Annotated in this window: 57 protein-coding genes (1 of these 57 running past the window's edge); 41 read left to right on the forward strand and 16 right to left on the reverse strand. The window is 41.7% G+C overall.

The features are described from left to right. Positions 1 to 314 precede the first annotated feature (314 nt). The 8 genes from HHA41_RS05000 (at position 315) to HHA41_RS05035 (ending at position 8,935) form a co-directional block, all read left to right on the forward strand. Positions 315 to 2,081, forward strand: a complete 1,767-nt coding sequence (locus HHA41_RS05000; protein ID WP_168460797.1) for a neutral/alkaline non-lysosomal ceramidase N-terminal domain-containing protein — start codon at positions 315 to 317, stop codon at positions 2,079 to 2,081. A 73-nt stretch (positions 2,082 to 2,154) separates the two neighbouring features. Then, the gene (locus tag HHA41_RS05005; protein ID WP_168460799.1) at positions 2,155 to 3,429 is read left to right on the forward strand and encodes a D-arabinono-1,4-lactone oxidase; all 1,275 of its coding nucleotides are present in this window, start codon (positions 2,155 to 2,157) and stop codon (positions 3,427 to 3,429) included. A gap of 25 nt (positions 3,430 to 3,454) precedes the next feature. Further along, positions 3,455 to 4,612 carry an alanine racemase gene (locus HHA41_RS05010; protein WP_168460801.1) on the forward strand — a complete coding sequence of 386 codons (1,158 nt, stop codon included), beginning with the start codon at positions 3,455 to 3,457 and terminating at the stop codon, positions 4,610 to 4,612. Between the two features lie 187 nt (positions 4,613 to 4,799). After that, positions 4,800 to 6,722, forward strand: coding sequence for a threonine--tRNA ligase (gene thrS, locus HHA41_RS05015; RefSeq protein WP_168418447.1), 1,923 nt, complete (start codon positions 4,800 to 4,802; stop codon positions 6,720 to 6,722). Positions 6,723 to 6,727: 5 nt separating this feature from the next. Beyond that, complete coding sequence (infC, locus tag HHA41_RS05020; protein ID WP_168418452.1) at positions 6,728 to 7,276, forward strand: translation initiation factor IF-3; 549 nt, start codon at positions 6,728 to 6,730, stop codon at positions 7,274 to 7,276. A 246-nt stretch (positions 7,277 to 7,522) separates the two neighbouring features. Beyond that, positions 7,523 to 8,140 (forward strand): glutathione S-transferase N-terminal domain-containing protein, encoded by a 618-nt coding sequence (locus HHA41_RS05025; RefSeq protein ID WP_168460802.1) that lies wholly within the window; start codon positions 7,523 to 7,525, stop codon positions 8,138 to 8,140. Between the two features lie 74 nt (positions 8,141 to 8,214). Then, on the forward strand, positions 8,215 to 8,499 hold the full coding sequence (locus HHA41_RS05030; RefSeq protein WP_168460804.1) for a hypothetical protein: 285 nt from the start codon (positions 8,215 to 8,217) through the stop codon (positions 8,497 to 8,499). A gap of 7 nt (positions 8,500 to 8,506) precedes the next feature. Then, positions 8,507 to 8,935: a YqaA family protein gene (locus HHA41_RS05035; RefSeq protein WP_168460806.1), complete on the forward strand. Its 429-nt coding sequence runs from the start codon at positions 8,507 to 8,509 to the stop codon at positions 8,933 to 8,935. A gap of 16 nt (positions 8,936 to 8,951) precedes the next feature. Here HHA41_RS05035 and HHA41_RS05040 read toward each other — a convergent pair whose 3' ends face one another. Continuing rightward, the gene (locus HHA41_RS05040) at positions 8,952 to 9,713 is read right to left on the reverse strand and encodes an energy transducer TonB (protein ID WP_171525243.1); all 762 of its coding nucleotides are present in this window, start codon (positions 9,711 to 9,713) and stop codon (positions 8,952 to 8,954) included. Positions 9,714 to 10,050: 337 nt separating this feature from the next. Here HHA41_RS05040 and rpmI point away from each other — a divergent pair, with 337 nt between their 5' ends. Both rpmI and rplT read left to right on the forward strand, forming a co-directional pair. Further along, the gene (gene rpmI, locus HHA41_RS05045) at positions 10,051 to 10,245 is read left to right on the forward strand and encodes a 50S ribosomal protein L35 (protein ID WP_004975152.1); all 195 of its coding nucleotides are present in this window, start codon (positions 10,051 to 10,053) and stop codon (positions 10,243 to 10,245) included. Between the two features lie 11 nt (positions 10,246 to 10,256). Further along, a complete protein-coding gene (gene rplT, locus HHA41_RS05050) occupies positions 10,257 to 10,616 on the forward strand; it encodes a 50S ribosomal protein L20 (protein ID WP_004647525.1) in 360 nt (119 codons plus the stop codon). 67 nt (positions 10,617 to 10,683) lie between these two features. Here rplT and HHA41_RS05055 read toward each other — a convergent pair whose 3' ends face one another. After that, complete coding sequence (locus tag HHA41_RS05055) at positions 10,684 to 11,703, reverse strand: hypothetical protein (protein ID WP_168460807.1); 1,020 nt, start codon at positions 11,701 to 11,703, stop codon at positions 10,684 to 10,686. Between the two features lie 160 nt (positions 11,704 to 11,863). Here HHA41_RS05055 and pheS point away from each other — a divergent pair, with 160 nt between their 5' ends. The 3 genes from pheS to HHA41_RS05070 all read left to right on the forward strand — a co-directional run bounded on the left by pheS (position 11,864) and on the right by HHA41_RS05070 (position 15,648). Further along, complete coding sequence (gene pheS, locus HHA41_RS05060; RefSeq protein WP_168418102.1) at positions 11,864 to 12,844, forward strand: phenylalanine--tRNA ligase subunit alpha; 981 nt, start codon at positions 11,864 to 11,866, stop codon at positions 12,842 to 12,844. Between the two features lie 129 nt (positions 12,845 to 12,973). Beyond that, a complete protein-coding gene (pheT, locus tag HHA41_RS05065; RefSeq protein WP_168418103.1) occupies positions 12,974 to 15,355 on the forward strand; it encodes a phenylalanine--tRNA ligase subunit beta in 2,382 nt (793 codons plus the stop codon). Then, positions 15,352 to 15,648 carry an integration host factor subunit alpha gene (locus tag HHA41_RS05070; RefSeq protein WP_004649746.1) on the forward strand — a complete coding sequence of 99 codons (297 nt, stop codon included), beginning with the start codon at positions 15,352 to 15,354 and terminating at the stop codon, positions 15,646 to 15,648. Before pheT ends, HHA41_RS05070 begins: the two co-directional genes overlap by 4 nt. A gap of 381 nt (positions 15,649 to 16,029) precedes the next feature. Here HHA41_RS05070 and HHA41_RS05075 read toward each other — a convergent pair whose 3' ends face one another. The 3 genes from HHA41_RS05075 to trxA form a co-directional block, all read right to left on the reverse strand. Beyond that, the gene (locus HHA41_RS05075) at positions 16,030 to 16,341 is read right to left on the reverse strand and encodes a hypothetical protein (protein ID WP_168460809.1); all 312 of its coding nucleotides are present in this window, start codon (positions 16,339 to 16,341) and stop codon (positions 16,030 to 16,032) included. A 420-nt stretch (positions 16,342 to 16,761) separates the two neighbouring features. Further along, positions 16,762 to 18,030 (reverse strand): transcription termination factor Rho, encoded by a 1,269-nt coding sequence (rho, locus tag HHA41_RS05080; RefSeq protein ID WP_004975162.1) that lies wholly within the window; start codon positions 18,028 to 18,030, stop codon positions 16,762 to 16,764. Between the two features lie 322 nt (positions 18,031 to 18,352). Further along, positions 18,353 to 18,679 carry a thioredoxin gene (gene trxA, locus HHA41_RS05085; protein WP_004975164.1) on the reverse strand — a complete coding sequence of 109 codons (327 nt, stop codon included), beginning with the start codon at positions 18,677 to 18,679 and terminating at the stop codon, positions 18,353 to 18,355. Positions 18,680 to 18,942: 263 nt separating this feature from the next. Between trxA and ppx the strand changes: the two genes are divergently transcribed. The 5 genes from ppx to HHA41_RS05110 are packed head-to-tail and all read left to right on the forward strand — an operon-like array spanning position 18,943 to position 24,070. Next, positions 18,943 to 20,463, forward strand: a complete 1,521-nt coding sequence (gene ppx, locus HHA41_RS05090) for an exopolyphosphatase (RefSeq protein ID WP_168418105.1) — start codon at positions 18,943 to 18,945, stop codon at positions 20,461 to 20,463. Positions 20,464 to 20,495: 32 nt separating this feature from the next. Beyond that, positions 20,496 to 21,317 carry an acetyl-CoA carboxylase carboxyltransferase subunit alpha gene (locus HHA41_RS05095; protein WP_168418106.1) on the forward strand — a complete coding sequence of 274 codons (822 nt, stop codon included), beginning with the start codon at positions 20,496 to 20,498 and terminating at the stop codon, positions 21,315 to 21,317. Next, the gene (tilS, locus tag HHA41_RS05100; protein ID WP_168460810.1) at positions 21,254 to 22,600 is read left to right on the forward strand and encodes a tRNA lysidine(34) synthetase TilS; all 1,347 of its coding nucleotides are present in this window, start codon (positions 21,254 to 21,256) and stop codon (positions 22,598 to 22,600) included. Before HHA41_RS05095 ends, tilS begins: the two co-directional genes overlap by 64 nt. A 31-nt stretch (positions 22,601 to 22,631) precedes the next feature. After that, a complete protein-coding gene (proC, locus tag HHA41_RS05105; RefSeq protein WP_168418108.1) occupies positions 22,632 to 23,459 on the forward strand; it encodes a pyrroline-5-carboxylate reductase in 828 nt (275 codons plus the stop codon). Positions 23,460 to 23,500: 41 nt separating this feature from the next. Next, complete coding sequence (locus HHA41_RS05110) at positions 23,501 to 24,070, forward strand: YggT family protein (protein ID WP_104852451.1); 570 nt, start codon at positions 23,501 to 23,503, stop codon at positions 24,068 to 24,070. A gap of 154 nt (positions 24,071 to 24,224) precedes the next feature. Here HHA41_RS05110 and HHA41_RS05115 read toward each other — a convergent pair whose 3' ends face one another. Together HHA41_RS05115 and HHA41_RS05120 are read right to left on the reverse strand one after the other, a co-directional pair. Then, positions 24,225 to 25,400, reverse strand: coding sequence for a thiolase family protein (locus HHA41_RS05115; protein ID WP_168418109.1), 1,176 nt, complete (start codon positions 25,398 to 25,400; stop codon positions 24,225 to 24,227). Between the two features lie 127 nt (positions 25,401 to 25,527). Continuing rightward, positions 25,528 to 26,046 (reverse strand): GspH/FimT family pseudopilin, encoded by a 519-nt coding sequence (locus HHA41_RS05120; protein WP_168460812.1) that lies wholly within the window; start codon positions 26,044 to 26,046, stop codon positions 25,528 to 25,530. A gap of 375 nt (positions 26,047 to 26,421) precedes the next feature. Here HHA41_RS05120 and omp38 point away from each other — a divergent pair, with 375 nt between their 5' ends. Then, positions 26,422 to 27,468 (forward strand): outer membrane protein Omp38, encoded by a 1,047-nt coding sequence (gene omp38 / locus HHA41_RS05125; RefSeq protein WP_168460814.1) that lies wholly within the window; start codon positions 26,422 to 26,424, stop codon positions 27,466 to 27,468. Between the two features lie 450 nt (positions 27,469 to 27,918). On the opposite strand, the gene HHA41_RS05130 is transcribed toward omp38, so the two are convergent. The 3 genes from HHA41_RS05130 to HHA41_RS05140 all read right to left on the reverse strand — a co-directional run bounded on the left by HHA41_RS05130 (position 27,919) and on the right by HHA41_RS05140 (position 31,852). Next, positions 27,919 to 29,382 (reverse strand): amino acid permease, encoded by a 1,464-nt coding sequence (locus tag HHA41_RS05130; RefSeq protein ID WP_168460866.1) that lies wholly within the window; start codon positions 29,380 to 29,382, stop codon positions 27,919 to 27,921. Further along, complete coding sequence (locus HHA41_RS05135; RefSeq protein ID WP_168460815.1) at positions 29,382 to 30,416, reverse strand: methyltransferase; 1,035 nt, start codon at positions 30,414 to 30,416, stop codon at positions 29,382 to 29,384. The genes HHA41_RS05130 and HHA41_RS05135 overlap by 1 nt, the downstream gene beginning before the upstream one ends. 65 nt (positions 30,417 to 30,481) lie before the next feature. After that, positions 30,482 to 31,852, reverse strand: coding sequence for a uracil-xanthine permease family protein (locus tag HHA41_RS05140; RefSeq protein WP_168418114.1), 1,371 nt, complete (start codon positions 31,850 to 31,852; stop codon positions 30,482 to 30,484). Positions 31,853 to 32,025: 173 nt separating this feature from the next. Between HHA41_RS05140 and typA the strand changes: the two genes are divergently transcribed. Then, positions 32,026 to 33,861: a translational GTPase TypA gene (gene typA, locus HHA41_RS05145; protein ID WP_168418115.1), complete on the forward strand. Its 1,836-nt coding sequence runs from the start codon at positions 32,026 to 32,028 to the stop codon at positions 33,859 to 33,861. A 187-nt stretch (positions 33,862 to 34,048) separates the two neighbouring features. Then, positions 34,049 to 34,480, forward strand: a complete 432-nt coding sequence (mscL, locus tag HHA41_RS05150) for a large conductance mechanosensitive channel protein MscL (RefSeq protein ID WP_131260726.1) — start codon at positions 34,049 to 34,051, stop codon at positions 34,478 to 34,480. A gap of 144 nt (positions 34,481 to 34,624) precedes the next feature. On the opposite strand, the gene HHA41_RS05155 is transcribed toward mscL, so the two are convergent. Both HHA41_RS05155 and mutM read right to left on the reverse strand, forming a co-directional pair. Next, positions 34,625 to 34,903 (reverse strand): peptidylprolyl isomerase, encoded by a 279-nt coding sequence (locus tag HHA41_RS05155; protein ID WP_168418116.1) that lies wholly within the window; start codon positions 34,901 to 34,903, stop codon positions 34,625 to 34,627. Further along, a complete protein-coding gene (mutM, locus tag HHA41_RS05160) occupies positions 34,900 to 35,760 on the reverse strand; it encodes a bifunctional DNA-formamidopyrimidine glycosylase/DNA-(apurinic or apyrimidinic site) lyase (protein ID WP_168418117.1) in 861 nt (286 codons plus the stop codon). The genes HHA41_RS05155 and mutM overlap by 4 nt, the downstream gene beginning before the upstream one ends. Positions 35,761 to 36,047: 287 nt before the next feature. Between mutM and HHA41_RS05165 the strand changes: the two genes are divergently transcribed. The 4 genes from HHA41_RS05165 to HHA41_RS13110 all read left to right on the forward strand — a co-directional run bounded on the left by HHA41_RS05165 (position 36,048) and on the right by HHA41_RS13110 (position 39,613). Continuing rightward, positions 36,048 to 37,184 carry an NADH:flavin oxidoreductase/NADH oxidase gene (locus tag HHA41_RS05165; RefSeq protein WP_168460817.1) on the forward strand — a complete coding sequence of 379 codons (1,137 nt, stop codon included), beginning with the start codon at positions 36,048 to 36,050 and terminating at the stop codon, positions 37,182 to 37,184. A 123-nt stretch (positions 37,185 to 37,307) separates the two neighbouring features. Continuing rightward, complete coding sequence (locus HHA41_RS05170) at positions 37,308 to 38,240, forward strand: AEC family transporter (RefSeq protein ID WP_168460819.1); 933 nt, start codon at positions 37,308 to 37,310, stop codon at positions 38,238 to 38,240. A gap of 123 nt (positions 38,241 to 38,363) precedes the next feature. Then, complete coding sequence (locus HHA41_RS13105; RefSeq protein WP_252726717.1) at positions 38,364 to 38,813, forward strand: hypothetical protein; 450 nt, start codon at positions 38,364 to 38,366, stop codon at positions 38,811 to 38,813. Positions 38,814 to 39,046: 233 nt separating this feature from the next. Then, a complete protein-coding gene (locus HHA41_RS13110) occupies positions 39,047 to 39,613 on the forward strand; it encodes a GGDEF domain-containing protein (RefSeq protein WP_228284154.1) in 567 nt (188 codons plus the stop codon). Positions 39,614 to 39,668: 55 nt separating this feature from the next. Here HHA41_RS13110 and HHA41_RS05180 read toward each other — a convergent pair whose 3' ends face one another. Together HHA41_RS05180 and HHA41_RS05185 are read right to left on the reverse strand one after the other, a co-directional pair. Then, positions 39,669 to 40,475, reverse strand: a complete 807-nt coding sequence (locus tag HHA41_RS05180; RefSeq protein ID WP_168460867.1) for a tetratricopeptide repeat protein — start codon at positions 40,473 to 40,475, stop codon at positions 39,669 to 39,671. A 181-nt stretch (positions 40,476 to 40,656) separates the two neighbouring features. Beyond that, a complete protein-coding gene (locus HHA41_RS05185; RefSeq protein WP_168460821.1) occupies positions 40,657 to 41,379 on the reverse strand; it encodes a folate-binding Fe/S cluster repair protein in 723 nt (240 codons plus the stop codon). 257 nt (positions 41,380 to 41,636) lie between these two features. Between HHA41_RS05185 and acnD the strand changes: the two genes are divergently transcribed. From acnD to HHA41_RS05250, 13 genes are all read left to right on the forward strand, one after another. Further along, complete coding sequence (gene acnD / locus HHA41_RS05190; RefSeq protein ID WP_168418122.1) at positions 41,637 to 44,243, forward strand: Fe/S-dependent 2-methylisocitrate dehydratase AcnD; 2,607 nt, start codon at positions 41,637 to 41,639, stop codon at positions 44,241 to 44,243. 250 nt (positions 44,244 to 44,493) lie between these two features. Then, positions 44,494 to 44,637, forward strand: coding sequence for a zinc ribbon-containing protein (locus tag HHA41_RS05195; RefSeq protein ID WP_004972403.1), 144 nt, complete (start codon positions 44,494 to 44,496; stop codon positions 44,635 to 44,637). Between the two features lie 105 nt (positions 44,638 to 44,742). Beyond that, entirely contained in the window at positions 44,743 to 45,315 is a 573-nt protein-coding gene (locus tag HHA41_RS05200) for a DUF4126 domain-containing protein (protein ID WP_168460824.1), read from the forward strand. A gap of 571 nt (positions 45,316 to 45,886) precedes the next feature. Beyond that, positions 45,887 to 46,138 carry a DUF6868 family protein gene (locus tag HHA41_RS05205; protein ID WP_168418124.1) on the forward strand — a complete coding sequence of 84 codons (252 nt, stop codon included), beginning with the start codon at positions 45,887 to 45,889 and terminating at the stop codon, positions 46,136 to 46,138. A gap of 96 nt (positions 46,139 to 46,234) precedes the next feature. Beyond that, positions 46,235 to 46,948 (forward strand): SIMPL domain-containing protein, encoded by a 714-nt coding sequence (locus HHA41_RS05210; protein WP_168418125.1) that lies wholly within the window; start codon positions 46,235 to 46,237, stop codon positions 46,946 to 46,948. 131 nt (positions 46,949 to 47,079) lie between these two features. Further along, positions 47,080 to 47,745, forward strand: coding sequence for an RluA family pseudouridine synthase (locus HHA41_RS05215; RefSeq protein WP_168418126.1), 666 nt, complete (start codon positions 47,080 to 47,082; stop codon positions 47,743 to 47,745). Positions 47,746 to 48,004: 259 nt separating this feature from the next. After that, a complete protein-coding gene (locus HHA41_RS05220; protein ID WP_168460826.1) occupies positions 48,005 to 48,955 on the forward strand; it encodes a DUF5660 family protein in 951 nt (316 codons plus the stop codon). Between the two features lie 166 nt (positions 48,956 to 49,121). After that, complete coding sequence (locus HHA41_RS05225) at positions 49,122 to 49,499, forward strand: ribonuclease E inhibitor RraB (RefSeq protein WP_168418128.1); 378 nt, start codon at positions 49,122 to 49,124, stop codon at positions 49,497 to 49,499. Positions 49,500 to 49,614: 115 nt separating this feature from the next. Then, on the forward strand, positions 49,615 to 49,980 hold the full coding sequence (locus HHA41_RS05230) for a DUF488 family protein (protein WP_168460828.1): 366 nt from the start codon (positions 49,615 to 49,617) through the stop codon (positions 49,978 to 49,980). A gap of 102 nt (positions 49,981 to 50,082) precedes the next feature. Continuing rightward, on the forward strand, positions 50,083 to 50,424 hold the full coding sequence (locus tag HHA41_RS05235) for a zinc ribbon domain-containing protein YjdM (RefSeq protein ID WP_168418130.1): 342 nt from the start codon (positions 50,083 to 50,085) through the stop codon (positions 50,422 to 50,424). A gap of 263 nt (positions 50,425 to 50,687) precedes the next feature. Beyond that, positions 50,688 to 51,029: a YegP family protein gene (locus HHA41_RS05240; protein WP_168418131.1), complete on the forward strand. Its 342-nt coding sequence runs from the start codon at positions 50,688 to 50,690 to the stop codon at positions 51,027 to 51,029. Positions 51,030 to 51,175: 146 nt separating this feature from the next. Continuing rightward, a complete protein-coding gene (locus tag HHA41_RS05245; protein ID WP_168418132.1) occupies positions 51,176 to 51,799 on the forward strand; it encodes a DUF2939 domain-containing protein in 624 nt (207 codons plus the stop codon). A gap of 86 nt (positions 51,800 to 51,885) precedes the next feature. Further along, entirely contained in the window at positions 51,886 to 52,962 is a 1,077-nt protein-coding gene (locus tag HHA41_RS05250) for a DUF1176 domain-containing protein (RefSeq protein ID WP_168418133.1), read from the forward strand. Positions 52,963 to 53,008: 46 nt separating this feature from the next. Here the strand turns inward: HHA41_RS05250 and HHA41_RS05255 are convergent, their stop codons facing one another. Next, positions 53,009 to 53,950: a tRNA-dihydrouridine synthase gene (locus HHA41_RS05255; protein ID WP_354667271.1), complete on the reverse strand. Its 942-nt coding sequence runs from the start codon at positions 53,948 to 53,950 to the stop codon at positions 53,009 to 53,011. Between the two features lie 176 nt (positions 53,951 to 54,126). After that, complete coding sequence (gene ccsA, locus HHA41_RS05260) at positions 54,127 to 54,936, reverse strand: cytochrome c biogenesis protein CcsA (protein WP_168460830.1); 810 nt, start codon at positions 54,934 to 54,936, stop codon at positions 54,127 to 54,129. A 139-nt stretch (positions 54,937 to 55,075) separates the two neighbouring features. Between ccsA and ffh the strand changes: the two genes are divergently transcribed. The 3 genes from ffh to HHA41_RS05275 all read left to right on the forward strand — a co-directional run. After that, entirely contained in the window at positions 55,076 to 56,485 is a 1,410-nt protein-coding gene (ffh, locus tag HHA41_RS05265; protein ID WP_168418134.1) for a signal recognition particle protein, read from the forward strand. 189 nt (positions 56,486 to 56,674) lie between these two features. Next, on the forward strand, positions 56,675 to 57,340 hold the full coding sequence (gene tsaB, locus HHA41_RS05270) for a tRNA (adenosine(37)-N6)-threonylcarbamoyltransferase complex dimerization subunit type 1 TsaB (protein WP_168460832.1): 666 nt from the start codon (positions 56,675 to 56,677) through the stop codon (positions 57,338 to 57,340). Between the two features lie 12 nt (positions 57,341 to 57,352). Continuing rightward, positions 57,353 to 57,671 carry the start of an undecaprenyl-diphosphate phosphatase gene (locus HHA41_RS05275; RefSeq protein ID WP_168418136.1) on the forward strand. It continues 506 nt past the right edge of the window, so the window shows 319 of its 825 coding nt (coding positions 1-319); its start codon is at positions 57,353 to 57,355; its stop codon lies beyond the right edge, outside the window.

Raw genomic sequence — 57,671 nt, forward strand, 5'->3', positions numbered from 1 at the left:
AAAAGATAATCATTTAAATCTCTAATAAATACCCACCTTGCCACTACTGAATCGACATAGACAAAATGAGCACTTATACAAATATTTGTCTATATTTTTAGTTATAGTTAATTACTCTTTAGCATAGTGAATTAAACCCGAAAGCAAAGCAGGGGGGTACATGTTGCAGTAAATGGTTTGATGTGGGTGACATAAGTCTGATTATCCCCCCTGGGTCTTGTTAATTTAACCCTTATAGGTATGTAGCCAATTTTGTTTCAATGCGATTGCACTATGTTGTGGCTGATTGTATCGATGAAAGGGAATGCATAGCAATGTATTTGGTGGGTTGGGATAAACAGGAAATTTACATTCAGCCAAAAGGTTTGGCAATGTTTGGCTATGGCACTTGGAAGCATCGTGCTTATGATAAAAGAACCGCTTTATTTGCCCGTAGCATTTGTATTCAAACTTTAGACAATGATTTGTTGATTTTTTGCTGTTTGGATATGGGCTGTGTGACTTATGCCATGCGTAGTCTTGCTGTGCAGCATTTGCAACATAAACTGGGTGAGCGTTTTCAGGCACAGCGTTTTATTTTAATGGCAACACATATCCATTCAGCTCCTGGCGGCTGCGGTGATGAAGCTCTCTATAATATGCCAACTCTAGGCTTTGTACCCGAACATTTAAATGCAGTGGTCGATGCAATTGTTAGTAGTGTAATTAAAGCCTTAGCCACACAGAAAAAAACCGATATTTACATGAGTAAGGGCTGCTTTGATGAAGGCACTCCAGTGGCATGGAATCGAGCTTTGGACTCTTACAACCGTAACCCTGATATCAGCCGAAAAAATCCTGAGCAATGTCATTTAGCGGTCGATCGTGACATGCAATTGCTTGGCTTTTATAGAGAGGGTGCGTTACAGGCAGTCTTTTCTTTATTTGGTGTGCATGCGACTTGTTTAAGCAGTCGTTTGAGTGCACATGACGGTGACAATAAAGGCTATGCTGCAACTTGCACAGAACGGGTATTACAGCAGCGTGGAGTGAAAAATCCTGTCGCTATTTTTGCGCAGGCTGCCGCTGGTGATGTTTCACCGCATTATCATGGGCCTGAGCAGTCACAGATACGCGCTGCAATCTGTGGTGAAAAAGAATACGAATATGCACAGCAAAATGGACGCTATCAAAGTGAGTTGGCACTGAAAGCGTTGGAACATCACAGCACACCGTTAGTGGGTGAGTTAGATGCAGTATGTAGCTATGTCGATTTAAGTAATATTGAAATTCCTGCAGAATTTGCCATGGGACAAACCCAAGCAAAAACCAGTGCTGCCTGTCATGGTGCTGCTTTTTTTGCAGGGACACCTGTAGATGGTGCAGGGGTTGTCCAACCTATTATGAAAGCCATGCAATGGCTGGCACAGCGTGAAAAAAAGAAAAAACTAAGCAAAACGCATGCGGCAGATTATAGTGACTATCAAGCCTTATATGAATCTCAAGGGCCAAAGGATATTGTGCTGGACTGTGGTTCTAAAACCATTTTTGGTAAAGCCCTGACCCATTACCCTAAATTTCTAGATCGGCTGATTGCTGAAATGCATCGACAGGTCAGTGTAGATGCGATTGAGCAAAGTCTGTTGGTTCCGAATATTGTGCCGTTGCAACTGATTAAAATTGGACATTTGAATATCCTGTGTTGTCCGGGCGAGATCACTACGGTTGCCGCTAAACGCCTGAAAACCACGGTTCAACATTGCTTGGCAAACAATCAGCAGGTGTGGTTAGCATCTTACTGCAATGACTATATGGGTTATGTCACCACCTATGAGGAATACCAACAACAAGCCTATGAGGGTGGACATACGTTATACGGACAGTGGACACTGGCCGCATTACAGACTAAATTCCAGTATTTAGCCCAACAATTAAATTTACCAGCGGCACAGCGGGATGCGCAAACTAATCTACCACCCGATGTGCCACAACACGAATTAGAAAAAAGAACTTATCAAGCTTATTCAAACAATAAAAATGGATCTGCAAAGGTGTTCCATGTGAAACATGAGCACAGTGAAAACAAAGGGATGGAGCTATGAAACTGTAGTGAGCATGCATAAATTTTGAATGCGAGGTAATAAAAATAATGGAAACGCAGAAAAAGGAAATAGCATGAGACAGCGTTGGAGTAACTGGTCAGGTGGGCAACAGGCTCACCCTGACTTTTTACAACCGAGAAATTTGGATGATCTAAAAAAAATTGTGCTCAAGCACGACAAAATTAGAATGGTGGGCGCGGGACACTCTTTTAGTCCTTTGGCCAAAACCGATGATGTGATGATCAATTTAGATCACATTCAGGGGGTACATAATTTTGATGAGCGAAAAAACCAATGCACTTTATATGCAGGTACTCGTTTATATAAATTAGGTGAATGTTTAGCGCCTATACATCAAGCCTTACAAAATCAGGGTGACATCGACCATCAAAGTTTGGCAGGTGTGGTCGCGACAGGAACGCATGGCACAGGGGTTGATTTACCTTGTTTGTCTGCATTGGTTGCCGGCTTTGAGTTACTGACAGCACAGGGTGATGTATTGCATTGCTCACCTGAGCAAAATGCTGAAATTTTTGAAGCTGGGCGGGTGGCTTTGGGTAGTTTGGGTAGTTTGGGTATTATGACCAAAATTACCTTACAAAACCGTCCACGCTATAAGCTCAAAGAACACATGCGTTTATGTGCATTAAATGATATTTATCAATATATTGATCGTTGGAAACATCAACATCGCCATATTGAGTTTTGGGCATTTTTGCACAGTGATCAGGTCATTTTAAAAACCTTAGATGAAAGTCGTGGTTTGACCGAGCCACGTCCACAGCACTGGTTGTCTGAAGATCGTCTATTGACTTTCTGTTCGGAAATGACACGCTTATTTCCTGCATTAAACCCATATTTACAGTCTTTGCTTGGTGTATTTATCAAGCCTTCCACACATGTAGATTGGTCGAACCAAATTTTTCCTACACCGCGCAATACCAAATTTAACGAAATGGAATATCAATTGCCTGCTGAACAAGGTCTGGCCTGCTTGCAAGAGTTACTCGCGGTGTTGAAAAAGCAACGGGTTGCCATGTTCTTCCCCATCGAATTTCGTTATGTCAAAGGTGATGATATTTGGTTGAGTCCGTTTTATGGGCGTGATTCTGTGTCTATTTCGATTCATCAGTTTTACAAGCAAGACTGCCAGCATGTTTTTAAATGGGTTGAGCCAATTTTGCAAAAATATCAGGGGCGCCCGCACCGGGGTAAATTGCATACTTTGCAGGCAAATCAGCTCCGTGAGCTATATCCAAAATGGGATGATTTTATGCAGCTACGTCAGCGACTCGATTCTGAACAAAAATGGATGAATCCACATTTAACCGAACTTTTCCTACACTGAAGTTGTGTATGATGCGAGGGTGAAAATGTCAGTGCATTATTTTCAAAAAATGACCCAGCACTTGCAGCAGCAGGGTACTGGCTTGCCACAGTTGATTGTGGATGTTGAGCGTTTTCAACAAAACCTAAATTTTGTTGCAGCGCAACTGCCTGCACAGTTACAACCTAGATTAGTGGTCAAATCTTTGGCATGCCTAAACTTGTTGCAACAGGCCAGTCAGCATCTGAATACACAGCGTTTCATGCTGTTTCATTTGCCGCAAATAGATTACATCGCGCAACAATTTCCTCAGGCAGATGTACTACTAGGTAAACCAATGCCACTGCGGGCAGTTGAGCATTTTTATCAGCAAGTGCAGTCATCTCATTTGAATATTCAGTGGCTGATTGATCAGCCTGAGCGTTTGCAGCAATATTTAAATCTCGCACAGCGTTTTCAACTTTGCTTAAAGATTAATATTGAAATTGACATTGGTTTACACCGTGGTGGTGTGCAAGATCATGCCACCTTTGTGCAAATGCTGGAATTGATTCAGCAACACCCCGAACATTTAAAATTTTCAGGTTTGATGGGTTATGACGCACATGTGACCAAATTGCCGAATGTGTTTCAATTGCAAGCCAAAGCCTATCAAGATTCGCAACAGCAATACCGACACTATAAGCAGCTGATTCAAGATCATTTTCCTGAATTGTGGCACGACAACTTATGCTTTAACGGTGGCGGTAGCCTGACCTTTATGCAACATTGTCAGCAAAGTGAGTGTAATGATTTAGCTTTTGGTTCCATGTTGCTCAAACCCAGTGATTTCGACCTGAACGGTTTGTCTACTTTGCAATGCGCACTTTGGATTGCTACACCTGTATTGAAAGTTTTGCCGCAGGTACAAGTACCGGGTTTAGACCGTTTACAGCCCTATTTGCCGCAGCGTGATCAAGCTGTATTTGTCTATGGCGGTTATTGGTTGGCAGATTATATTTATCCTGCGGACAGTCATCCGCATGCCTTATATGGTCGCAGTAGCAATCAAGAGCTGATTCAAGTGCCAAAACAGCATCAAATTTGTATAGATGATTATGTGTTTTTACGCCCCCAGCAGAGTGAAGCGATCTTGCCGCAGTTTGCTGCAGTCTATGCTTATACACAGGGGCAATGGGACTTATGGCCTTGCTTTAGGGAATAAAACAGAGGAAAACATGATTCTTTGGCTTTTTTAGGTCACAAAGGTTTAAACCTGTACCTAAGCCGTGTAAAATTTAAGGCGCTTTTTATTTATACACCGTTTTTATCTTTTGAGGGTCTCCCTTAATCATAATCTCGCGGTGATATGCTCCATGGTACGGGGCATCACTCCTTAAGGATTTTTATCTATGCCTATTATCACTTTGCCAAATGGCGATCAAAAACAGTTTGATCAAGCCGTATCTGTGATGGAAGTTGCTCAAAGCATCGGTCCAGGTCTTGCCAAAAATACAGTTGCTGGACGCGTCAATGACCGTTTGGTAGATGCTTGTGATTTAATCACCGAAGATGCAACCTTACAAATTATCACGCCAAAAGATGAAGAAGGCGTAGAAATTATCCGTCACTCATGTGCGCACTTGGTGGGGCATGCTGTAAAGCAGCTTTTCCCAGAAGCAAAAATGGTGATTGGTCCTGTTATTGAAGAAGGTTTCTACTACGACATCTGGATGCCACGTCCATTTACCTTAGATGACTTGGCTGCTATCGAAGAGCGCATGAAAAAGCTCATCGACCAAGACTATGATGTCGTGAAAAAAATGACCCCGCGTGATGAAGTGATTGCAGAATTTACCGCACGTGGCGAAGAATATAAATTACGTTTGATTGCAGACATGCCAAACGAAACCCAAATGGGCTTGTACTATCACCAAGACTATTTGGATATGTGTCGTGGTCCACACGTACCGAACACCAAATTCTTAAAATCATTTAAATTGACCAAAATCTCGGGTGCTTACTGGCGCGGAGATGCGAAAAACGAACAGTTACAACGTATTTATGGTACGGCTTGGGCAGACAAAAAGCAGCTTGCAGCCTACATCAAACGTATTGAAGAAGCTGAAAAGCGCGACCACCGTAAAATTGGTAAAGCGTTAGACTTGTTCCACATGCAGGAAGAGGCACCAGGTATGGTGTTCTGGCATCCGAATGGTTGGACGATTTACCAAGTACTTGAGCAATACATGCGTAAAGTACAGCAAGAAAATGGTTACTTAGAAATTCGCACCCCGCAAGTGGTCGATTTCACCTTATGGGAAAAATCAGGACATGCTGCCAACTATGCAGATAACATGTTTACTACCCATTCTGAAAACCGTAACTATGCAGTAAAACCAATGAACTGCCCATGTCACGTACAAGTCTTTAACCAAGGGCTAAAGTCGTATCGTGATTTGCCAATTCGTCTGGCAGAATTCGGTTCATGTCACCGTAACGAACCATCGGGTTCATTGCACGGCATAATGCGTGTACGTGGCTTTACTCAGGACGATGCACACATTTTCTGTACCAAAGAACAAATTGGGCCAGAAGTTGCAGACTTCATTCAACTGACTTTAGATGTCTATAAAGACTTCGGTTTTGAAGATGTACAAATGAAGCTGTCTACTCGTCCTGAAAAACGTGTGGGTGATGATGCACTGTGGGATATGGCAGAAAAATCTTTGGCAGATGCTTTAGATGCTGCAGGTTTGGAGTGGGAGTTACAACCGGGCGAAGGCGCGTTCTACGGTCCGAAAATTGAATTCTCACTGAAAGACTGCTTAGGTCGTGTGTGGCAATGTGGTACAATTCAATGTGACTTTAACTTGCCTGAACGTTTGGAGGCATCTTATGTCACTGAAGACAATGATCGTGATCAACCTGTAATGTTGCACCGCGCAATTCTTGGCAGTTTTGAGCGATTTATTGGTATACTTATTGAGCACTATGCAGGCTTTATGCCACCATGGTTAGCGCCAGTGCAAGCTTGTGTGATGAATATTACAGATTCACAAGCTGCTGCAAGTGAACAGGTCGTCGCAAAACTTAAAGAAAACGGTATTCGTGCTATTTCTGACTTGAGAAATGAGAAAATCGGCTTTAAGATTCGTGAGCGTACATTAGAGCGTATTCCATATTTATTGGTACTTGGGGACCGTGAAGTGGAAGAGGGTACTGTAAACGTGCGTACTCGCTCAGGAACAAATTTGGGTACTATGTCAATTGATGCTTTCATTGACCTAGTGAAAACAGCCGTCGCAGAACGCGGCCGGTATATTGTGGAGTAACAGCGATTAAACAGCCTGACCGTAATCAACAGGGCGGAAAATCTAACCGTCCTGCTTTGAATGATGAAATTCGTGCAAAAGAAGTCCGTCTTGTAGACGAAAATGGTGAGCAAAAAGGGATTGTAAGCTTAGCTGATGCATTGCGTGCAGCCGAAAGCGTAGACCTTGATTTGGTGGAAATTGTGGCAAATGCCGAACCACCAGTTTGTAAAATCATGGACTTTAACAAGCATTTGTTTGATCTAAAGCAAAAGCAGAAAGAAGCGAAGAAAAAACAGCATCAAGTACAGGTGAAAGAAATCAAACTCCGCCCTGCGACTGATGTTGGTGATTACAACGTAAAATTACGTGCAATTATCAAATTCCTTGAAGAAGGGAACAAGGTAAAAATCACTTTACGCTTCCGTGGTCGTGAAATGGCTCACCAACAGTTAGGTTTGGCTCAATTGCAAAAAGTTGAAGCAGATGTAACCGAATATGGTGTAGTTGAACAAGCACCAAAAATGGAAGGTCGTCAAATGGGTATGTTACTTGGACCGAAAAAGAAAAAGTAACCTCATCTTGAACTGAAAAAAGCACTGCAGCATCGCAGTGCTTTTTTTATGCCTGAAAGAAAAATTGTATGGATTCATATTTATAAGGTACATCAAAATTAAAGCATCAAATTGTATGGAGCAAGGCAGGTTAAGTCAGCAAAAATCTCTACAGTACAGAGCGCAATAGCAAAGTAAAACATGCTATAAATGAATTCGCAGCAAAATAATGCCCACCCAAAAGTAAAAAATAGTGAAGGATAGAACATGATTGATCTTTATTATTGGGGTACGCCCAACGGTCACAAAATTACCATCGCACTGGAAGAAATGGGTTTGGAATATCAAATTTTCCCCATCAATATTTTGGAAAATGATCAGTTCCAGCCAGACTTTTTGAAAATTTCACCAAATAATAAAATTCCTGCCATCGTAGATCAGCAAGGACCGCGTGGTGAGCCAATTTCTGTATTTGAGTCGGGTGCAATTTTGCAATATCTTGGGCGTAAAACAGGTATGTTCTACCCAACCGATGAGCAAGAGCGGGTAGAAGTGGAGCAATGGCTTATGTGGCAAATGGGTGGCTTTGGCCCAATGCTGGGGCAAAATCATCACTTTAACCGCTATGCGCCTGAAAAAATTCCTTATGCAATTGAACGTTATATTAATGAGTCCAAGCGTTTATATGGGGTATTGAATAAGCAATTAACTGGGCAAAAGTTTGTGGCAGGTGAGTATTCAATTGCAGATATGGCTATTTTACCGTGGGCATTAAGCCATGAATGGCAAAGTATCAACTTAGAAGATTTTCCGTACGTGAAAGATTACGTTACACGTTTAACAGCACGACCTGCGGTGCAGAAGGCATTGAGTATTCAAGTTTAAAACAAGTTTTATGCTAAGATGCTCAGCCACCTGATGAGACATAATTTTCAGGTGGCTTTTTTATTGGATGTGTTATGCAAGAATTTTTTCTCAACTTCACCAAAATTGTTGAAAATAATGCCAAAGTATATTGGAGCATTATTATTGGAATCGTGAGTTGCCTCATGCTGTTTGTGGCAGAAGCATTTCATGTGCAAAACCTGATTAGTACTTTAAATAGTACAGATCAACAAGTGTTACGTGCTGCAATTGAACCGATCACTCAACGTTATACATGGGCACGTGCGGTTTTGATTCTATTGTGTATTATTTGGGCAAACATAGAATACCGTAAAACCAAACAGGCTTTAGGGCTTTAATTTTTTGATGGCTTGGTCGCTGCTGGGTTTATTCATATCTGCCTTTGGTGCTGCCACGTTATTACCACTACAATCTGAAGCGGTATTACTTGGACTGTTATTTGAAGGCCGCTATGCACCTATATGGCTGATTACTGTTGCGAGTTTAGGCAATATTTTAGGCTCTTGTGTGAACTGGTATTTGGGACTACGTCTGGAGCATTATAAAAATAAAAAGTGGTTTCCTGTTTCGGCTACACAACTTGAAAAGGCACAGCGCACCTACGCCAAATTTGGATTTTGGTCTTTGTTGCTCAGTTGGGTGCCCATCATTGGTGATCCGATTACCCTGATCGCAGGCCTGATGAAAGAAAACTTTGCCCGTTTTGTGTTGATGGTCAGTCTGGCCAAAATCGGGCGTTATTTGTTTATTTATGTCGCTTATACTTGGGTCTAACGCTGAATGATGGCAGTTATTCTTGAGCAGTCAATTCATCACAAGTATCTAAATCAAAGTAAATTTCATCTTTCAATTTTGACTTTTTGTAGAGCCAAAATTTACGTGGTACTTCAACTTGTGCGCTTTTAACAGCAGCTAACACCTGTTGATCAAGCGCATACTGACCAGAACCTTTAGTGATTTTTGCTGTTTTTACTTGCCCGTGTTTATTTATTTTAAATTGAAACTTCACGGTGCGTGAATGATCTTTTAGTGCATCTGCACTTAAGTTGAGCTGTGGCTGACTGCGATACTGAAAAGCAACTTTTTGCTGTTGTTGCTGTGCTAACCAGTTTTTAGATTCAAAGGCAAATTGACAATCTTCAGATGAATTATCCTGAAATCTTAAATTAAAGCTTTGAAAACCAATTGTTGCAACCGCAGTATCATCTACATAATGCGGCTGAATTTCTGCGGCAAGCACTGCTTGAAGCAAGATGTTATCGAGCTTTTTAAGCCCAGTACTTTCCTGAATTGTGGCTTGACGGATTTTACCGGTTTCGTCTGCATGAATACGTACAATTGCTGCGCGGTTTTGTTGATTCAGGTCTTCATTTTTATATTGTGGTTGTGGGAAAGTACGCCACGCCAAACGGGTTGTTAAATGCGCGGGCAGGGCTGCACTTTTTTGAACCTGTAGATTGGTTTGAGTTGGAACCGACTGCACCTGTTTGGCATAAATCGGTGATGTTGCAAGGCCAAGCAATAGGGAGAAACACAAAGATTGTTTGATCATTTTTACGGTCTTTTTATCGAACACAAGCCGATGCGAAGTATTGATGTAAATTGTGGTAATCGCAAGAGAAAATCTAGTCAGAATGATTAATTTAATGAAGATTTTGCATGTGCTGATTGAGCAAAGTTTGCTTTGAACTAAATTTTGTATAGCAAGACACAATTTGTGATGTGTAGGTAGAATGGGCTGCTATACGTTAAGCAGAAGAAGCACAATTATTTATTTAACCAAGATGCTTTTGTTTTGAGCAGAGATGCTTTAGAATACTCGCTCCCTTACCTGCAGGTCGTTTTTGCAATGGTGCAGACGTGCCGAACAGGTGTTTAAAGAGGTTGTTATGGCTAAGTTAAAAACTCGCCGTGGTGCAGCTAAACGTTTTAAAGCGACTGCTAACGGTTTCAAGCGTAAACAAGCGTTCAAACGCCACATTTTGACCAAAAAATCTGCTAAACGTATCCGTCAATTGCGCGGCTGTGTAATGGTTCACGTGAGTGACGTTGCTGCTGTTCGTGCTATGTGCCCATACATCTAAGGAGATTATAAATGGCTCGTGTAAAACGTGGTGTACAGGCTCATCGCCGTCATAAAAAAATTCTTGCTCGTGCTAAAGGTTACTATGGCGCTCGTTCACGCGTATATCGCGTAGCGTTCCAAGCGGTAATCAAAGCAGGTCAATACGCTTACCGTGACCGTCGTCAAAAGAAACGTCAATTCCGTGCTTTATGGATTGCGCGTATCAATGCGGGTGCTCGTCAAAATGGTTTATCGTACAGCCGTATGATCGCTGGCTTGAAAAAAGCTCAAGTGATTATCGACCGTCGCGTACTTGCTGACATCGCTATGCATGACGCAGTTGCATTTGCTGCTTTAGCTTCAAAAGCTAAAGATGCATTAGCTGCATAAGTCTTTTTTAAGACTAAAAAAAAGACCGCATTTGCGGTCTTTTTTATGCTCAAAATTTATGACTGGCTTATAAGCCAAAATAGTAAGCTGCAGCACAAATCACCACGGTAATTAAAATCAGTTTAATTACTGCAGATGCACCGACTTTATGTGATGCAGGGTGTTTAGGTGAGGGAGTCGACATTGTGCTTGCAGGCGGTGTAGTTGTATTTGTAAATGGGTCTGGAGTTTGTACGGGCGTGAGTCGGGCAGTCTGATAATGATTAGCCACTTTGGTAATGAACTTGGCATGTAAATCATCTAGTTTTTGTGAAAAATGGCGTAAATTGAGCTGTTCACTTGGCTCAAATTCAGTGCCATTGGCGTGATAAGGATGCTGTATTTTATTTTGAATGTGCTGATCTAGCGCCTCTAAACAATGCAGCATGTCGTGGGCATAATCTGCTGGATAATCGGCTGGAATGACCGCCAAAGCATGCACTTGCGGAAAATCAACAGTCGCATCTGTTCCTAAATAGGGGCGTGATGGTTCAGGTTGAATGAAGTCTGCAGCAACGTTATTTTGCAACAACTCTGTGCGAATAAAGCGATCAATTTCATCCCAATTGGGTGCTGCAAAATCTACATTAAGCTGTTTGGCGAGTTTGTGATTTAACTGATAACGCCACATGACTTCCTGACGCAGTTCACTTTGTTGGGTCGCAGGTGCAATATAGTCTTGTTCTGCGCTGTACCATTCGGCAAGTTCTTTGCCAAAAATCCAAGCATGTTTATGTTGTGCTTCATGACTCACAATAAAATGTGAAAAAGGCAGGAGTTCAACATTTGGATTTGGATTTTTTTCGTCGTTTAAAATGCTAGAACTGTGCAAACTGAGGCGTTGAACACCTTGTTGTTTGAGATATTCTAACCAAATTTGAAAATGCTGTGCCAATAGATGTTGCGATAATAAATCACGGAACTGAATTTGATGCTGGTTAAAAATGTGATGCTTTAACCAATGATTAAAACTTAAATCCTGAGCCAAAAATTCATTGCCGTAAGTCACAAGGGCGAGTTGTTGTTTCCAAATTTGATCGAGCGCCATAATGTTGAGATCTCATGGTGATTGGCTTTATCTTATACTTTTTATATTTCAGGATGCTAATCTAATTTTCATTGCATCGAAGCTTCATCAAAGCAACTAAAAACTGTTAGAATACGGGGTTTTTAAATTATTTCTAATATTGTTGCTTTTGAGAGTTACTATGTCACTGGAAGCCCTGACCAATGAAGCGCTCGCTGCAATTGCAGCAGCAGAGGACCTTGCTACACTCGACCAGGCGCGAGTGCAATTTACGGGGAAGAAAAGCCAGCTTGCGGAACAATCCAAAGCACTGGGTAAAATGGACCCTGAACAGCGTAAGGAATTTGGTGCTCAAATTCATGCGGTACGTGAAGCAATCAACGCAGCTTTAACGGCACGCCAAACTGAATTACAACAAGCTGCTTTGGCAGAAAAACTTGCCAATGAAACAGTTGATATTACTTTACCTGGCCGTGGTCAAAGTGTGGGCAGTATTCACCCAGTGACGCAGGTACAAGAACGTATTTGCCAATTCTTTACTAAAGCCGGTTTTACTGTCGCGACAGGTCCAGAAGTTGAAGATGACTATCACAACTTTGAAGCGCTGAACATTCCAGGACATCACCCTGCACGTGCCATGCACGACACTTTTTACTTTGATGTGAATCATTTATTGCGTACCCATACTTCAGGTGTGCAGATTCGTACCATGGAAAATCAACAACCGCCTATTCGTATTGTTTGTCCTGGTCGAGTCTATCGCTGTGACTCAGACCAAACGCATTCGCCAATGTTCCATCAAATTGAAGGCTTATATGTGGCGGAAAATACCAGTTTTGCAGAACTCAAAGGCTTGTTAATTAACTTGCTCAATGAATTCTTTGAAAAAGACTTAAAAGTCCGTTTCCGCCCATCTTACTTCCCATTTACGGAGCCAAGTGCAGAAGTAGACATTATGGATGAGCGTGGCCGCTGGTTAGAAGTTTTGGGCTGCGGTATGGTGCATCCAAATGTATTGCGTGCTTCAGGCATCGACCCAGAAAAATATAAAGGCTTTGCTTTTGGTCTAGGGGTAGAGCGTTTTGCGATGTTGCGTTATGGCATTAATGACTTGCGTATGTTCTACCAAAATGATGTGCGTTTCTTACGCCAGTTTGCTTAAACGAATTTATACCTCTCCCTGACCTCTCCTAAAAGGAGAGGGGGTGTCCATCTATGACACAGGGTGCTTCTTCTTTGAAAAGAGGGGGCAGAGGGGATTCAAAATTTAGATTTATAGGTTTTTTACAAAATGAAAATTAGCGAAAATTGGCTACGCACATGGGTAAACCCAGCCATCGATAGTGAAAAGCTATCCGATCAATTGACCATGTTGGGTCTTGAAGTGGATGACTTGTCTCCAGCAGCAAAGCCATTTACAGGTGTTGTTGTGGGCGAAGTCCTGACAGTTGAACAGCACCCTGATGCAGACCGTTTACGTGTTACCACGGTGAACATTGGTTCAGGCGAGCCATTACAGATCGTTTGTGGTGCACCAAACGTACGCGCAGGTATGAAAGCACCTGTAGCGATGATTGGCGCAGTATTACCTGGCGATTTTAAAATTAAAAAAGGTAAATTGCGTGGTGTGGAATCACAGGGCATGCTCTGCGGTGCATCAGAAATTGACCTTGAAGATAAACTTGATGGTTTATTGGAATTACCTGAAGATGCACCAGTAGGTGTCAATGTTCGTGAATATCTTGACTTAGATGACAATGTCATCGACATCAGCATTACCCCAAACCGTGGTGACTGTTTTAGTATTCGTGGCATCGCCCGTGAAATTGCGGTAATTAACCAATTGGCTGTAAACACTCCTGAAATTCAGGCTGTGGCAGCAACCATTAGCGATGAAAAAACCGTGCAAAGCCTTACCGAAGGTTGCCCACGTTATTTAGGTCGTGTAATTAAAAATGTGAATACCAAAGCGGCTACACCAGAATGGATGGAACGTGCATTAGCACGCTCAGGGATTCGTCAGCACAGCATTTTGGTGGATATTACCAACTATGTGCTGATTGAACTGGGTCAGCCTATGCATGCGTTTGATGGTGCGAAAGTGCAAGGTGCTATTCAGGTTCGTATGGCGAATGCTGCAGAAAAACTGGTGCTTTTAAACGAGCAAGAGGTTGAGTTGCAAGAAGATGTGATGGTGATTGCCGATGACGAAAAAGTCTTGGCGATGGCTGGCATTATGGGCGGCTTATCTTCTGCAGTCAGTGATGAAACCACAGAAATTTTCCTTGAATCTGCTTTCTTTGCACCGTTGCATATTGCAGGTCGCGCACGTCGTTTTGGTTTACATACTGACGCATCACAGCGTTATGAACGTGGTGTAGATTTTGAATTGCCATTATTGGCCATGCATCGTGCATCACAGCTTATTGCTGAATTGGCTGGTGGTGAGTTTGGCCCTATTACAGTGGCAGAACAAGCATCTCAATTGCCTACACGCTCTGCAATTGAATTAAATCAGGCGCAGGTAGATCAATTGCTTGGTTATAGTGTCGATGCTGCATTCATTGCCGATGCCTTAAAACGTTTAGGCTGTGAAGTAACTGTTCAGGCAGAAGGTCAGTGGAGCGTCGTACCGCCATCACACCGTTTCGACATGGCGATTTATCAAGACCTGATTGAAGAAATCGCACGTATTCACGGTTATGACAATATCCAAATTAGTTTGCCTGTGATTGATGTGCAATTGGCGAAATATCAAGACCAATTTGAGGTTGGTCAATTACGTCAAACTGCAGTGACTTTGGGTTACCAAGAAGCGATTAGTTTTAGCTTTGCTGATGCAAAATTGGAAAAACAGCTCAACCCTGCAGTAAATCCGTTGGCATTGGCAAATCCAATTTCTAGTGATTTAGCTGTGATGCGTTCGACTTTATTGTCTAGTTTGATTCCATGTGTACAGTACAACGTGAATCGTCAGCAAAACCGTGTACGTTTCTTTGAATTAGGTCTACGTTTTGATTATCAAAATGCCAGCAGCATTCACGATTTAAAACAAATTCCAACCTTCGCCTTGATTGCGGTTGGTGCGAAAGCAGCAGAATCTTGGCATGCCAAAGCTCAGCCAATGGATTTCTTTGATTTCAAAGGGGATATCGAAGAAATTTTAGCTGCAGGTCGTGTGCAGGTGGAGTATGTGCGTTCCGAGCGTGCATGGTTACACCCAGGTCAGTCAGCTGAAATTATGGTCAATGGTCAGTCTATTGGTTACTTTGGACGTTTACATCCATCTTTGGAAGATGAGTTGGATTTAGGCATTACTTGGGTGGCAGAGCTTGATCAAGCAGCAGTTTTGCAAACTTATGTATCTAATTTTACAGAATTATCACGTTTTCCATCGGTTAGACGTGATATTGCGCTTTTAATTAGTGATAAGATAAATGTAAGCGAAATTCAGCAACTTATTGAAAAAACAGGTGGAGCGCTGTTAGACTCAACTTGGTTATTCGATGTGTATACTGGACAAGGTGTTGAACAAGGCAAGCGTTCTTTAGCATTTGCATTGTTATGGCAACACCCAACACGTACACTTGAAGATGCTGAAATCAAATCTGGTATGGATAACATTCTGCAAGTGTTGGAAAACACTTACCAAGCGACATTGAGGGCTTCATGACAGCATTAACAAAAGCAGAAATGGCTGATCATTTAAGTGAGCTCACGAGTTTAAACCGCCGTGAAGCGAAACAAATGGTCGAGTTATTTTTTGATGAGATCAGCCAAGCACTGATCTCTGGCGAGCAAGTTAAACTTTCAGGGTTTGGCAACTTCGAGTTACGTGATAAACGTCAACGACCTGGTCGCAACCCGAAAACGGGCGAAGAAATTCCAATTTCAGCACGCCGTGTCGTCACATTCCGCGCAGGGCAGAAATTCCGCCAGCGTGTGGGAAATGAGCAGATCGATTGATCTGCTTTTTTTATGTCTTAATTCTGCGTTAGATATTTAATACTTGTATTTGGTTTAGGCTGGCATCTAGCGTGAGTTGAAATACATTTAGCCTACTTTTTAAAATAATCTATAAAGAAGACCAATAGCTTAGATAGTCAATTGTCTCTGTAGTACATAATCAATAGATGATTTTACCTTGCCCAAAATGGATGGTAGCTTTAATAAACTTTGGAAAATATTCTGATTGAATTTCAAAGATTAGACTAACTTGCTTGTAAGTAGGGTAGGACTGTTCTGATACTTTGATATATCACGATTTGTATATTGTGTCCGTAATTTAAAACAGGCAATAAAAAAGAGAGCCAGAGGCTCTCTTTTTGTACTGCATAATCTAATCGATTATTGAGCAGCAGCATCAGCAGCAGCGTCTACAGCAACTTCAGCAGCGTCAGTAGCAGCATCAGCAGCGTCAGTAGCAGCATCAGCAGCGTCAGTAGCAGCATCAGCAGCAGCGTCTACAGCAGCTTCAGCGCCAGAAGCAACTTCTACAGCAGCAGCGTCAGCAGCAGCTTCAGCTTCAGATGCAGCTACAACAGCTTCAGATGCAGCAGCGTTAGCGTCAGCAGCAGCTTCTTCAGTTTTTTTAGCACAACCAACGAAAGCTAAAGTAGTAGCAACTGCAGCAGCAATAGCGATTTTTTTGAATAACATGGCATCACTCTCTAAAATATGAGATTAAAAAAAACCGACGTTAGTCTGTTGTATGCTTTTATTATTCCTAAATTTGTTAGGCACTAACAACGCAGGCGCAGTCTAACTGGTCTGCGAATATGCTATCACTGCGCTTTTTGAATTGCTACTAGGTTGATTGAAAAAAAGGCAAAAAAACAGGAAAAATACGTGGTTTTTTAACAGAAAATAACAATCAATTTGTCAGTTTAGATTGGAGAGTTGCAAGGTAACTGGCTAAAAACTAAAAGTTTTTTACCAAATATTATTTTATAATCATTTACTTAAAAATAAGTTTACATATACCACGTGCAATTGTGTCTTTATGTAAACTCTGTCAACCAAATAAAAAAGCCATCGTTATAAGATGGCTTTTTTAAGGGTTCTGATATTTACAGATAATTAATTCGCAGCTTTACGCTTCATTTGATCAAAGAAATCATCATTGGTTTTGGTTTCTTTCATACGATCAAGCAAGAATTCCATTGCTGCCAATTCATCTTGTGTGTGTAAGAGTTTACGTAAAATCCAAACTTTACGTAAATTATCTTCGCTCATTAAGCGCTCTTCACGACGGGTGCCAGATTTCTTGATGTTCATGGCAGGGAAAACACGTTTTTCTGCAATGCGGCGGTCTAAAGTAATCTCTTGGTTACCTGTACCTTTAAACTCTTCGTAGATCACTTCGTCCATTTTACTACCTGTTTCAATCAGTGCAGTTGAAATAATGGTCAGTGAGCCACCTTCTTCAATATTACGTGCAGCACCAAAGAAGCGTTTTGGACGTTCTAGAGCATGTGCATCCACACCACCCGTCAATACTTTGCCTGAAGATGGTACAACAGTGTTATAGGCACGGGCTAAACGAGTGATCGAGTCGAGTAAAATAACGACATCTTTTTTATGTTCAACCAAGCGTTTGGCTTTTTCAATCACCATTTCCGCCACTTGAACGTGACGTGCAGGTGATTCATCAAAGGTTGATGCAATTACTTCACCACGAACGGTACGTTCCATTTCAGTCACTTCTTCTGGACGTTCGTCAATGAGAAGTACGATTAAGAACACTTCAGGGTTGTTGCGCACAATCGACTGAGCAATATTTTGCAGCAACATGGTTTTACCCGCTTTTGGCGGTGCCACAATAATAGAACGCTGACCTTTACCAATTGGTGCAACCAAATCTACCACACGTGCGGTTAAATCTTCTGTTGTACCATTACCCAATTCCATCACCAATTGTTCGGTTGGGAAGAGTGGGGTCAAGTTTTCAAATAAAATTTTATTACGTGAATTTTCTGGGGTGTCGTAGTTAATTTGGTTTACTTTAAGCAAAGCAAAATAACGTTCGCCTTCTTTTGGTGGGCGAATAGTCCCTGTAATGGTGTCACCTGTACGCAGGTTAAAGCGACGAATTTGTGAAGGACTCACGTAAATGTCATCTGGGCCAGCAAGGTATGAACCTGCAGCTGAGCGTAGGAAACCAAAACCATCTGACAGAATTTCTAGAACGCCATCACCAAAAATCTCTTCACCATTCATGGCATGGCGCTTTAAGATGGCAAAAATAATGTCTTGCTTACGGTTACGTGCCATTCCTTCAAGGCCCATAAACTCGGCAATCTTGATGAGTTCGCCAATCGGTTTTTTCTTGAGTTCGGTTAAGTTCATAGAGGTTCTGATAGAATAAAAATTCTGGGGTACAGGTTAGAGAGGGAGCAACATTTAGCCGCATTCATACAATAAAATGAAAGCAATTGTATTTGCACAATAACGATTCAGAGCACTGATTCATTGTTTGATTGAAAAATGTGAAAAACAATTTCTGTTGCCGAGCGGCATTTTTGTGTTGTGTCTTTTAAGAAAGCGGATGGAAGATCCTATGTTTCTTGAGCATGCAATATAAGAGAGAAACGGGAGTTTGTCAATTTATAGGCAAAAAAAATACGCCAACAGAGAGCGTATTTTTTTATTCATGATCTGTAAAACAGACTTAGATATTTTCATCAATAAATGCAGTCAATTTAGATTTTGGTGCTGCACCAACTTGTTGCGCAACAACTTCACCATTTTTGAACATCAATAATGCTGGAATATTGCGGATGTTGTAGTTCACAGCAGTTTGTTCGCAAGAAGTCACATCCACTTTCACAATTTTTACTTTGCCTTGATATTCGTCTGCAAGTACTTCAAGTACTGGTGCAATTGCTTTACATGGCGCACACCAGCCAGCCCAGAAGTCAACCAATACAGGAGTATCTGATTGAAGAACATCTGCTTCGAAGTTTGCATCAGTGGTGTTTACGATGTTGCCAGACATGGATTACGCTCCAAATAATTTTTAAAAATAGCTATACCAATTAGTATTACATAGCCATCTTGAACAAAGTAGGGGGGATCTTTGGATTTTCCATCCAAAATACAAATTTGTCTAATTGATCCTCACGATCACGACAATTCTGTAACACAATTGTCATATATGCAGAATTTTTAAATAGTCGTCAAATTGTGCTGATAAATGGCTTTTAAATTAGGTGTATGTGAATTACTCTAGGCACAATTCTGTCTAGGTTTGTTTGAAGAATGTCTGATTTTTTAATTGATGAAGAGTTACTCGCAGCCATCGATATGGGGTCGAATAGTTTCCACTTAGCCATTGCGCGGGTGGATCATGGTGAAGTAAAAAAAGTGGCATCAATGTCAGAAAAAGTGCAGTTGGCCGCTGGTTTAGATGAAAACAAGAATTTAACCGAAGCAGCACAACAACGTGGTTTGGCATGTTTAGCACGTTTTGTTGGGCGTTTAACTGCGGTACAGTCAAACCGTTTGCGTATTGTTGCCACCAATGCTTTGCGTCAGGCCAAAAACGGACATGAGTTTATTCAAAAAGCTGCAGAAATTTTGCCTAAGCCAATTGAGATTATTGCAGGGCGTGAAGAAGCGCGCTTAATTTATTTGGGTGTATCACACACCATGGCCAATAGTGGTCGTCGTTTAGTGATTGATATTGGTGGTGGTTCGACAGAATTAATTATTGGCGAAGAATTTGAGCCAATTCACACCGAATCTTTACAAATGGGCTGTGTGGCCTATACCAAAGCCTATTTTGCCGATGGTGAAATTAGCAAAAGCAGTTTTGAAAAAGCAGTGGTAGCGGCACGTAAAGAGCTGTATTCAATTGCCAATACCTATAAAGAAGCAGGTTGGGATACCGTTGCAGGCTCGAGCGGCACCATTAAGGCATGTCGCCAAATTACCGTGAATATGGGTTGGAGCAATGAGCAGGAAAATCTCACCCGTGAAGGTTTGGAAAAACTCAAAGACCGTTTACTTAAGTTTAAGCACGTATCAGAAATGGAGTTTGATGGTTTAAAAGAAGACCGTCGAGCAGTTTTGCCAGCAGGTTTGGCCATTTTATATGCTGTGTTTGATGTTTTAAATATTGATAAACTGGTTTACTCAGACGGTGCTTTGCGTGAAGGGGTAATGTACGACTTGCTTGGCCGTTTCCAGCATGAAGACATTCGTGACCGTAGTGTACAAGCCTTAATGGGGCGTTATAACTCAGACCCTAAACAAGCGGGTCGGGTGGTAAAAACAGCACAGCATTTGTTTGATAGCGTTGCTGAAGCTTTAAAATTAAATAATGAAGATAGTGACTTATTGCGTCGTGCGGCATACTTACATGAAATTGGTTTAGCCATCAGTCATAGCAGTTATCATCGTCATGGTGCATATTTATTGCAACATTCGGACATTCCGGGTTTCTCGCAAATTGACCAAAACTATCTCTCACATTTGGTTTCCAATCATCGCAGAAAATTGCGTCAAGACGCGAAAACAGAAGCGCTGAAAGCCGGTGGCAATAAAATTGTCTATTTAAGTTTGCTATTGCGCCTTGCAGTTTTGGTCAACGCAAGTCGTAGCGATGCGATGCTTCCTGCCATTGAATTAAGCATCCGCAATGCGCAACAATGGCAGCTCAGCGTGTCGGGTGATGCCAAACAATGGCCATTGCTTGTCGCTGAATTGCACGATGAACAAGTGCAATTCAAGAATTGGGACATTGAATTGAATATTCAGTCGGAACAATTTGTCGATTAAGATTTGGTTAATTTAGGGATAACAGTCGACTTATGAAAAAAGCTGCTCAATCTAAGGCATGGAAAACCGTGCAAATTGCACGTCATCCTGAACGTCCGCAATTTCTAGACTATGTGGGTGAAATTTTCACTGAATTTGATGCCTTGCATGGTGATCGTTTATTTGGTGATGATGGTGCAATGATCGGTGGATTGGCACGCTTTGATGGTCAGCCTGTCATGGTGATAGGTCAGCATCGTGGTCGCAGTACCCGTGAAAAACTACAGCACAACTTTGGTATGTGTAACCCAGAAGGCTATCGTAAAGCACAACGCCTCATGGATATGGCAGAGCGTTTTAATCTGCCTGTGTTCACTTTTGTAGATACAATGGGTGCGTACCCAGGTGTAGGTGCAGAAGAACGTGGTCAAGCCGAAGCAATTGCAACCAGCTTAGCGCAACTGTCAAACTTAAAAGTGCCTGTGATTGCCACAGTATTAGGCGAAGGTGGTTCAGGTGGTGCTTTGGGCATTGGTGTGGCAGACCGCGTAGTGATGTTGTCACACAGTATTTACTCTGTTATTTCACCAGAAGGTTGTGCGTCTATTCTGTGGAAAACTGCAGAAAAAGCCGAACAAGCCAGTGAAGCATTAGCATTGACTGCAGAAAAACTACAAAAGATCGGTATTGTAGAATACGTGGTCGATGAGGGTGAAGGTGCACACTTACAGCCTGAACAAGTGATGCAAAGTCTGAAAGCTGTGTTAAAAGAAGCTTTGGGTGAATTGCAAGCAATGGATGCAACACAACGATGCGAAGAACGTTACCAACGTTTAATGAAGTTTGGCAGCGACAATTTAGGTCTAGCGTCTTAAGTCAGTTACAGACTTTTCCTGCACAGACAAAATATTTAATTGGATGTAGTGGCGGCATGGATTCCATGTTGCTACTGCATCTTTTGTCGTTTTTGTGCCCAGAAAAAGTACGGGCGATTTATATTGATCATCAATTGCAAAGTCCGAGTGCTACATGGGGCGAATTGGTTCAAACCACCTGTCATAGTTTAAATGTGCCATGTGTGCTACAAAAAGTCAGTGTGGCCGAGGGTAATTTGGAAAATCAGGCACGTCTGGCTCGCTATCAGGCATATATGCAGCATTTGGATGCCAACGAAGTTCTAGTATTGGCACATCATCAACAAGATCAGGCTGAAACGGTGTTGTTGCGCTTACTTTCAGGAGCCGGTGTACACGGACTTGCTGCAATGCAAGTCATCGATGTTCGTGAAGATTTGACCATTTGGCGACCATTGCTAGATGTTTCTCGTGAGCAAATTTGCCAATGGTGTGCTGCGTTAAAGCTAGATTATGTACAAGACCCCAGTAATCAGGATGTGCATTATGATCGGGCTTGGTCGAGAGAAATCTTGTGGCCTGTGTTACAGCAGCGTTTTCCTAAAATGCAGCAAGCCGTCACACGAACCGCAAGCTTGATGCAAGATGCCGAGAAAATTTTGGCTGAAGTCTTAGCACAAGATTTGGCCGCTTGTGGTACAAATTCGCAGCTAAATTTGATTCAGTTGCAACAATTGTCTTTGCCACGACAACGTCAGCTATTATCGGCATGGATGAAAGGACAAGCGCAATATCGTCCAAGTTTTGATATGGTCGAGCGTTTGCAGCGAGAAGTGATTCAGGCCAAAGCTGATGCGCAAGCGGCGTTACATTGTCAGGATTATTATTATCTGCGTTATCAGCAACAATTATTTCGTTTGTCTAAAGCAGAGTATTTAGCTGAGGAACATTTTGAAGCGGTAGAGCAGGATTTATTGTTGCAGGCAGATCAGCCTTTTCAGCTTTGGTCGGGTTGTTATCAATTGCAGCCAGCAAAAGTTGGTTTATGTTCAAGTTTATTAAATAAAACCCTGACTTTACGCCCACGTTTGGGGGGCGAAAAAATCCATTTATATGGGCGGGTAGGGGCTTGGCCGCTGAAAAAAGCCATTCAGGAAGCACAAATTTTTCCGTGGACACGTCATACAATTCAAATATTAAGCCTAGATAATGTTATGCTAGGCGTCTTTAGCCCCAAAGGCTTTTGGCTTGCACAGTCGGACTATTGTGTCGCAGATGGATGGCAACCGAATTTAGTCTCTTAACGAATAAAGAACTCAACGAAGAGCGTGGATCATGAGTGCAGTATTGAATTGTAATATTAGTTTTATTGGCGGTGGCAACATGGCGCAGGCTTTAATTGGCGGTTTGATTGCCAGAGGTTTACCGCCAACACGTATTACAGTTTCAGACCCTGTAGAGCAAGTACGTCAGCTTCTGCAAGAAAAAGATGTACATGTGACTGACGATAATCTAGCTGCGATTGCAGAAGCTGATATTGTGGTTTTTGCGGTAAAACCACAAGTTTTGGCACAGGTGTTACGTCCATTACAGGGGCAATTTGCAGATAAATTAGTGATCTCGATTGTTGCAGGTGCAGAAATTTCAACGATTGCGAATTTATTGGGTACTGAGCGTGTGGTACGTGTCATGCCAAATACCCCTGCTTTGGTACAAACTGGCGCACATGGTTTATATGCAACTGAGTATGTAGATGCCAAAGATCGTGAATTGGCCAGTCAGGTTTTGGCTGCGACAGGTTTAACGATTTGGGTAAACTCAGAAGCTCAAATTGATGCAGTGACTGCAGTATCAGGTTCTGGCCCAGCGTATTTCTTCTATATGATGGAAAGTATGATTCGTGCAGGTAAAAACTTAGGCTTAGATGAAAAAGTTGCTACAGCACTTACTTTGCAAACAGCATTGGGTGCCGCACAAATGGCAATTACCAGTTCGAATACGCCTGCAGAATTACGTAAAAATGTGACTTCACCCAATGGCACTACGCAGGCGGCCATTGAAGTATTTGACCATGCGCAAATTTCACAAAATATTCAGGCAGCATTGGCTGCTGCAAAAATGCGCAGTCAAGAATTGGCACAAGAGTTAAGCGACAGCATTTAATAATTGAAAAACAACGAATTTAAATTTAGGAAAGTTTAAGTATGGGTGCAAATTCTGCGCTAATTTTTGGCATTATCATTAACGTAGCAATTTTGCTCGTCTTCTTCCGTTTCTTAATGCAGTTGGCTGCGGTTAGCCCATATAACCCTGTGGTGCTTTCAACCATCAAAGCCACCAAAATTGTAGATGTATTTGGTCGTATATTTCCAACTGTAGCCAAAGGTCGTGTCAATTCAGCTGCCTTAGCTTTGTTGGTGGTGTTGTATTTACTTAAAATTTTCGGGGTGATGTATCTGAATGGGGCTATGCCGAACAGTCCGATTCACTTGTTGATTCTGACTTTTGTGACCATGATTCAGGATTTAATCCGTTTCTGTCGCTATCTGATTTTTGCGACTATTATTTTAAGTTGGGTGGTCATGTTTACCCAGTCTCGTGGGCCTTATATTGAAGTGATTCAAGAGTTGGCAGAGCCGTTGTTAGCACCATTCCGTCGTTTATTGCCGAACATGGGCATGATTGATTTATCACCAATCATTGCATTTTTAGCTTTATATATTGCTGAAATTATTATGAATCAGGTGGCGATTGTGCTACTGACAGGTTTGTAAAAATCTCTAGATTATTAGATATCAAAAAGGTGAATGATGTATTCACCTTTTTTAATGCTTAGATCAGCATCTGAAAATAAAAGCCTCGAAACTCGAGACTTTTATTTATTTTTCTTGATTTTAAAAGAGTGCAAAAAGGGTATCGGTTACTGATTTATAGTAACTCAATTGCTACAGCAGTTGCTTCGCCGCCGCCAATACATAAAGCCGCTACACCACGCTTACCACCTGTACGTTTCAGTGCATGAATTAAAGTCAGAATGATGCGTGAGCCAGTCGAACCTACAGGGTGACCAAGTGCGCAGGCACCACCGTTGATATTTACTTTTTCAGGATCTAGTTTGAATTCATCCATTGGGCACATGGTGACCATAGCAAAAGCTTCATTAATTTCCCATAAATCTACATCTTGCGCATTCCAGCTTGCTCGGTCCAATACTTTCTGAATTGCACCAATTGGGGCAATGGTGAATTCTGAAGGATGTTGTGAGTTGGTTGCATAGGCCACAATTTTTGCCATAGGCTTTAACCCTTTGGCGGCTGCATGTTCAGCAGAAGTGAGTACGAGTGCCGATGCACCATCCGAAATTGAACTGGCATTGGCTGCGGTAATCGTACCATCTTTGGCAAAAGCAGGACGAAGTGTTGGAATTTTTTCAATATTGGCATTAAAAGGTTGTTCATCTTTATCTACAATGACATCGCCTTTACGTGTTGTAACTGTCACAGGGACGATTTCATCAGCAAAATAGCCTTCATTGACCGCAGTTTGTGCACGTTTGAGTGAGCGAATCGCAAAGTCATCCATTTGTTGGCGCGTGTAACCTTTGCTATTTGCCATATCTTGTGCGAATGAGCCCATCAAACGACCTGTTTCAGCATCTTCAAGGCCATCTAAGAACATGTGGTCTTTCACATCACCATGTCCCATACGGTAGCCAGCACGTGCTTTGGTCAGTACATAAGGTGCATTACTCATTGACTCCATGCCACCTGCGACAATGATTGAGGCAGAACCTGCTTTGATTGCATCGGCAGCTTGCATGACAGCTTTCATTCCAGAACCACAGAGTTTGTTAATGGTGACCGCACCTGTAGAATCTGGTAAGCCTGCTTGACGCATCGCCTGACGGGCAGGGCCTTGCTTTAAACCCGCAGGCAGGACGCAGCCCATAATGACTTCATCGATTTCTGTTGCTTGTACCCCCGCACGTTGAATGGCCGCTTGAATACTTGCCGCACCTAATTCTGGTGCAGTCACATTGGCTAAACTGCCTTGAAAACCACCCATGGCAGTACGAGCGCCATTCACAATCACGATATCCGTCATTTTATTCTCCCAATTTATATGTACTTTTGTCTAAATTGAATTCCAAGCAGGAATAGATCACTTCTGCAGTATAGGCAAAAAAAGATAAGAATAAAGTGACAATGTAAAGATCGTTTAGACTGCTGAGTTAACATATATTGATGTCTTCTGCTCGGGTTTGCCCCATTTTACTGAGTACTAAGCGTTTGCTTGTAAGGTGAGTGGAGCAGTAAAAGAAGCTACCATTTGAGCCGATCGGCAAACCTTGTTGTGCATTAAAAGTAACGCTGGGTATGTTTAAAGTGCCACGCCAATCTAAGCTTCCATATTTAAGTGTAGTTTTTTCTGTATAAAGAATGTATTCACTATCGTCAATTTGGCGGTTTCGATTACGATCCATAAAGATCAAAAAACCAGTATTCCAGTTTTGCTTGCTACATTGAACAAAGTTTTGTGTAGGACAAATCACTACATTGCTGTGATGGGTGAAGGCATGAGAGCGTGCTATTTTCAGGCTGGACTGTAATGAATACTGAATTCGTTTGAGTTCTTGTTCTGCCATCAGTTGATGAAAATGGGGTAGGGTAATCATGACTAAAATAGCACTTATTGCTAAGGTGACGATCAATTCAAACAGCGTGAAGCCGTTTTTTCTTATATTCGACATAAGCCTTTACCTGTTATTGTTATGTTTTTTTATGATTAATCTGAGTAATTTGTTGTTTTATAGCGCTTTATTTGTTGTATAATAAGTACTAAACAACTTCTCGCGAAAGTGTTAGAATAAACCGCAAGAAAGATAGGCTATTCGCACCAAATAATTGAGTAGAAAATTACCGAATTACAACGGAAATTGTAAGTAATTTTGTCAATAATTTACTTGATTAAAATTATCAAGCACTTGGAAAATTAAAAAAGTGTTTGTATGATTCAAAGTGACTAGCTTAAAAATAATACTGGGGTATAAGAAAGCCTATCTCAGGGTAGTCGAAAATTTAGGCTTGAGCTTGAACAACAATTGTTATCTCTGGAGGATAAATCCATGAAAATGAGTCGTATTGCATTAGCAATGCTCGTAGCTGCTCCTTTAGCTGCTGCAAACGCGGGCGTAACTATTACCCCATTAATGCTTGGTTACACTTGGCAAGATACTAAACACAACAATGGTCCTGAACACTTGACTGATCTTGGTCAAGAGATTCAAGATGATTTGTTTGTTGGTGCAGCGTTAGGTGTAGAACTTACTCCTTGGTTAGGTTTTGAAGTTGAATACAACCAAGTAAAAGGTGATTCAGAATACACAACACCTGGTGCAGAATATAAACAAACTCAAATCAATGGTAACTTCTACGCTACTTCTGATTTGATCACTAAAAACTATGACAGCAAAATCAAGCCATACGTACTTTTAGGTGCTGGTCACTATAAGTATGAATTGGATTCGGCTGATGGACGTGGTGATCGTGGTCTTGAAGAAGAAGGTACTTTAGGTAATGCTGGTTTAGGTGCTTTCTTCCGCCTAAACGATGCGCTATCTCTTCGTACAGAAGCACGCGCTACTTATAACATTGATGAAGATTTCTGGAACTATACAGCTTTAGCTGGTCTTAACGTAGTTCTAGGCGGTCACTTGAAGCCTGCTGCTCCAGTAGTAGAAGTTGCTCCAGTTGAACCTGTTGCTCCAGTTCAACCAGCTCCACAAGAGTTGACTGAAGACTTGAACATGGAACTTCGTGTGTTCTTTGATACAAGCAAATCAAACATCAAAGATCAGTACAAGCCAGAAATCGCTAAAGTTGCTGAGAAGTTAGTTGAATATCCAAACGCTACTGCTCGCATCGAAGGTCACACTGACAACACTGGTCCACGTGCATTGAACGAACGTTTATCTTTAGCTCGTGCGAACTCTGTTAAATCTTCACTTGTAAATGAATACAATGTAGATCCAGCTCGCTTGTCTACTCAAGGTTTCGCTTGGGATCAACCGATTGCTGACAACAACACTAAAGAAGGTCGTGCTATGAACCGTCGTGTATTCGCGACGATCACTGGCAGCCGTACAGTGACTGTTGAACAACAAGCTCAATAATTTGAGTTAAGTTGAAAAAAACGACTCTTCGGAGTCGTTTTTTTTATGTCTATTCAGTTTGTGTGTTGAAAACACAAGGGAAAATCATCTGGATTTACATTGTCTTAAGATAAGATGCAGCATGCTAACCATGTATTGAGAGAAACGGGTGATGTAAATTCAATCACGTGATAGAAAGATTAATGAAGTTCAGATTGTGAAGGAGAATTCCTCAGTGAATTAGGAAGTGATGAATAGAATATCAACTGAGTAGAGAAAAAATTGAATAGCTTAATTGTTGAATATCATTGTTTTTTTGATAATAGATCTTAACTAAAATAATTTTTGACCGTATTGGTTTAAATATCCCGCATAAAAAAACAGCCAGAAGTTGGCTGTTTTGATCAATCATGAAGAAACAGATGGTCATGAAGAAACAGATGGTCATGAAGAAACAGATGGTGATCTATTTTAATCACGATCTGTAAGTATAGGTTGTACATCCATATCTTGATAGGCAATGAGCTTGGTTTTGTGTTTCCATTTATAGCCTAACCAAATCGCTAAAAATAAAAAGATCCCAATATAGGTTGATAATACCGCTAACCATTCACCATCAAGCACCGCTTGGTAGTTCTGACCTAAGACCACAATCGCGCATAGGATAAAGGCAAACCACGGGGCAAATGGAAAGAATTTAGCACGATAGGCTAAATCATGCAGTTGGTAGCCTTGTGCCAAATAGCCTTTACGAAAACGATAATGTGATACAGCAATACCAAGCCAGACAATAAAGCCACACATACCTGACATATTCAGTAGCCAGTTAAATACTTGTTCTTCACCAATAAAAGTGGTTAAAAAGCACAGTGCGGCAATTGCGGTAGTAGCATAAAGTGCATTCATGGGTACGCCACGTGCATCCAGTCGTGCAAAAGCTTTTGGGGCGCTACCTTTGCGTGCCATATCAAATAGCATACGGGTAGAGGAATACATGCCTGAGTTACCAGCAGATAAAATAGCCGTTAAAATCACTGCATTCATAACACTTGCTGCAAAAGCAAAACCTGCCTGTTCGTACAGTAAAGTAAAAGGAGAAAGGGAGATATTATCAGTCGCTGCTGCTTGGAGTAAACGAGGGTCATCGTAGGCAATGAGTGTACCGATGATGAAAATACACACGATATAAAATAATAAGATTCGCCAGAAAATTTGTTTGATTGCAATTGGAATGGTCTTTTTTGGATTTTTAGATTCACCTGCTGCAACTCCGACCATTTCGGTGCCTTGGAAAGAAAATCCTGCAATCATCGCTACACCAATCAGGGCAGATAATCCACCGACAAATGGAGCTTCACCTTTGCTCCAATTGGCGAAAGTAGTGACATCTGGAGTCAGCATGATTTTTACAATCATGAATATACCAATGATGATGAAGGCGACGATCGCAAGGACTTTGACCAGCGAGAAGAAAAACTCTGATTCACCAAATCCTTTTACGGTTAATGCATTAATTCCAAATACAACCGCTAGAAATAACGCACTCCAATAGAAACCAGGAATATCTGGAAACCAGAATTTCATAATGAATTGCACAGCTACTAATTCAAATGCAACCGTAATGGCCCAGTTGTACCAATAGTTCCAGCCTAGCGCAAACCCAAAGCCGCCTTCTACATATTTGCTGCCGTATGTGAAGAAAGCCCCAGAGGTTGGATTGTGGGTGGCAAGCTCACCTAGACTGGTCATCAAGAAATAAATCATCACCCCTATGAGGGCATAGGCCAGTAATGCACCGCCTGGGCCTGCATTAGCGATGGTTGCGCCCGAGGCAAGGAACAAGCCTGTACCAATCGAGCCACCAATGGCAATCATGTTTAAATGACGTGCACCGAGTTTACGCTGTAACTGTCGATTGTTTTGAGTTTCGCTCATCATGCATCCTTCGTATTTTTTTGTGTACTGGCAAACAGTACTTTAAAGCCTTGTTGATCTGCCTTGATTGTGCATTGACCAAAACTTTGTTCAATTAATAGCGGGTAATTCAAAAAGCGGTTGGCTACAATCCAAAGTTCACCACCCGATTTCAAATGACGACGTGAAGTTTTACATAGGGTTTCACTGGCATCGTAATCGGTCTGAATACCTTGGTGAAATGGGGGATTGCTGACAATGGCATGTAAAAACAGCGGGGCATCCTGAATGCCTGTCACCGCTTTAATTTCAAGTTGTTGAGGATTGAGCTGATTTTGTTCAAACGTCATTTGTGTAGATGCTAAAGCAAAGGCATCGACATCGAGCGCAAAAATTCGGTTTTCAGGATTTAACGTCGCTAAATAAGCACTGATGACCCCAGCACCACAGCCAAAATCTGCAATTTTTCCAGACGTCACCTGACTTAAATAAGGCAAGAGAACTGCAGTACCGACATCTAAATGCTTTTGGCTAAATACGCCTGGTAGCGCACAAATTTGTAAGTCACCTTTTGGTGTGCTGATGTTATAGCGTTGTGCCCAGTCAGACAGTGCTTTAGCCTGAACATTGTGTTCTAAAATTAGCTGCCAAAGTTGGCAATGACGTGCGCTATCAAGCTTGAGCATTTTGCCATAAGGCTGTAACTGTTTGGCTGCGCGCTCAACCCCCCCTTTCTTTTCACCCACCAAAAATATGCTACTGCCCACTTTGAGTTGGGCCGCAACATTATGAATTAAATAATTCAGTAATTCTTTGGATTTGGGTACGAAAATAACTGCTTGATCAAACTCGGCAGCAGGAAACTCTGCACCAAAATGCACTTGAGCCTGCTGATTTTGAAAGTATTGATAGTCGTTGAAATTCCATGTCCAGACAGAGGCTTGGATTGAGTCACCCAATTCTGCGATGAGTTGATCGGTTGGGGCATTGATCAGTAGAACACGACCAGACAAATAGTCATATTGTCTGAGTAAAACTTCGCTTTGGGGGTTCATGGTTCTCTCTCCAATAGAAAAACACTGTCTAAGTTCAGCTCAGACAGTGTTTTTTGGACATGCAATTACTTTTGGGTTTCAGGAAGCACAATATTTAAAATGAGTGCTGCAATACCGCCTGTGGCAACGCCTGAGCTGAAAATATTACGGAATAATTCAGGTAAGTGTTCCAAAATTTGTGGCACTTGTGCAACACCTAAGCCTAAGCCAAGAGAAATTGCAATAATCAGTAAGGCACGACGATCTAGCTGTACCCCTGAAAGAATGTTGATACCTGAAGCTGCGACAGCACCAAACATCACCATTACAGCACCACCTAGAACTGCTTGAGGTACTGCCTGAATCACGCCTGCAACTGCAGGGAGTAGACCTAAAATAATCAGCAGTGCTGCAATCCAAATTCCTACATAACGGCTAGCAACGCCTGTCAGTTGAATTACACCATTGTTTTGGGCAAACACCGAACTTGGGAAAGTATTGAAAATACCTGCCAAGAATGAGTTGGCACCATTCACCAATACACCACCTTTGATACGCTGCATCCATTGCGGGCCATCTACAGGTTGATTGGAAAGTTTGGATGTTGCAGTGATGTCACCAATTGCTTCCAGTGAAGTCACCAAATAAATAAAGGCCAAAGGAATGAACAGACTCCAAGAGAAATCTAGTCCAAAATGCATAGGTGTAGGAACTTGTATCAGTGGCGCATCTTTCAAGCCTGAAAAGTCTAAATGACCCATCATGCCTGCCAGTGCATAACCAATCACCAAGGCAATTAAAATAGCAGAGCTTTTAATCCAGGTGATATTGATACGGTTCAAAATAATAATGATGGCTAAGACCGTACACGACATAATCAGGTTGTCAGTATTGGCAAAAGTATTATTGCTCATGGCTTGATAGCCACCGCCCATACTGATGAGGCCTTCTTTAATAAGGGTTAGACCAATTAACAGCACCACAATGCCAGTAACCAGTGGTGTGATCAGTTTTTTGACCCACGGCAAAATTTGGGACACGCCCATTTCAATAAATGAACCTGCGATCACGACACCAAAAATTGCCGCCATGACTGACTCAACAGGTGTACCTGCTGCGACCATGGCAGAGCCGATCCCAATAATGGGGCCAATAAAGTTAAAACTGGTACCTTGCACAATGAGTAAGCCAGCACCAAAAGGGCCAACTTTTTTACATTGTAAAAAGGTCGCGATGCCTGAAATGACCAAAGACATCGACAAAATCATGTTGGTATCTTCTTTTGAAACACCCAAAGCCAAGCAAATCAGCAAGCCAGGTGTAACAATCGGTACAATAATCGCCAATAAATGCTGGAATGCGGCTAAAAAAGCGATAAGTGGTTTTGGACGGTCATTCAGACCATAGACCAGATCAAGTTGGTCTTTTGGGGAGGGAGATTGGTTAAAATCAGACATAAGTCGTAAAGATATTGCAAAAGTGGCGCTATTCTAATCGAGTTACACAGCTTTACAAAATCAAAAGCGTGTTACTCATCAAAAAAAATTGTGTGTGTCAATAAAGTGTCACTATAAAACTTTAGTATTTTTCTGTATAATTTGCCCTCAAATTTATAGCGTATTGAATTTACATGTCAGATATTAAAACTCTCCGCAACATCGCAATTATTGCGCACGTTGACCACGGTAAAACAACTCTTGTGGATAAACTTTTACAACAATCGGGTGCACTCGGTGAACGAGCGGGCGAGATTGAGCGTGTCATGGATTCAGGCGCTATTGAAAGTGAACGTGGTATTACCATTCTTGCAAAAAACACAGCAATCAAATGGTTAGATAAACGTACTGATACTGAATACCGTATCAATATTGTCGACACCCCGGGACACGCCGACTTCGGTGGTGAAGTTGAACGTGTAATGTCAATGGTTGACTGCGTATTACTTCTTGTAGACTCTCAAGAAGGCCCAATGCCACAAACTCGCTTTGTAACGCAAAAAGCCTTTGCACGTGGTTTGAAGCCAATCGTGATCATCAACAAGGTAGATAAGCCAAACGCACGTCCAGACTGGGTAATTGATCAAGTATTTGACTTGTTTGATAACTTGGGTGCAACTGATGACCAATTAGACTTCCCAATCGTATATGCATCAGGCTTACGTGGTGTTGCTGGTCCTGCACCAGACGAATTAGCGGAAGATATGACACCGTTATTTGAAACAATTGTTGATATTGTTGAGCCACCAGCAGTTGATGTTGATGGTCCATTCCAAATGCAAGTCTCTTCACTTGACTATAACAGCTTCGTAGGTGTTATTGGTGTTGGTCGTATTCAACGTGGTTCAGTGAAATTAAATACACCTGTAACCGTGATTGACCAAGAAGGTAAAACACGTAACGGTCGTATCTTAAAAATCATGGGTTACCATGGTTTAGAGCGTGTTGATGTTGAATCTGCTTCTGCAGGCGACATCGTATGTGTAACAGGTATGGACGAACTGCATATTTCTGACACGATTTGTGATCCGAAAAGTGTAGAAGCTTTACCACCGCTTTCTGTAGACGAACCAACAGTATCGATGACATTCCAAGTGAATAACTCACCGTTTGCAGGTAAAGAAGGTAAATTCGTGACTTCACGTAACATTCGTGAACGTCTAGACCGCGAATTAATTCACAACGTTGCACTTCGTGTAGAAGATACTGACAGTCCTGACCGTTTCAAAGTATCAGGCCGTGGTGAACTTCACCTTTCAGTATTGATTGAAAACATGCGTCGTGAAGGCTTCGAGATGGGTGTATCTCGTCCACAAGTGATCTTGAAAGAGATCGATGGCGAAATGCAAGAACCATACGAAAACGTGACTTTTGACGTAGAAGAACAGCACCAAGGCGCTGTGATGGAACAAATGGGTAACCGTAAAGGTGAGATGACCAATATGGAAGTAGACGGTAAAGGCCGTATCCGTATTGAAGCAACTGTCCCTTCACGTGGCTTAATTGGTTTCCGTTCTGAATTCATGACCATGACTTCAGGTACAGGTATCATGACTTCAAGCTTCTCGCACTATGGCCCAATGAAAGCAGGTCAAGTAGCGAAACGTCAAAATGGTGTGTTGATTTCTATGGTTCAAGGTACTTGCTTGGGCTATGCATTGTTCAGCTTACAAGATCGTGGTCGTTTATTCGCTAAACCTCAGTTAGAAGTTTACGAAGGTATGATTGTAGGGATTAACTCTCGTTCAGACGACATGGTGGTTAACCCAACTAAAGCGAAGCAGTTAACTAACGTACGTGCTTCTGGTACTGATGATGCGTTGACACTAGTGCCTGCAATTGAATTCACGCTTGAGCAAGCACTTGAATTTATTGAAGACGACGAGCTAGTTGAAGTAACACCAAAATCAATTCGTATTCGTAAGCGTTGGTTGACTGAAAACGAACGTAAACGTAACCGCGATAAATAATAGAATATCGTGATCTAAAAACCGCTAAATTCGTTTAGCGGTTTTTTTATGACCAAATGTTTAAACACAAATTCGATATTGACCAAACTTTAAAATTACACAATGCTATAACGACACGTGCAATTTGTAACATAATATAATGTATACTGCGTCACAAAATAACGCTTAAAAAATACTGGAGAGTCGTATGAGCATTATTCAAGAATTTAAAGAATTTGCCATTAAAGGCAATATGATGGATTTGGCGGTTGGTGTCATCATTGGTGGTGCTTTTGGTAAGATTATTGATTCATTGGTTAAAGATGTGATCATGCCGCTTATTTCATGGGTGCTCGGTGGTGATGTCGACTTTACCAACAAGTTCCTGATTTTGGGTGATAATCCAAATAATATTCAAACCTTAACTGCGGCACAGGAAGCTGGTTTAAATATTTTTCATTATGGTAACTTCATGACCATTTTGATTAACTTCATTCTATTGGCATGGGTAGTGTTCTGGTTAGTGAAGTTAATGAACAAAATGCGCCGTAACCAAGAAGAAGAGCCAGCTCCAGAAGCAACACCAGAAGATATTGAATTATTACGTGAAATTCGTGATGAATTGAAAAAACGTCAATAATTTTAATCCTTAGATGAAGCAAAAAAACGGTGCAAGATGCGCCGTTTTTTTACTCTCTTCCTTTGGGAGATGAGCGGCAATACCGCGTAAGGGTGAGGGGGGTAAACCACTCTTGTAAGAAGAGGGAACTTTGGAAATTATAAATCACATCCGAAACTTTACTTCTACCAAATGAAAACCAAACTGACTTTTCACAGGGCCATGCAATACCCGTTCTGCTGCAGTAAAGACTAATTTATCAATCACGGGCACGAGTTGTCCTTTTTTAACCTCACCCAATTCACCGCCTTTTTTGCCCGAAGGGCAGGTCGAAAACTGTTTGGCAATTTTGGCAAAATCAGCACCCGATTGAATCCGCTTTTTCAGTTGTTCACAGGTTTCTTTATCTTTGACTAAGATATGACGCACAATTGCAGTTTTCATGCTTTTTTACCTCGTTTAGTTGCGGCATGTTTAGTCGTGGTCGGTACTTTTTTCAATGGCTGGCATTCAGGGCAAAACACAGATGCACGTTGCCCTAGTTTCAGGTTTTCTAATGTGGTTTCGCAATTCACACACATTTCACCTGCGCGGCCATAGGCCAGTAAAGTCTGCTGAAAGTAACCATTTTCACCCATGGCATTGCTGTAATCACGTAAGGTCGAACCACCTAAATCAATCGCCTGTTTTAAAATACGTTTAATTTCAATCACCAGTTTTTCAATTTGCGCCAAACTCAGAGATGACGCAGGTTGTGCAGGATGAATACCTAAGTTAAATAGGCTTTCCGTGGCATAAATATTACCCACACCTACCACGACGTGGTTATCCATAATTGCAACTTTAATGCCAACGTTCTTATTTTTTAACTTGTGAAAAAGATAGTCAGTATTAAACGCATCACTCAGTGGCTCAGGGCCAAGAGGATCAATCAATTTATGTTGTGAGCTTTCATCTAGCCATAAAATACAGCCAAAACGACGTGGGTCGTGGTAACGCAATTGCATATCTTCAAACTGAATAATCAGATGGTCATGTTTGCGTAAATCTTCATGGGCATCGCAAAGACGAAAACTACCTGACATGCCTAAATGCCATAACATGCTGTCTTGCTCAAATTGCGCCAGAATGTATTTGGATCTGCGGGTCAATTGCAGAAGTTTTTGTCCTGTGAGTTTATGCAGGTTTTCTGGAATGGGCCAACGTAAGCTGGCTTGACGTACTTCTACATTCAGGACTTTTTGATCCAGCAGCGGCAATAAACTGGTTTTGGTGGTTTCAACTTCGGGCAATTCAGGCATGGTACAAATTCAATCCACTTGTGGAAATTAAGCAGGCAAGGGCATAAAGTAATGCGCTTAATATTGGGGATAACCTATAGAATACAAGCCATAGCTTGCCACCGCAAAATTATTCTGTGAAAAGCTAAAGCATGCTTTGCAAAAACCATACAACACGTTATAAATAAATCATTTTTGAACATCTACTATAGGGAAAAACCATCTTGAAAAGATGGCAGATTCCGAGTTTTTACTTCTTTATTTCATGATTCACTTTTGGTGAATCGCACAGTATGAGGGCATGCAGCGTGACATTACTTTTTCAGCCGATTCAATTTGGCTCACTGCAACTTGCCAATAAAATTCTGATTGCTCCGATGTGTCAATACTCTGCCAATGAACAGGGAGAATTAAGTTACTGGCACGAACAACAATGGGCAAATTATGCGCTGTCTGGGGCAGGCATGTGTATCGTCGAAGCTACCGCAGTGCAGGCTGAAGGGCGCATTAGTTATGCCGACTTAGGTTTATGGAATGATATGCAGCGTGCGCAGCTCAAAGCGCTCTTGCATAAAATTAAAAGTCTGTCTCCAATGCCATTTGCGATACAACTGGCGCATGCAGGGCGTAAAGCATCGACTGATAAACCTTGGCGGGGCAAAGGGCAGTTTGCACCGAATGAAGAGCATGGCTGGCAGACGGTATCGGCCAGTGAGTTGCCATTTCAGGCACATGAACATGCACCCCATGCATTAAGCCAAGATGAAATTCAGCAGATTATTGCAGACTTTGCCAGTGCTGCTGTACGTGCGGTGGATGCAGGCTTTGACTTAATTGAAATTCATGCTGCACATGGTTACTTGCTACATCAATTTATGTCGCCATTGTCCAATCAACGTCAAGATGAATATGGCGGTAGTCTGGAGCATCGGATTCGCCTAACCTTAGAAGTATTCCAAGCCATTAAAAATGCAGTTCCACAAGGTTATCCAATTGGAGTGCGAATTTCTGCAACAGACTGGATGGATGATGCTGGTGGTTGGAATCTGGAGTCATCCATTGGTTTAGCCAAAGCGCTTGAGCATTTAGGTGCTGCGTATATTCATGTATCGAGTGGTGGTTTACACCCTGAACAGCAGATTGATTTACACGCAGGCTATCAAACACCCTTTGCACATGCGATTAAACAGGCGGTAAAAATACCTGTGATTGCAGTGGGTTTAATCACAGAAGCTATGCAGGCAGAAGGTATTTTGCAATATGAACAGGCCGATGCCATTGCTATTGCACGTGCAATTTTATATGACCCGCGCTGGCCTTGGCATGCAGCTGCTGAATTGGGCGAGCAAGTTGAGATTGCACCACAATATTTACGCTGTCAGCCACACGGATTCCGTTGTTTATTTCAGCCGTTTAAGCCAACAGAGGGTGATGCAGAAACCTAAGATTGGATCACTTAAAATAGGTGAAACTTAAACTATTTTGCCGTGCTTTATTGGAGAATTCGGTGTAAGGTGAATCAGTAAAACCATGCAGAAATATGGGCAACACTGAAAAAGGATGTCAGGGTGTTACTGAGTATTTTATTTCCCATTTGTGCCGTCGTGCTTTTGGGATATTTCGCCGTAAAAAGCCAGTTTATAGAATCTAACGCAATTCAGTTTCTAGGGCAGTTTGTTATGAAAGTTGCCTTGCCTGCATTTTTATTGCAGGCTTTGGCCAGTAAGAGCTTGGCGGAAATTTGGCATCCTACTTATTTTCTGGGGTATGGTGGCGGTTCTATTGTATTGTTTGCAGGTGCATTTTTACTGTATCGGCATTATTTTTCTGAAAGTATAACCCATAGCAGTGTTTTGGCGATGGGTGCTTCTATGTCCAACACTGGGTTTATTGGCACAGCCATTTTAACCTTGTTGATTGGCAGTCAGTCCGCAATTTATTTGTCTTTAACTTTAATTGTAGAAAACCTGATTATTGTGGCCATTATGCTAATTTTGGCAGAACGTGGGCTGCAATCTACAACAAAATCAGGCTGGCAACTTTATTTGGAAACCTTGCAGCGTTTACTGAAAAATCCTGTAATTTTATCCATTTTATTGGGCATGTTGTGTGTGTTCTTAAACTTAAAACTGCCGCAATCTATCTCACAAATTCTAGAAATGTTGGGTAAAACCGCTTCGCCTTTGGCACTGTTTGTGATTGGCGGCAGTCTGGTTGGAATGAAAATTCAGTCGCTGAATCTGCAAAGTATAGTGTTGGTATTGCTCAAGGTGCTGCTGATGCCGCTCACGATTTTTGGCATTTTATGGATGTTGGATGTCAGCCGTGAAATGTTGTTTGTTGGAACTTTATTGGCGGCTTTGCCCATGCCAATCGCCTTTGGTATTTTTGGGCAGCACTATGGTTTGCATGAAAAAGCTTTGGCACCCTTAGTATTAAGCACAATTTTAGGTTTTGTGATGGTGGCAATTTTATTAACCCAATCTGACCATTGGTTATAAAACTGAACGAGACCTTAGTGTTATAACTTTGAAAATGCACTTGAATAAACAGTGTACAAAATAGATGGCAGTTGTATATTATTTAGCAATATTAGACATATAGCATTGTTTGCAGGATGGGCTATGCAAGATGCCCCACATTCAGATACAACACAAGAGAATTCACCTTCAAAAGTGTTGTTACAGTCAGCGAGTCATTCTGTACAACGCTCGATTTTGAATGCTTCACATTGTGATATTCAGAGTCGGCAACTTATCGAAAATGCCTTAAAAGACCCAATTGCAAAAATTCCAGCAGTATTCAAACACAACTATTATCAGTTTCAGTATCGACATCAAAAATCTTATTTAAAACAAGTAAATTATGTCGCTCAGCTGGCATTTTTAATTTATTTCTGGGCAGACCATTTTGTCATCCCCGATGTAAGTGCGCTGTCTGGTATGACACGTGTGATGGCCATTCTTATTGGTTGTAGTCTTAATTTTTTCTTATTTAAATATGTTCGCCAAATTCAGTGGTTAGATCTGATTTTACCGCTTTCGACCAGTGTATCTGCAATCATTTGGTTTTAACTTTTATTACACTCAACCAGTGCGTGGATTTCTACATATCTATATGCCAGCGTGATTTTGATTGTCTTGGGGAATTTGTCTATTCAAGTGCATTTTCGCCGTTCTTTAATCACCTCTGCGCTGATCAGCTTGGTGATTTTATATGGTGTCTATCGTCTGAGTAGTTTGCAGGATTTTTATATATTGCTTGGATTAATACCCTAAATGCGCGTAAGAATTTTCTTAGAGCATTATTGGAAGACTGGAATTACCATATTTTAAATGAAATGGCACAAACAGATGAACTGACTCAATTGCACAACAGACGCCATTTTATGTATGCAGTCGGGCATCTCATTCAGGCAAGTTGCTATGAGGGTACGGCGGCTTTACTGATTTTTGATGTCGACAGATTTAAAGTCATCAATGACACCTATGGGCACGATGTAGGTGATCGGGTACTACGTAGCATTGCAGAAGTGTCACAACGTGAAATGCGACAGGGGGATATTTTGGCTCGTTTTGGTGGAGAGGAATTTATTGTTTTTTTACCGCATACGACCAAACAGGATGCCTTGAAAATAGCAGAGCGTTTACGCCAAAAGCTGTCGCAACAAGGCATCTCATTGCAAGATCAGGAATTACACTTTTCGGTGTCTGTTGGCGTGGCAGAACTTGGAGTCGCACAGTGTAATTTGGAGCCATTGATCAAACAAGCTGACTTGGCACTGTATACCGCCAAATATCAGGGGCGGAATTGTGTGATGCATTATGACGACTTAGATTTGGCATCTTGCGAGCGTCTTGAGTTGGTAAGATAGCGCACTGACAGATGAACTGGCTGAATGTGTGCGCTATGCTCACTAAGTCCGAGTTTTAACTTTTCTTGGCTGCAGCTTTGTTTGAACCTTTGGCTTGATCGGCCATCATTTTTTCTACCGCAGCCAGTGACTCTTTGGCTTGAGGTACATTTTCCTGTGCCAATGATGCAAAAATCTTTTTCGCCTCAGGTAAATTTTGTGGCACGATATTGCCATTCACAAACATATTGCCCACCGCCATGAGCGCAGGAATATAGCCCTTTTGTGCCAAGTTTTGGATACTTTGTAGACCTTGTTTAATTGGTGTTTCATTTTTGTTTTTAAAGCCCGTGCTAATGTCGTATAAAGCTTTGGCATGAATGGCTTGATAGTGATCCTTCGCTATTAAAGGCTGTAATAACTTTAGTCCTTGTTGATCGGACGCTGCCGTATTTTCTGAGAAATATACAACGGCTAAATCTACAGTTGCATCGTGAAAACCTAGTTTAGAGGCACTTTGTAAATGCTGTTTAGCTTTGGCAGTATCTTGTTTTAAACCCAAAGCACCCGTCAGATAGTTTTTACCTAACACATAATGCGCAACAGGGTAGCCTTTTTGAGCAGATTGCTCGTACAACTGTAGGGCTTTCTTTTCATTTTTAGCGGTGCCTTGCCCTGTTTGGGTTAAATAACCCAAGTTATACATGGCTTGAGCATTGCCAGCTTTGGACAGTTTTTCTAACTCCTGATAGGCATCTTTGACTTTATTGGCTTGCATTAATTGTTCAATCTTTGCAAAAGCAGGATCGGTTGGAATGTTGCTATTTGCCATGCTGATGCTGCTAGATAGGGCAATCGCACCCACAATGAGTAGTTTCTTCATCATTTTCATTTGACCTTATTATTTTTTACACACAACTCCGTTTATGTGTAAGTTTTAGCGGATGTATTCATCATAATTTGAAAAATGTGAAAGTAAATATAAAAACTGTGAATTATTCAGATTACAGAAAAGACCGAGGGAATCTTGTGATTCCCTCGTGGTGTAAGCAATATTTTTAAGTTTATTGTGGGCGGGCGACATCGCCATTTAAATGTTCAGGTAAATCTAATACTTGTACAGATAATTCTTCCAAAGCACTTGGCTTAGCCACGACCAAAGCTTTAAAACCATCTGCAGTTGCAAGGCTGTTCACTACTTCCACATCATTATTCAGTTTGTCTGCAGGCGCAGGTGCATCACCAGTACCCTGAATTAAATGTAACCAATGTTTTGGTTTGGCTTTAAACCATAAACGAGCCACAACTTCCTGACCTAAATAGCAGCCTTTGTCATAATGCACGCCTTCACGTTGATGCAAACGTAATTCCTGTGGCTGAAACACCTCTGCGGTTGCGGCTTGAATCCAAGCGTGACCTGCTTCAATGGCTTGCAGTTGCCATGCCTGAATATCGGTCGTTTCAGCAGCAAATTCAGTCTGCTGACCTTGGAGTTGTGGATAGACCATACCGATGGTCTCAAGCTGCATTTTTGAAAATGCACCAAATTTTCTAATGTGTTTGGCTAAATCTTCGGCTTGGTCGGCAGTGCTGATTATTTCAAAACTTTCAGAGGAGATTTTTTTGAGCCATAAACCAAACTGCACACGTCCTTTTAAACTACAAATAGCCGTATAACACGTTGTATTTTCAGCCAAAGCTTCGACATTGACGGTCACCTGACCTTGGAGAAATTTTTGTGCATCTACACCGTTTAAACTCAAAGCACAGAAAGCTAAATCGCGCATGAAAACCCTTTTCAGAATGAAATCTAAGACTAAAGAATGAGGTCAATTTTGCGCTATTTTTAGAAAAAATGCATTTTTCAGGCAAGAATTTTACTTAAAATGTAACCAATTATTGCAAAAACCACTATTTTTATATTTAAGTATATGAAATATATAAGATTTGGGAAATGGGTTTTTGGCAGCGTACAATGCTTTCGACGGGTGGAAACAATCATCCCATAAGATGTTGAGAACAATAGAGTAAGGGCGAATACCAGATGAATAACAACTACCGCAAACCGCTGCAAGGCACTCAGCTCGATTTTTATGACGTGCGTCAAGCCGTTGAAGATATCCAGCCAGGCGCCTATGCCAAACTTCCTTATACCTCAAAAGTACTTGCAGAGCAGTTGGTGCGCCGTTGTGATCCTGCAATTTTAGAACAATCTTTAAAACAATTGATTGAACGTAAACAAGAGCATGATTTTCCGTGGTATCCAGCACGTGTGGTATGTCACGACATTTTAGGTCAAACCGCATTGGTAGATTTGGCAGGCTTGCGTGATGCGATTGCCGATCAAGGTGGTGATCCATCTAAAGTGAATCCTGTAGTGCCAACCCAGTTAATTGTCGATCACTCTTTGGCAGTGGAATATGGTGGTTTTGACCCAGATGCATTCCGTAAAAACCGTGAAGTGGAAGATCGCCGTAATGAAGACCGTTTCCACTTTATTGAATGGACTAAAACTGCGTTTGAAAATGTAGATGTGATTCCTGCGGGTAACGGCATCATGCACCAGATTAATCTGGAAAAAATGTCTCCAGTGATTCAAAACCGTGAAGGTCTGGCATTTCCAGATACCTGCGTAGGTACAGACTCACATACGCCACATACTGATGCTTTGGGTGTCATTTCTGTAGGTGTGGGTGGTTTAGAAGCTGAAAACGTAATGTTGGGCCGTGCTTCTTGGATGCGTCTGCCAGATATTATTGGTGTGGAGTTAGTCGGTCAGCGTCAGGCGGGTATTACAGCAACTGACATCGTATTGGCTTTAACTGAGTTCTTGCGTAAAGAACGTGTGGTTGGTGCTTATTTAGAATTCTTTGGTGAAGGTGCAGACAGCATGTCGGTGGGTGATCGTGCCACGATTTCCAACATGACCCCTGAATATGGTGCAACTGCAGCGATGTTCTACATCGACCAAAACACCATCGACTATTTAACTTTGACTGGTCGTGAAGCAGAGCAGGTAAAACTGGTTGAAAACTATGCCAAAGAAATTGGTCTTTGGGCATCTGATATGACTCAGGCAGAGTATCCACGTGTGTTACGTTTTGATCTTTCAACGGTAACGCGTAACATTGCAGGCCCATCTAATCCGCATGCGCGTGTATCTACTGCAGACTTGAAAGAAAAAGGCATTGCAGGTGTAGTTGAGCAACGTAGCGATGGCTTAATGCCAGATGGTGCGATCATTATTGCGGCCATTACCTCTTGTACCAATACCTCAAACCCACGTAATACCGTAGCAGCAGGTTTATTGGCACGTAAAGCCAATGAATTAGGACTCGTGCGTAAGCCTTGGGTGAAATCATCATTTGCACCCGGTTCTAAAGCCGCTGCTTTATATTTAGAAGAAGCAGGCGTACTGAAAGATTTAGAAAAACTTGGCTTTGGTATTGTGGCCTATGCATGTACTACCTGTAATGGTATGTCTGGTGCATTAGACCCAGCTATTCAGCAAGAAATTATTGACCGTGACTTGTATGCGACTGCGGTGCTTTCAGGTAACCGTAACTTCGATGGTCGTATCCATCCGTATGCGAAACAAGCTTTCTTAGCATCTCCACCGTTGGTTGTGGCTTATGCGATTGCGGGCACCATCCGTTTTGACATCGAAAAAGATGCATTAGGCACCGATCAAAATGGTAACCCAATTTACTTAAAAGATATTTGGCCATCTGATGCTGAAATTGATGCTTTGGTGAAAGAGTCAGTTAAACCTGAACAATTCCGCCAAGTGTATATCCCAATGTTTGATTTGGGCGAGTCTGAAAAATCCGAAAGTCCGCTATATGACTGGCGTCCACAAAGTACTTATATCCGTCGTCCGCCGTATTGGGAAGGTGCATTGGCGGCACCGCGTACTTTAGCCAATATGCGTCCTTTGGCTATTTTGGGCGATAACATCACCACAGACCATTTATCTCCATCGAACGCGATTATTTTAGATTCGGCAGCAGGTGAGTACTTGGCAAAAATGGGCTTGCCAGAAGAAGATTTCAACTCTTATGCAACGCACCGTGGTGATCACCTGACGGCACAACGTGCAACTTTGGCGAATCCAAAATTGTTTAATGAAATGGTGGTACGTTCAGACGGCACAATTAAGCAAGGTTCTAAAGCGCGTGTTGAGCCAGAAGGCGAAGTAATGCGTATGTGGGAAGCGATTGAAACCTATATGAACCGTAAACAGCCGTTAATTATTATTGCGGGTGCTGACTATGGTCAGGGTTCTAGCCGTGACTGGGCTGCAAAAGGTGTGCGTCTTGCTGGTGTGGAAGCGATTGTCGCTGAAGGTTTTGAGCGTATTCACCGTACCAACTTGGTGGGCATGGGCGTATTGCCACTTGAGTTTAAAGCGGGTGTAAACCGTAAAACTTTAGGTTTGGATGGTACAGAACTCTATAGCGTGATGGGTAATATTGCGCCACGTTCAGACTTAACTTTGGTGATTGAGCGTTCAACTGCAGACGGCAAAAATCAAATGATTGAAGTGCCTGTGACTTGCCGTTTAGATACCGAAGAAGAAGTGTCTGTATATGAAGCGGGCGGTGTATTGCAACGTTTTGCACAGGACTTCTTGGAAGGGAATGTGGCTTGATGCTTTGATCTAAAATGATCTAGTTAATTATTTTTACAAAAAGACCTTATCCAAATGATAGGGTCTTTTTTTTATTGAGATGGGGATTGTCTTAGGTTACATAGGCAAACTCCTTGTAAACCTGACTTAATTTTCTGCCTAAATCATGCTTAGCCCAATTGCCATCATCACCTGTCAAAATGGACAATAGACAATCATCACAGAATAGATATACTGGATTGACCATTTCTAAACCACACGGAGAACAAAGATGGTAACTGCAGGTGATAAACCAGGAACAGGCTTCTATTTTTGTGTCCAATGCGGGCATCGCGTTTACTTAGAAATTGGTACAGACCGTCTACCACCGTGTACCAAATGCCATGGCACCCAATATAACAACAAGGTTGCCTAAGCTACACGACAAAAACAGCTGATCCTGTTTTTAATCTAAAGCCCTATCACCCGATGGGGCTTTTTGCTATTTTAGCCATAGAAACCACAAACAATGAGGCACAGCATGGAAACAATACTCGGTTTATGTGTTGGCATTGGTCTGAGTGCTGCCAGTGGCTTTCGGGTTTTCGTACCATTATTGGTTATGAGTGTTGCAGCACTGATGGGGTGGTTTGAACCTTTAAAAGGTTTTGAATGGCTGGCAATGCCTGCTGTTTGTCTAGCTTTGGCTGTAGCAACAGTCAGTGAAATAGCCGCATATTATGTGCCGTGGGTCGATAATATGCTCGACACCGTTGCCACACCTGCTGCCATGATTGCAGGAACACTCACCACTATGGCAGTAAGCAGTGGCGAAATGTCGCAATTTGCCAGTTGGGCTTCGGCAATTATTGTGGGTGGAGGTACAGCGGGTGTAGTGCAAATGAGCACGGTTGCGGTACGTGGGGTATCGACTGCAACTACAGGTGGAGTTGCGAATCCTATCGTTTCTACAGGAGAGTGGATTGGTGCAGCAGTACTTTCGGTATTGTCTTTAATTGTGCCTGTGTTAGTGGTGTTTGTGGTGGTCATTGCTTTAATTTGGGCTATTCGATGGATTCGTGGCAAAAAGAAAGTCGCAGAATCTTCGATATAAGTCTTTCAGGAGCAGTTTGAAACCATTTCATAAAATATGTGGTAATAAATTCAATATTTCTGCTTTATTTGATGGTTTAAGCGCATAAAAATTGCCTATTTGGGAAATATTTTAAAATATTGTTAAAAATGTAATAAAAAATTCAAAAAAATATAAAAATTAAATCATTTTGGGGAAACAATCCCATGCTCAAATCACTACTATATATCTCAAGGGTGTGATGGGGATCGAAAAGAGTAGATTGCTGCCAGTTGCGTACAACGCGCGTGTAGTACTTACCCAAAAGGTCTCGATTCGGCTTAGGACGCTATAGATTAAAAGTTTATAGGCTATAAGATCATGGCTTATCCAGCATGATAGTTGAAGTAAACCACAGTTGTTTTCCCTAACACCCTCAAGAATTTTCAAAACAAATAACAACTTAAAATAACAGCCATAAAATTATAAAAATCTAAATAAAATATCAGTTTAAATTTAAATCTCTTGTAAACATTCGCTACAAAACTCCCATCAAGTCACTTATCTAAATCTGCTAAATTGAGCTTGTAATCTGCATCTAAACAGGTGTGATATGAGTGTTGATTACGATTTTTGGTGTCGATTTTTACTGACTTGTGCACTGATTAATTACGCTATTTTAATGCTGTGGTTTGTGGTGTTGATATTTGCACATAACTGGCTTCGACAGTTACATGGCAAATGGTTCAAACTCACCGATTCAAGTTTTGATGCGATTCATTATGGTGGTATGGCAGTTTATAAAATAGGGGTATTGCTGTTCAATATTGCTCCGCTCATTGCGCTGTATATGATGCGACCTTAAATACCACAACAGAAATACCGCATTTTAAAGCACCTTTAAAATATAAGATGTAGTCACAGCAAGGCTGAAAGACCACAATTCAAGGAGTTTACAAACATGAATCAATTAAAACCCGCACTGATTTTAGGTGGGCTGATTTGTTTGGGAATGGTGCTGGCAGGTTGGATTTTGGGCAACAGTGCACTGAAAATTAAGCAATATGAGCGTGTGGTTTCGGTCAAAGGCTTGTCTGAGCGTGAAGTCAAAGCCAATGTGGCCGTGTGGCCCATTCGTTTTAGCGCAGCCAGTCAAGATTTGGCTGCTTTGTATGACACCATGCAAGGCCAGACTGCACAAATTCAAAACTTTTTAAAAAATGAAGGTTTTGCTGCGGAAGAAATTACCATTGCCGCACCCGTGATTACCGATAAATACGCCCAGCAATATGGTGGAGATGGTAATGTTGCCTTGCGTTATACCGCGCATCAAACCATTACGGTCTATACCAAAAGTATAGATAAAGTCCGCAGTGCACAAAGCCGTCTGGTCGATTTAGGCAAGAATGGTATTGCCTTTGGTGGTGAGGATTATGGGCAACGTACTGAATATTTATATACGCAGTTGAATGACATTAAACCTGCCATGATCGAGCAAGCTACCCAAAATGCCCGCAGTGTTGCAGAGAAATTTGCCGCAGATTCTGACAGCCGTTTGGGGAAAATCAAATCGGCCAATCAGGGCGTATTTAGCATTGAAGAGCGTGACAGCAACACCCCTTATTTGAAAAAAGTACGTGTGGTGTCTACCGTAGAATATTATTTGGCAGATTAATGTACAAACTCACTCAATCAGGAAACAGACATCATTAATCGTTTTAGCTAAGCAAGCACATTGCCCGACTGAATTGACAGCTTGGGCTGTGCTTGATATTTTGCCCGCACCGCTTTTTATGCTGTATGTTCATGGCTTTAAACGACAACTTTATTTATGCACCACCACAAGAACCTTTAGAAATTGTCTATGAAGATGATGATTTGCTGGTGATTGATAAGCCCGCAGGTTTGTTGTCTGTGCCGGGACGTTTGCCTGAACATCAGGACAGTGCCTATTTAAGGGTTTTAGCTCAACATCCCAGTGCAAAAATTGCCCATCGTTTAGATATGGCGACATCCGGTATTTTAATGTTCGCCAAGCACCGTGATGCAGAAGTTGCATTAAGTAAAATGTTTCAGGCCCGAACGGTCAAAAAAAACTATATAGCTTTAATTCAGGGGCAGCTTGAGGGGCAAGGCAGTGTCGATGTGCCGTTAATTACCGACTGGGAAAACCGCCCACGGCAAATTGTGCATTTCGATTTAGGCAAGCCTGCACAAACGCTGTATCAGGCTTTGGAATATCGGGCCGATGAAGATATTACCCGTGTATTGCTGACGCCAATTACAGGGCGTTCGCATCAGTTGCGGGTACACATGCAATATATTGGTCACCCAATCACAGGCGATAAGTTATATCATCCTCAGCCGCAACAAAGTCCTTTAAAACGAATGGCGTTGCATGCCAGCTATTTGGCATTTACTCAGCCGTTGAGTCATGAAGCTGTAGAAATTCGGGCACAGCTTCCTTTTTAATCACTTTCTTTCTAACAGTCACATTTTTTTCAAATTATTGTGAAAATACTCAAAATTTGGGATAGCCTTCATCCCAAGAACTAGTTAATTTAACGCTATAACCGTAGATTTTCATTTTCCTTGCACAAAAAGGAGGTTGATTGGTTATTTTAAAATTTTTGTGTTGAGTGTTTGGGGCTGCAACTTGAGGTTGAAGTGATTTTTGCGTGAAAAACGCATCACTTGAACGGGGCAGGCCGATGGGGTGGGAGGCAAAGTTATGTTGTATATATTGGGCGCAATAATTGTAGTTCTTGTGGTGATTGTTTTTTGGCAAACATTACGCAGCCGTGAATTATCAGCAGGTATTCAATCATTACAAACTAATTTAGACCGTACCCGTACCAATTTGGCAACTGATGAGCTGGAAAGTAACGAGTTAGAACATCAGCTCACGCTGCTTCGGGTAGAAGTAGGGAGTTTGAAAAACCGTGTGGAAAGTTTGCAGCATTATCAAGATATTTTAGATGTTGAACAATATGTGCAGGAGCGTCGCCAACAAGTTGAAATGTTTGTAGAAATGGTCAAGTCTGAAGCAGAAAACATGCGTGATCAATGCAAACAAAAAATTGAAAAAGTCAGTAATTTTTTAGTCGAACACGAACAAAAAGCCAAAGCTAAAACCCTAAAAGCAGCTCAAGAACAATTGGGTGCTTTTTATCATTTAGCAGAAGAACGTCAAAAGTTAGAGCAGGTGACTGCCGCGCTTTATCACAAAATTGAAGAAAATACCCCTGCGTTTCAATTGCCAGCACAGCAGTTACTCGATCATTTAATTGAAGACTATAGCCAGTCTGATGCAGCACAGCATTTATTACAGGTGCGTCAAAAAATTATGCAAGCGATTCAAAATAATGAAATGGCCTATTGTGCATTTGTAGATGAGCAGCGTCGTCTTTGTGCAGTAACATTGCTTAGTCATGCATTTAACAGCAGAGCAGACTTATATTTAGCCCAGTTGAACCAACATAATTTAGGGGAATCTCTACAAGCGTTGCAGGATGATTTCACCTTGCTTAATCACTATGCGGCATCTTTTGGACATAGCAAAATTTTAGAATCTTACTTGGCACTTCGCCTTGAAGAGTTAAAATTTGCATCTTTAGTGATTGGCCTTAAGCAACAGGGCACTGACACCACACAGCCAGTAAAACTGGCAGTGAATGCTTAAGGATAAGTTGTATCTATAAGGTGCAGACTCTGTAGGGCTGTCCGACTAAAGTCAGCGGCAAAATACAGAAAACTTGATCAAGTACGGCAAAATTGTGCTATGTTGAATTCACTATTTTGTCACTTGCCAGATATATATTGGCTAAAAAGATAACAAGGATATTCGCATGACACGTGACTATGAGCAATTCCCAGATGATGATAATGGTAATGTACTTTGGCAAATGCATGAAGATGGGGATGACCTGACAGAGCCACATGAAATTGAGTACTCCATTGCTTTTACCACACAAGAACAAGCCGAAAAATGTGCGTTGTATTTGTTGGCAGAAGAGCAAAAAATTTCATTATTTCAAGATGAAGAATCTGATGCGGTTGAATGGATTATCACCATTTATGTGTATATGGAACCAGAGTATTCAGACATTGTAGATTTAGAACAATGGTTCACTAAAATTGCCGAAGAGCATGGCGGTGAATATGATGGTTGGGGCTGTATGGCCTACGTCTACGATGATGAAGATGAGTACGAAGACGAAGAATAAATTTGATTTTCCAAAAGCATGTGTTGATCACATGCTTTTTTAATTCTGCATGACGCATAAGGATTGGTTTTTAGTATCAAGCCTTGCAGCGTATTGTAGAGCAGAAAGAGGCAATATGGATATTGCAATTAAGCGAGCCTATCTGGATGCTGTACCTACAGATGGTACACGGGTTTTAGTCGATCGTTTGTGGCCACGTGGTGTGACTAAAGCGCGTGCTCAAATTGGTTGGTGGCCTAAAGAAATTACGCCCTCAACTGAATTACGCAAGTGGTATCACCAAAACCCTGAACAAAACTGGGATGAATTTCAACAGCGTTATCGGCTCGAACTGACTCAGCAGGAAGCGACCTTACAGGAACTGCTTCAACTGGCACAGCAGCAAAAAGTGACCTTAATTACCGCTGCAAAAGATGAACAGCATAATCATGTGGTGGTGTTAAAGCGTGTTTTGGAGCAATCTTTAACATCGTTAGAGTAAAAATCCATCGGATTATTCAACCATTATCCTTATGCTTTATAAGGTTTTTAAGTTTATGAATAATCAGTGAAAAATGTTATAATGAAATTTTTGAGGTTTTTTATGTCTTTGCCAAATTGCCCAAAATGCCAGTCAGAATATACTTATGAAGATGGTGACTTGCTCATTTGCCCAGAATGCTCACATGAGTGGAAAGAAGGTGATGTAACTGAAGAAGCGGCTGCAGTAATTAAAGATGCAAATGGTAATGTGTTATCAGATGGCGACACGGTAACCGTGATTAAAGACCTTAAAATTAAAGGTTCTTCTGCTGCTGTAAAAGTAGGAACGAAAGTGAAAAATATTCGTTTAATTCCAGACGCTGCCGATGGTCACGACATTGATTGTAAAATTGATGGTATGGGCGCGATGAAATTAAAATCTGAGTATGTGAAAAAAGCATAATCCGTATTAGAAATACCAAGCGCAGGCAACTTTGTAGAAGTCGCCTGCGCTTTTTTTATGCAGTGCATAAAGAAAAAGATCATTAAGTTTTGTGATATGTGACAATAAAAATGACACAGCATCTCTTTTAATGTTTGTACAAAAATACTACTTTTTTATTTGGCCTAAGTCCTTTATATTTTAGATGAAAAGAACAAGTTTTAATCAGGTTTAACGTAGTCATTACTTAACAACACCACTCACAAAAACAGTTGGGGGAAACTATGTCAGGATGGTTCGAAGTTTCACAAGCAAGCAATGCACAATATCGTTTTGTACTTAAAGCGGGGAATGGCGAAATAATTTTAACCAGTGAGTACTATAAAGCTAAAGCTTCGGCTTTAAATGGTATCGCTTCGGTACAAAAAAACAGTCAGGAAGATGGCCGTTATGACCGTCTGACTTCTAAAAACGATAAGCCGTATTTTAATTTAAAAGCCGCCAATCATCAGGTGATTGGTACAAGCCAGCTCTATACAACTGAGCAATCACGTGAAAAAGGCATTGAATCGGTTAAAACCAATGGTAGCAGCAGCACCATTAAAGATTTAACAGTAAGTGCTTAACCTTAAGGTTATCCTTAATTTTAAGCCTTATATAAAAAGCATGCTGCGGCATGCTTTTTTATTTTGGTGTGGATGTCATGGATAGTTCCCCAATTGACAGTATTGAGTGAAGTACTTTGAGCATTTTTGGATAGAGAAGAAGATTAATGAAAAAATTGGCGATGCGGATATTCTTGGTACTTATAGCGGTGGTGGCGGTATGGTGCGCAGGGCCATATTGGAGCCTGTATCAAATCAATCAGGCTGTGGAGCAACATCAAGCAGACCAACTTTCAAGCTATATAGATTATCCGCAAGTCAAAGCCAGTTTAAAACCACAAGTGCAGCAGCGTTTACAGCAGTTAATGGGTTTTGAGGCATCCTCTTCAGCACCAAATGTTTTGGGGCAGCTATTGACTGATCAGCTGAGCGATAAAATGCTAGATGTTTTACTGACGCCAGAAAGTATTGCTTTATTGATGCAGGGCAAAGCATGGCAGGAATCCATTCGTTTACCAGATTTATCCTTACGATTGCCGCAAACCTCCGCAGAGCAATGGACTGTGGAGCATCGGAAAACAGGATTTAGTATTTTTCCACGTGCGCATGCACAACAAGTTGAACTTGCCGAGGCTTTTAAACCGAGTCTAGATATTCGCAGTGGTTTTCATCGTTGGAACCGATTCGTGGTTAAAGTACCCACCCAATATGCAGGACTTACCGAATTTGAGCTGCAACCACGCAACTGGCGCTGGAAAGTTGTTGCGATTCGTTTAGATGTACGCGAGTAGGTGAGTACGAGGTATGGACTTTTTGAACTTTCCTCTCGATGTGTTGAAGGTCATTTGGTGAAACAAGAGCAAGCAGGAAGAATAAGATGAAAAAATTATCAGGTGGTTTGAGTGCGGGGTTGTTACTCAGTGGAGCATTGTTTAGCCCTTTGTTGATTGCAGCACCAGTAGCAAGTACAACAGCGACATCTAAAACTGCACCGATTGAAGGCTTATATTTTCAGCATCAAGACTGGGAGTTGGCTTGTGATAATACAGGCACCTGCCGTGCTGCGGGTTACCAAACTGATGACAATTTTGAGCAACCGATTAGCGTATTGCTAACGCGTAAAGCAGGTCAAAATCAGGTCATACAAGGTCAAATACAAATTCAAAATGATGTTCCTCAAGCGACACTATTTTTAAATGGACGGGCTTTGCAACAGTTACGCTTTAATGAAAATATTGCTAACTTGTCTGCTGCCAGTGTGCAAAAGCTGTTGGTGCAGGCACGTCAGTATACCGTTATTGAATTAAGGCAAGCTAAGCAACGCTGGCAATTATCTGATGCAGGCTTAAGTGCGATATTGTTAAAAATGGATAGCTTCCAAAAGCGGGTGGGGACAACATCTGCCGTACTTGCAAAGGGTAAGCAGTCATCTTCAAAAGTGTTAGTTGCGCAGCCTATTCCGAAAATTAGTATTCGGATGCAGCCAAAATATAGAACAGCCAAAGCACAAGTGCTTACTGCGGCAAGTGCAGACAAACTGTATCCGATATTACGTCAGTCAGCAGACCGTGATAATTGTTATATGTTGTTTGAACCTGAGGAAGATCAGCATATTCGACTCTACTCGCTTAATCAGCAGCGTACTTTGGTGGAAGCAGATTGTTGGCGTGGTGCATATAATATGGGTGTGGCTTATTGGGTTATGGACAAAAAGCTGCAACATATCCATCAGTTTGTGACGGATTCAGCTTCAGAATTTAGCAATGGGCAGATTTTTGCATATCAAAAAGGTCGTGGTATTGGAGATTGTTTTAGTCAAATTGAATGGGCGTGGAATGGTCAGCAGTTTGTGAAAAGCTATCAGTTCGATGCAGGGCAATGTAAAGGCTTTGCGGGCAGTGCGTGGGACATGCCCAATTTTGTTAGCCAAATTGAGTATGCATCTGCCGATTAAAAACTAAAGTAAAAATATTAATGACTCATTCAATCGGTGCAAGTGCTTAATTCACTTGCGCTCGAGCGACTAACTTTTCCATAATTTCATCTAACTTTTTCAGTCGCTTAATGTCATCCCATAATGCTTTAGCTTCTGGATAATGTTTTGACATCATGCCAAGCCATTGTTTATAACGGCCTAGCATTCCAATTTCAGTTTTGGCAGGGCCATGAATAAAGCGAATTTGTAGTTGTAGCAAATCTTGCCAACTCAGCAAAGGTAGGTCTGAGTTTTGACGAATACATTGGGTCAAATCTGGGGTGGTGACCGCACCACGACCAATCATTAAATCTTCACAGCCCGATTCTAACTGGCATTGTTTGGCATCGGCATTGTTCCAAATTTCGCCATTGGCAATGACATTAATTTTCAATGCTTCACGAATAGGGCGCAGTTGATCCCAAAAGGCAGGCGGTGTATAGCCATCGGCTTTGGTACGCGCATGCACCGTGACCCATGCTGCGCCTGCATCTTCAATGGCGTGTGCATTTTCTAGCATGAAGTTCCGATCCATATAACCTAAACGCATTTTGGCAGAAACTGGAATATGTGCAGGCACAGCATCACGCACGGCTTTAACCAGCTCATAGACCACTTCGGGTTCATCGAGTAAGACTGAACCACCACGATGACGATTGACCGTTTTGGCAGGACAGCCAAAGTTCATATCAATCGCAGGTGCACCCATCGCCGCAACTTTAGCTGCATTGGTGGCTAACATATCAGGGTTATTTCCCAAAAATTGCACATGTACAGGCGTGCCTGCAGCGGTTTTACCGTTGGTGAGTAGTTCTGGGCAATAAGTATGATAGATATGGTCTGGTAAAATACTATCTGTGACCCGAATAAACTCTGTCACACACCAGTCAAAACTGCCTACAGACGTGAGTACATCACGCATGATGGGGTCGGTTAAGCCTTCCATGGGTGCAAGAATTAGTTTCACAGGATGCTACCAGCTCAAACAAAAGTGGAGTTATACGTTTTTTTATGGAGGATGTCTAGGCAATGGCTTGGGATTGATGTGGTCTTCACAAGGACTTTAATATTTCTGTTCTCTATCTGCTCTCGGCATAAATAGATTAACTCGTTCGCTCTGATCATTGTAAAAGTGTAATCAACTCACTTCCCCAAAATCATTTCCAACACAAACTTAGAACCAATAAAACCGAGCGCCAATAAAAAGAAACCAATAATGGTAAAACGAATCGCTTTTTGACCACGCCAGCCAAACTTGTAGCGTCCAAGTAGTAATGCACCATAGACAAACCACGAAATAATACTAAATGCTGTTTTATGCGCTAAATGCTGTGCAAAGAAATGTTCTACTGTAAAGAAACCAAAGCCTAATGCGACAGTCAGTAGGGCAAAACCTGCAATTAGCATATCAAACAGCAAAGATTCCATATCTTGCAAAGAGGGTAGTAAATTGACCCAAACTCGACGTTTTTGCTTGTTTTTCAGTTCGCGGTTCTGAAACCATAGCAAAATGGCGTGAATAGTTGCCATGAGCAATACAGCATAAGCAGCCAGCGACAAAATAATATGAATGTCTAAGCCAATCGAATTTTTGCTAATAAATAAATTATGCTGACTGAATGAAAAGCCTGCGATTAAACCCGCAGCAGCCACAGGAATACCAATTAAATTCAGTGCAATCACAGGACGGTAACTACTGAACAACAAGCTCAGCAATAACATCAGACCTGAAGTGAATGACATCAGGTTAAACACGTTGTAATTGACACCCATTGGCGTCAGCATATCGTTATATAACACTGCAGCATGCAGCACTAAGCCCAAACTGAGCAGAGAACGAATAAACCAGTGATTTGGTGCACGTTTAGACATTAAATGAGAAAATAAATACCAAAAAGAGCTGGTATAAGCGATTAATGCTAAAATCGTATAAACCAAGGGGAGACTGATCATGTCAAACCTTTTTCAGGATGATGAATATTCATTTATATAAATTCGATGAGAACTACAGTATCCTATAGCATCTTGTGCATAAATTTTCTATTTTAAAGAAACATTTTTTTGCTAATGGCTATTTTAAGCGGAATTTGCAATGTTTGATACCTTAACAGAACGACTCACGCAGAGTTTAAGAAATGTTACTGGCTCAGGGCAGCTAACCGAAGACAATATTAAAGATACGTTACGTGAAGTACGTATGGCACTTCTTGAAGCCGATGTGGCGTTACCTGTAACTCGTGAATTCATCGCGAAAGTTAAGGAAGAGGCATTGGGTCAGGAAGTGATGACTCAGTTATCCCCTGGTCAGGCGTTCGTCAAAATTGTCTATGACGAACTCACAAAAATGATGGGCGAGGCCAATGAAAGCCTTGACCTAGCTGCCAAGCCACCAGTTGTAGTGTTGTTGGCAGGTTTGCAGGGTGCGGGTAAAACCACCACAGCTGCAAAATTGGCACGTTTTTTACAAGAACGTCAAAAGAAAAAAGTCGCCATGGTGTCTGCCGACGTTTACCGTCCTGCAGCGATTAAACAGCTACAAACAGTTGCTGGTGAAGTTGGTGCAATTTTCTTTGACTCGAATGCCAATGAAAACCCTGTAGATATTGCCAACCGTGCTATCGAACAGGCAAAAATTCAGTTTGCTGATGTTTTAATTGTCGATACCGCAGGTCGTTTGCATGTCGATGATGACATGATGGACGAAATTAAAGCATTACACTCAGCTATTAAACCGACTGAAACCTTGTTCGTGGTCGATGCCATGACAGGTCAGGATGCGGCAAATACAGCCAAAGCCTTTAATGATGCCTTGCCATTAACGGGCGTGATCTTGACCAAAACGGATGGTGATGCGCGTGGTGGTGCGGCACTTTCAGTACGTGCTATTACAGGTAAGCCAATTAAATTCTTGGGGATGGGTGAAAAACTTGATGCCCTAGAGCCATTCCACCCAGAACGTGTTGCACAACGTATTTTGGGCATGGGTGACGTGCTGTCTTTAGTCGAAGAAGTTGAACGTAAAATCGACAAAGAAAAAGCCGAAAAAATGGCGAAAAAACTGCAAAAAGGCGGCAGCTTCAACTTTGAAGACATGCTAATGCAGTTTGAGCAAATGAATAAAATGGGTGGCATGATGGGCTTCTTGGACAAGTTGCCTGGCATGAGTAACTCAGGTATTCAAGATGCCATTGCTCAGGCGAATCCTGAAAAGCAAGTTAAGAAAATGGAAGCGATTATCCAGTCGATGACCATTAAAGAACGCCGTAACCCAGACCTCATGAACCCAAGCCGTAAAAAACGTATTGCTGCGGGTTGTGGTATGGAAGTGGCAGAAGTGAATAAACTCATCAAGCAACATGCACAAATGGCAAAAATGATGAAAAAGTTTGCCAATCCATCAGGCATGGCAAAAATGATGCGCTCATTGGGTGGTTTGCAAAAACAATTCAGTGGTGGCGGTATGGGGCCGTTATTTGGCAATAACGACCCAACCAAAAAATAAGCCATCTGCTAGATTCACAACAACGCCCAAGCTTCTGCTTGGGCGTTGTGCTTTGAGCACTTTACATATTGGGTTAGATGTATTTTTAGAGAGGATTCAATGCGCAGATTGCGTTAAATCCTCGCGAGAATTTCTGGAGTGGAGTATCATAACGCCACTTTTTGAAATTTATTCCTTAGAAGGTTGTGCATGAAATTGCTGGCATTGGAAACTGCCAATGAGCAGTGTTCCGTTTCCATAGTAGATGAAACGCAGGAACTCTTTTTTCAGTTGGATGCGCGAGCAAAAGCACAAACGCAAACGATTTTACCCATGATTGAGCAGGGTTTTGCCCAAACACAAATCAGTACGGCAGACCTGACCGCAATTGCATTTAGCCGGGGTCCAGGTTCATTTAGCGGTGTGCGTATTAATGCGGCAGTGACTCAGGCATTGGCATGGTCGCATGATGTACCTGTGATTCCTGTATCGACCTTGCAGGCACTGGCACAGGCGGCTTATCGTCTTGAAGGTTTAAATGCAGTAACTGCGGTGCTCGATGCACGAATGAATGAAGTCTATATTGCTAGTTTTCAGTTGAATGAACAGGGCATTATGCAGGCGGTTGATCAGGAACAATTGCTGAATTATAGCGATGCTGCTAAAGCGGTACGCTTTACTTTAGTGGGTTCGGGTGCGGGTTTAATTGATCAAGAACAAATACAATACAAAGGCTTAAGTGCAACCGCGCAAGATATTGCTACTATTGCACGCGTCTATGCGCAGCAACAGCAATGGGTGAGCGCAGAACAAGCACTGCCTGTATATTTACGTGACAATGCTTGGAAAAAAATTCCAGAACAAGGCAAAGCATAATTAGGGTTATTTATGGATCTTTTACTGCTGCTCAAAGCGGCAATTATGGGTATTGTAGAGGGGATTACCGAATTTTTACCCATTTCCAGCACGGGGCATTTGATTCTTGCGGCTGAACTGATGGACTTCTGGACCAAGGAAAAAAGTGATGTGTTTGTGATTGCCATTCAAATGGGGGCAATTGCTGCAGTCATTTATGAGTACTGGACACGTCTTTGGGGCGCAGCGACAGGAATGTTTACAGGCGAAGAAAAAGGTCGTCGTCTGGGCTTTGGTCTGATTATGGCGTCTATTCCAATTATTCTGATTGGACTGACTTTTGGGCAAACTG

Origin of the sequence: Acinetobacter sp. A1, from assembly GCF_012371315.1 — a bacterium.
Classification (GTDB): Bacteria; Pseudomonadota; Gammaproteobacteria; order Pseudomonadales; family Moraxellaceae; genus Acinetobacter.

What these genes read in the sequence shown, in the direction of transcription:
- HHA41_RS05000 (WP_168460797.1), top strand. Translation starts at nt 315, where the DNA reads ATGTATTTGGTGGGTTGGGATAAACAGGAAATTTACATTCAGCCAAAA.
- HHA41_RS05005 (WP_168460799.1), top strand. Translation starts at nt 2,155, where the DNA reads ATGAGACAGCGTTGGAGTAACTGGTCAGGTGGGCAACAGGCTCACCCT.
- HHA41_RS05010 (WP_168460801.1), top strand. Translation starts at nt 3,455, where the DNA reads ATGTCAGTGCATTATTTTCAAAAAATGACCCAGCACTTGCAGCAGCAG.
- thrS (WP_168418447.1), top strand. Translation starts at nt 4,800, where the DNA reads ATGCCTATTATCACTTTGCCAAATGGCGATCAAAAACAGTTTGATCAA.
- HHA41_RS05025 (WP_168460802.1), top strand. Translation starts at nt 7,523, where the DNA reads ATGATTGATCTTTATTATTGGGGTACGCCCAACGGTCACAAAATTACC.
- HHA41_RS05030 (WP_168460804.1), top strand. Translation starts at nt 8,215, where the DNA reads ATGCAAGAATTTTTTCTCAACTTCACCAAAATTGTTGAAAATAATGCC.
- HHA41_RS05035 (WP_168460806.1), top strand. Translation starts at nt 8,507, where the DNA reads ATGGCTTGGTCGCTGCTGGGTTTATTCATATCTGCCTTTGGTGCTGCC.
- HHA41_RS05040 (WP_171525243.1), bottom strand. Translation starts at nt 9,713, where the DNA reads ATGATCAAACAATCTTTGTGTTTCTCCCTATTGCTTGGCCTTGCAACA.
- rpmI (WP_004975152.1), top strand. Translation starts at nt 10,051, where the DNA reads ATGGCTAAGTTAAAAACTCGCCGTGGTGCAGCTAAACGTTTTAAAGCG.
- rplT (WP_004647525.1), top strand. Translation starts at nt 10,257, where the DNA reads ATGGCTCGTGTAAAACGTGGTGTACAGGCTCATCGCCGTCATAAAAAA.
- HHA41_RS05055 (WP_168460807.1), bottom strand. Translation starts at nt 11,703, where the DNA reads ATGGCGCTCGATCAAATTTGGAAACAACAACTCGCCCTTGTGACTTAC.
- pheS (WP_168418102.1), top strand. Translation starts at nt 11,864, where the DNA reads ATGTCACTGGAAGCCCTGACCAATGAAGCGCTCGCTGCAATTGCAGCA.
- pheT (WP_168418103.1), top strand. Translation starts at nt 12,974, where the DNA reads ATGAAAATTAGCGAAAATTGGCTACGCACATGGGTAAACCCAGCCATC.
- HHA41_RS05070 (WP_004649746.1), top strand. Translation starts at nt 15,352, where the DNA reads ATGACAGCATTAACAAAAGCAGAAATGGCTGATCATTTAAGTGAGCTC.
- HHA41_RS05075 (WP_168460809.1), bottom strand. Translation starts at nt 16,341, where the DNA reads ATGTTATTCAAAAAAATCGCTATTGCTGCTGCAGTTGCTACTACTTTA.
- rho (WP_004975162.1), bottom strand. Translation starts at nt 18,030, where the DNA reads ATGAACTTAACCGAACTCAAGAAAAAACCGATTGGCGAACTCATCAAG.
- trxA (WP_004975164.1), bottom strand. Translation starts at nt 18,679, where the DNA reads ATGTCTGGCAACATCGTAAACACCACTGATGCAAACTTCGAAGCAGAT.
- ppx (WP_168418105.1), top strand. Translation starts at nt 18,943, where the DNA reads ATGTCTGATTTTTTAATTGATGAAGAGTTACTCGCAGCCATCGATATG.
- HHA41_RS05095 (WP_168418106.1), top strand. Translation starts at nt 20,496, where the DNA reads ATGAAAAAAGCTGCTCAATCTAAGGCATGGAAAACCGTGCAAATTGCA.
- tilS (WP_168460810.1), top strand. Translation starts at nt 21,254, where the DNA reads ATGCGAAGAACGTTACCAACGTTTAATGAAGTTTGGCAGCGACAATTT.
- proC (WP_168418108.1), top strand. Translation starts at nt 22,632, where the DNA reads ATGAGTGCAGTATTGAATTGTAATATTAGTTTTATTGGCGGTGGCAAC.
- HHA41_RS05110 (WP_104852451.1), top strand. Translation starts at nt 23,501, where the DNA reads ATGGGTGCAAATTCTGCGCTAATTTTTGGCATTATCATTAACGTAGCA.
- HHA41_RS05115 (WP_168418109.1), bottom strand. Translation starts at nt 25,400, where the DNA reads ATGACGGATATCGTGATTGTGAATGGCGCTCGTACTGCCATGGGTGGT.
- HHA41_RS05120 (WP_168460812.1), bottom strand. Translation starts at nt 26,046, where the DNA reads ATGTCGAATATAAGAAAAAACGGCTTCACGCTGTTTGAATTGATCGTC.
- omp38 (WP_168460814.1), top strand. Translation starts at nt 26,422, where the DNA reads ATGAAAATGAGTCGTATTGCATTAGCAATGCTCGTAGCTGCTCCTTTA.
- HHA41_RS05130 (WP_168460866.1), bottom strand. Translation starts at nt 29,382, where the DNA reads ATGAGCGAAACTCAAAACAATCGACAGTTACAGCGTAAACTCGGTGCA.
- HHA41_RS05135 (WP_168460815.1), bottom strand. Translation starts at nt 30,416, where the DNA reads ATGAACCCCCAAAGCGAAGTTTTACTCAGACAATATGACTATTTGTCT.
- HHA41_RS05140 (WP_168418114.1), bottom strand. Translation starts at nt 31,852, where the DNA reads ATGTCTGATTTTAACCAATCTCCCTCCCCAAAAGACCAACTTGATCTG.
- typA (WP_168418115.1), top strand. Translation starts at nt 32,026, where the DNA reads ATGTCAGATATTAAAACTCTCCGCAACATCGCAATTATTGCGCACGTT.
- mscL (WP_131260726.1), top strand. Translation starts at nt 34,049, where the DNA reads ATGAGCATTATTCAAGAATTTAAAGAATTTGCCATTAAAGGCAATATG.
- HHA41_RS05155 (WP_168418116.1), bottom strand. Translation starts at nt 34,903, where the DNA reads ATGAAAACTGCAATTGTGCGTCATATCTTAGTCAAAGATAAAGAAACC.
- mutM (WP_168418117.1), bottom strand. Translation starts at nt 35,760, where the DNA reads ATGCCTGAATTGCCCGAAGTTGAAACCACCAAAACCAGTTTATTGCCG.
- HHA41_RS13105 (WP_252726717.1), top strand. Translation starts at nt 38,364, where the DNA reads ATGCAAGATGCCCCACATTCAGATACAACACAAGAGAATTCACCTTCA.
- HHA41_RS05180 (WP_168460867.1), bottom strand. Translation starts at nt 40,475, where the DNA reads ATGAAGAAACTACTCATTGTGGGTGCGATTGCCCTATCTAGCAGCATC.
- HHA41_RS05185 (WP_168460821.1), bottom strand. Translation starts at nt 41,379, where the DNA reads ATGCGCGATTTAGCTTTCTGTGCTTTGAGTTTAAACGGTGTAGATGCA.
- acnD (WP_168418122.1), top strand. Translation starts at nt 41,637, where the DNA reads ATGAATAACAACTACCGCAAACCGCTGCAAGGCACTCAGCTCGATTTT.
- HHA41_RS05195 (WP_004972403.1), top strand. Translation starts at nt 44,494, where the DNA reads ATGGTAACTGCAGGTGATAAACCAGGAACAGGCTTCTATTTTTGTGTC.
- HHA41_RS05200 (WP_168460824.1), top strand. Translation starts at nt 44,743, where the DNA reads ATGGAAACAATACTCGGTTTATGTGTTGGCATTGGTCTGAGTGCTGCC.
- HHA41_RS05205 (WP_168418124.1), top strand. Translation starts at nt 45,887, where the DNA reads ATGAGTGTTGATTACGATTTTTGGTGTCGATTTTTACTGACTTGTGCA.
- HHA41_RS05210 (WP_168418125.1), top strand. Translation starts at nt 46,235, where the DNA reads ATGAATCAATTAAAACCCGCACTGATTTTAGGTGGGCTGATTTGTTTG.
- HHA41_RS05215 (WP_168418126.1), top strand. Translation starts at nt 47,080, where the DNA reads ATGGCTTTAAACGACAACTTTATTTATGCACCACCACAAGAACCTTTA.
- HHA41_RS05220 (WP_168460826.1), top strand. Translation starts at nt 48,005, where the DNA reads ATGTTGTATATATTGGGCGCAATAATTGTAGTTCTTGTGGTGATTGTT.
- HHA41_RS05225 (WP_168418128.1), top strand. Translation starts at nt 49,122, where the DNA reads ATGACACGTGACTATGAGCAATTCCCAGATGATGATAATGGTAATGTA.
- HHA41_RS05230 (WP_168460828.1), top strand. Translation starts at nt 49,615, where the DNA reads ATGGATATTGCAATTAAGCGAGCCTATCTGGATGCTGTACCTACAGAT.
- HHA41_RS05235 (WP_168418130.1), top strand. Translation starts at nt 50,083, where the DNA reads ATGTCTTTGCCAAATTGCCCAAAATGCCAGTCAGAATATACTTATGAA.
- HHA41_RS05240 (WP_168418131.1), top strand. Translation starts at nt 50,688, where the DNA reads ATGTCAGGATGGTTCGAAGTTTCACAAGCAAGCAATGCACAATATCGT.
- HHA41_RS05245 (WP_168418132.1), top strand. Translation starts at nt 51,176, where the DNA reads ATGAAAAAATTGGCGATGCGGATATTCTTGGTACTTATAGCGGTGGTG.
- HHA41_RS05250 (WP_168418133.1), top strand. Translation starts at nt 51,886, where the DNA reads ATGAAAAAATTATCAGGTGGTTTGAGTGCGGGGTTGTTACTCAGTGGA.
- ccsA (WP_168460830.1), bottom strand. Translation starts at nt 54,936, where the DNA reads ATGATCAGTCTCCCCTTGGTTTATACGATTTTAGCATTAATCGCTTAT.
- ffh (WP_168418134.1), top strand. Translation starts at nt 55,076, where the DNA reads ATGTTTGATACCTTAACAGAACGACTCACGCAGAGTTTAAGAAATGTT.
- tsaB (WP_168460832.1), top strand. Translation starts at nt 56,675, where the DNA reads ATGAAATTGCTGGCATTGGAAACTGCCAATGAGCAGTGTTCCGTTTCC.